The organism is Aeromonas sp. R1-2, assembly GCF_040908505.1.
GTDB classification, from domain to species: domain Bacteria; phylum Pseudomonadota; class Gammaproteobacteria; order Enterobacterales; family Aeromonadaceae; genus Aeromonas; species Aeromonas veronii.
This window is the reverse complement of sequence record NZ_JBFODU010000013.1, coordinates 1-45,288: the sequence shown is the minus strand read 5'-3', so window position 1 is coordinate 45,288 and position 45,288 is coordinate 1. Positions and strand designations below refer to the sequence as shown.

Annotated in this window: 40 protein-coding genes; 18 read left to right on the top strand and 22 right to left on the bottom strand. The window is 61.3% G+C overall.

From position 1 onward, the window contains the following. Positions 1-417 precede the first annotated feature (417 nt). Together tmaR and AB5Y76_RS04900 are read left to right on the top strand one after the other, a co-directional pair. Positions 418-735 carry a PTS system regulator TmaR gene (gene tmaR / locus AB5Y76_RS04905; protein ID WP_005336024.1) on the top strand — a complete coding sequence of 106 codons (318 nt, stop codon included), beginning with the start codon at positions 418-420 and terminating at the stop codon, positions 733-735. A gap of 208 nt (positions 736-943) precedes the next feature. Then, the gene (locus AB5Y76_RS04900; protein ID WP_263719133.1) at positions 944-4,027 is read left to right on the top strand and encodes a transglycosylase domain-containing protein; all 3,084 of its coding nucleotides are present in this window, start codon (positions 944-946) and stop codon (positions 4,025-4,027) included. 109 nt (positions 4,028-4,136) lie between these two features. Here AB5Y76_RS04900 and yidA read toward each other — a convergent pair whose 3' ends face one another. The 4 genes from yidA to AB5Y76_RS04880 all read right to left on the bottom strand — a co-directional run bounded on the left by yidA (position 4,137) and on the right by AB5Y76_RS04880 (position 9,424). Continuing rightward, the gene (yidA, locus tag AB5Y76_RS04895; RefSeq protein ID WP_263719132.1) at positions 4,137-4,946 is read right to left on the bottom strand and encodes a sugar-phosphatase; all 810 of its coding nucleotides are present in this window, start codon (positions 4,944-4,946) and stop codon (positions 4,137-4,139) included. A gap of 114 nt (positions 4,947-5,060) precedes the next feature. Beyond that, the gene (locus tag AB5Y76_RS04890; protein ID WP_263719131.1) at positions 5,061-6,728 is read right to left on the bottom strand and encodes a DUF342 domain-containing protein; all 1,668 of its coding nucleotides are present in this window, start codon (positions 6,726-6,728) and stop codon (positions 5,061-5,063) included. 255 nt (positions 6,729-6,983) lie between these two features. After that, positions 6,984-8,132: a CinA family nicotinamide mononucleotide deamidase-related protein gene (locus AB5Y76_RS04885; protein WP_263719130.1), complete on the bottom strand. Its 1,149-nt coding sequence runs from the start codon at positions 8,130-8,132 to the stop codon at positions 6,984-6,986. A gap of 53 nt (positions 8,133-8,185) precedes the next feature. Then, complete coding sequence (locus AB5Y76_RS04880; protein WP_005336014.1) at positions 8,186-9,424, bottom strand: DUF3391 domain-containing protein; 1,239 nt, start codon at positions 9,422-9,424, stop codon at positions 8,186-8,188. A gap of 144 nt (positions 9,425-9,568) precedes the next feature. On the opposite strand from AB5Y76_RS04880, the gene metA reads away from it, so the two are divergent. Further along, complete coding sequence (metA, locus tag AB5Y76_RS04875; RefSeq protein ID WP_005336005.1) at positions 9,569-10,516, top strand: homoserine O-succinyltransferase; 948 nt, start codon at positions 9,569-9,571, stop codon at positions 10,514-10,516. Here the strand turns inward: metA and AB5Y76_RS04870 are convergent, their stop codons facing one another. Beyond that, entirely contained in the window at positions 10,517-11,035 is a 519-nt protein-coding gene (locus tag AB5Y76_RS04870) for a cyclin-dependent kinase inhibitor 3 family protein (RefSeq protein WP_101531578.1), read from the bottom strand. 143 nt (positions 11,036-11,178) lie between these two features. Here AB5Y76_RS04870 and AB5Y76_RS04865 point away from each other — a divergent pair, with 143 nt between their 5' ends. Beyond that, complete coding sequence (locus AB5Y76_RS04865) at positions 11,179-11,649, top strand: Lrp/AsnC family transcriptional regulator (RefSeq protein ID WP_005336001.1); 471 nt, start codon at positions 11,179-11,181, stop codon at positions 11,647-11,649. A 91-nt stretch (positions 11,650-11,740) separates the two neighbouring features. Here AB5Y76_RS04865 and AB5Y76_RS04860 read toward each other — a convergent pair whose 3' ends face one another. Further along, positions 11,741-13,705 (bottom strand): LTA synthase family protein, encoded by a 1,965-nt coding sequence (locus tag AB5Y76_RS04860; RefSeq protein ID WP_263719129.1) that lies wholly within the window; start codon positions 13,703-13,705, stop codon positions 11,741-11,743. Between the two features lie 259 nt (positions 13,706-13,964). Between AB5Y76_RS04860 and AB5Y76_RS04855 the strand changes: the two genes are divergently transcribed. Beyond that, positions 13,965-14,222, top strand: coding sequence for a DUF2442 domain-containing protein (locus AB5Y76_RS04855; protein ID WP_005335997.1), 258 nt, complete (start codon positions 13,965-13,967; stop codon positions 14,220-14,222). Here the strand turns inward: AB5Y76_RS04855 and AB5Y76_RS04850 are convergent. Beyond that, a complete protein-coding gene (locus AB5Y76_RS04850; RefSeq protein WP_124928440.1) occupies positions 14,219-14,479 on the bottom strand; it encodes a hypothetical protein in 261 nt (86 codons plus the stop codon). The genes AB5Y76_RS04855 and AB5Y76_RS04850 overlap by 4 nt on opposite strands. On the opposite strand from AB5Y76_RS04850, the gene AB5Y76_RS04845 reads away from it, so the two are divergent. After that, positions 14,468-16,435: a TonB-dependent copper receptor gene (locus AB5Y76_RS04845; RefSeq protein ID WP_263719128.1), complete on the top strand. Its 1,968-nt coding sequence runs from the start codon at positions 14,468-14,470 to the stop codon at positions 16,433-16,435. The two genes, AB5Y76_RS04850 and AB5Y76_RS04845, sit on opposite strands and share 12 nt — an antisense overlap. A 109-nt stretch (positions 16,436-16,544) precedes the next feature. Next, positions 16,545-18,173, top strand: a complete 1,629-nt coding sequence (locus AB5Y76_RS04840) for an alpha-amylase family protein (RefSeq protein WP_263719127.1) — start codon at positions 16,545-16,547, stop codon at positions 18,171-18,173. Positions 18,174-18,257: 84 nt separating this feature from the next. Here the strand turns inward: AB5Y76_RS04840 and AB5Y76_RS04835 are convergent, their stop codons facing one another. Continuing rightward, positions 18,258-19,697, bottom strand: a complete 1,440-nt coding sequence (locus tag AB5Y76_RS04835; protein ID WP_263719126.1) for a RimK family protein — start codon at positions 19,695-19,697, stop codon at positions 18,258-18,260. Positions 19,698-19,883: 186 nt separating this feature from the next. Here AB5Y76_RS04835 and AB5Y76_RS04830 point away from each other — a divergent pair, with 186 nt between their 5' ends. From AB5Y76_RS04830 to AB5Y76_RS04820, 3 genes are read left to right on the top strand one after another with little or no spacing between them, the layout of a single operon-like run. Then, the gene (locus tag AB5Y76_RS04830) at positions 19,884-20,405 is read left to right on the top strand and encodes a GNAT family N-acetyltransferase (RefSeq protein WP_193861478.1); all 522 of its coding nucleotides are present in this window, start codon (positions 19,884-19,886) and stop codon (positions 20,403-20,405) included. 31 nt (positions 20,406-20,436) lie between these two features. Then, positions 20,437-20,682, top strand: coding sequence for a DUF3624 family protein (locus AB5Y76_RS04825; protein WP_040067114.1), 246 nt, complete (start codon positions 20,437-20,439; stop codon positions 20,680-20,682). 57 nt (positions 20,683-20,739) lie between these two features. After that, positions 20,740-21,486 carry an SDR family oxidoreductase gene (locus AB5Y76_RS04820; RefSeq protein ID WP_263719125.1) on the top strand — a complete coding sequence of 249 codons (747 nt, stop codon included), beginning with the start codon at positions 20,740-20,742 and terminating at the stop codon, positions 21,484-21,486. A gap of 61 nt (positions 21,487-21,547) precedes the next feature. On the opposite strand, the gene AB5Y76_RS04815 is transcribed toward AB5Y76_RS04820, so the two are convergent. After that, the gene (locus tag AB5Y76_RS04815) at positions 21,548-23,020 is read right to left on the bottom strand and encodes a C69 family dipeptidase (protein ID WP_263719124.1); all 1,473 of its coding nucleotides are present in this window, start codon (positions 23,018-23,020) and stop codon (positions 21,548-21,550) included. Positions 23,021-23,495: 475 nt separating this feature from the next. On the opposite strand from AB5Y76_RS04815, the gene AB5Y76_RS04810 reads away from it, so the two are divergent. Continuing rightward, positions 23,496-23,951 (top strand): hypothetical protein, encoded by a 456-nt coding sequence (locus AB5Y76_RS04810; RefSeq protein ID WP_263719123.1) that lies wholly within the window; start codon positions 23,496-23,498, stop codon positions 23,949-23,951. 143 nt (positions 23,952-24,094) lie between these two features. Beyond that, positions 24,095-25,246, top strand: coding sequence for an iron-containing alcohol dehydrogenase (locus AB5Y76_RS04805; protein ID WP_263719122.1), 1,152 nt, complete (start codon positions 24,095-24,097; stop codon positions 25,244-25,246). An 89-nt stretch (positions 25,247-25,335) separates the two neighbouring features. On the opposite strand, the gene AB5Y76_RS04800 is transcribed toward AB5Y76_RS04805, so the two are convergent. From AB5Y76_RS04800 to AB5Y76_RS04790, 3 genes are all read right to left on the bottom strand, one after another. Next, a complete protein-coding gene (locus AB5Y76_RS04800; protein ID WP_005363178.1) occupies positions 25,336-25,794 on the bottom strand; it encodes a methylglyoxal synthase in 459 nt (152 codons plus the stop codon). A gap of 163 nt (positions 25,795-25,957) precedes the next feature. Then, the gene (gene bfr, locus AB5Y76_RS04795; protein WP_005354959.1) at positions 25,958-26,434 is read right to left on the bottom strand and encodes a bacterioferritin; all 477 of its coding nucleotides are present in this window, start codon (positions 26,432-26,434) and stop codon (positions 25,958-25,960) included. 144 nt (positions 26,435-26,578) lie between these two features. Then, complete coding sequence (locus tag AB5Y76_RS04790; protein WP_005335965.1) at positions 26,579-26,785, bottom strand: bacterioferritin-associated ferredoxin; 207 nt, start codon at positions 26,783-26,785, stop codon at positions 26,579-26,581. A gap of 136 nt (positions 26,786-26,921) precedes the next feature. Between AB5Y76_RS04790 and AB5Y76_RS04785 the strand changes: the two genes are divergently transcribed. After that, complete coding sequence (locus AB5Y76_RS04785; protein WP_005354958.1) at positions 26,922-27,233, top strand: HlyU family transcriptional regulator; 312 nt, start codon at positions 26,922-26,924, stop codon at positions 27,231-27,233. After that, positions 27,230-29,296: a tRNA(Met) cytidine acetyltransferase TmcA gene (locus tag AB5Y76_RS04780; protein WP_263719121.1), complete on the top strand. Its 2,067-nt coding sequence runs from the start codon at positions 27,230-27,232 to the stop codon at positions 29,294-29,296. Before AB5Y76_RS04785 ends, AB5Y76_RS04780 begins: the two co-directional genes overlap by 4 nt. Here AB5Y76_RS04780 and AB5Y76_RS04775 read toward each other — a convergent pair. Continuing rightward, a complete protein-coding gene (locus AB5Y76_RS04775; protein WP_263719120.1) occupies positions 29,283-30,002 on the bottom strand; it encodes an SDR family NAD(P)-dependent oxidoreductase in 720 nt (239 codons plus the stop codon). The genes AB5Y76_RS04780 and AB5Y76_RS04775 overlap by 14 nt on opposite strands. A gap of 201 nt (positions 30,003-30,203) precedes the next feature. Between AB5Y76_RS04775 and AB5Y76_RS04770 the strand changes: the two genes are divergently transcribed. The 3 genes from AB5Y76_RS04770 to AB5Y76_RS04760 all read left to right on the top strand — a co-directional run bounded on the left by AB5Y76_RS04770 (position 30,204) and on the right by AB5Y76_RS04760 (position 32,507). Continuing rightward, positions 30,204-31,220, top strand: coding sequence for a chemotaxis protein (locus AB5Y76_RS04770; RefSeq protein ID WP_005335957.1), 1,017 nt, complete (start codon positions 30,204-30,206; stop codon positions 31,218-31,220). Positions 31,221-31,395: 175 nt separating this feature from the next. Next, positions 31,396-31,875, top strand: a complete 480-nt coding sequence (locus AB5Y76_RS04765; RefSeq protein WP_005354955.1) for a hypothetical protein — start codon at positions 31,396-31,398, stop codon at positions 31,873-31,875. A 17-nt stretch (positions 31,876-31,892) separates the two neighbouring features. Beyond that, positions 31,893-32,507: a superoxide dismutase gene (locus AB5Y76_RS04760; RefSeq protein ID WP_128815988.1), complete on the top strand. Its 615-nt coding sequence runs from the start codon at positions 31,893-31,895 to the stop codon at positions 32,505-32,507. An 84-nt stretch (positions 32,508-32,591) separates the two neighbouring features. On the opposite strand, the gene AB5Y76_RS04755 is transcribed toward AB5Y76_RS04760, so the two are convergent. The 8 genes from AB5Y76_RS04755 to AB5Y76_RS04720 form a co-directional block, all read right to left on the bottom strand. Next, a complete protein-coding gene (locus AB5Y76_RS04755; protein WP_263719119.1) occupies positions 32,592-33,539 on the bottom strand; it encodes a vancomycin high temperature exclusion protein in 948 nt (315 codons plus the stop codon). A 187-nt stretch (positions 33,540-33,726) separates the two neighbouring features. After that, complete coding sequence (locus AB5Y76_RS04750) at positions 33,727-36,486, bottom strand: collagenase (protein ID WP_263719118.1); 2,760 nt, start codon at positions 36,484-36,486, stop codon at positions 33,727-33,729. A 219-nt stretch (positions 36,487-36,705) separates the two neighbouring features. After that, on the bottom strand, positions 36,706-38,133 hold the full coding sequence (gene menE / locus AB5Y76_RS04745; RefSeq protein ID WP_263719117.1) for an o-succinylbenzoate--CoA ligase: 1,428 nt from the start codon (positions 38,131-38,133) through the stop codon (positions 36,706-36,708). Beyond that, positions 38,126-39,055 (bottom strand): o-succinylbenzoate synthase, encoded by a 930-nt coding sequence (gene menC, locus AB5Y76_RS04740; RefSeq protein ID WP_075116016.1) that lies wholly within the window; start codon positions 39,053-39,055, stop codon positions 38,126-38,128. The genes menE and menC overlap by 8 nt, the downstream gene beginning before the upstream one ends. Beyond that, positions 39,055-39,903, bottom strand: a complete 849-nt coding sequence (gene menB, locus AB5Y76_RS04735) for a 1,4-dihydroxy-2-naphthoyl-CoA synthase (protein WP_197724797.1) — start codon at positions 39,901-39,903, stop codon at positions 39,055-39,057. The genes menC and menB overlap by 1 nt, the downstream gene beginning before the upstream one ends. A 122-nt stretch (positions 39,904-40,025) precedes the next feature. Beyond that, positions 40,026-40,823, bottom strand: a complete 798-nt coding sequence (gene menH / locus AB5Y76_RS04730) for a 2-succinyl-6-hydroxy-2,4-cyclohexadiene-1-carboxylate synthase (RefSeq protein ID WP_368177691.1) — start codon at positions 40,821-40,823, stop codon at positions 40,026-40,028. Beyond that, positions 40,783-42,540: a 2-succinyl-5-enolpyruvyl-6-hydroxy-3-cyclohexene-1-carboxylic-acid synthase gene (gene menD / locus AB5Y76_RS04725; protein WP_263719115.1), complete on the bottom strand. Its 1,758-nt coding sequence runs from the start codon at positions 42,538-42,540 to the stop codon at positions 40,783-40,785. Before menD ends, menH begins: the two co-directional genes overlap by 41 nt. 32 nt (positions 42,541-42,572) lie before the next feature. After that, a complete protein-coding gene (locus AB5Y76_RS04720) occupies positions 42,573-43,895 on the bottom strand; it encodes an isochorismate synthase MenF (protein ID WP_263719114.1) in 1,323 nt (440 codons plus the stop codon). Positions 43,896-44,103: 208 nt separating this feature from the next. On the opposite strand from AB5Y76_RS04720, the gene AB5Y76_RS04715 reads away from it, so the two are divergent. After that, positions 44,104-45,009, top strand: a complete 906-nt coding sequence (locus AB5Y76_RS04715; RefSeq protein ID WP_042053617.1) for a 1,4-dihydroxy-2-naphthoate polyprenyltransferase — start codon at positions 44,104-44,106, stop codon at positions 45,007-45,009. A gap of 75 nt (positions 45,010-45,084) precedes the next feature. On the opposite strand, the gene AB5Y76_RS04710 is transcribed toward AB5Y76_RS04715, so the two are convergent. Then, the coding region (locus tag AB5Y76_RS04710; protein WP_069566697.1) for an integrase core domain-containing protein at positions 45,085-45,288 on the bottom strand (204 nt) is incomplete at its 5' end.

Below are 45,288 nucleotides of genomic sequence, written 5' to 3'. Positions count from 1 at the left end.
TCCCGTCCGCTCCGCCACTAATTTGAAGGCCTTCCCGATTGGGAAGGCCTTTTTGTTATGGGCGCTTTTGTCCATAAGTCCCACAGATTTGCACAGCAGAGCCCAGTCGTGAGACTGGGCTCTGCTGTTTTTAGCGTGTTAAACAGCCAGTGTTAGCATTTATCTAGAGGAAGAGAACTAAAACCCTGTCATCTCCTCCTTTTTCTATCTATATCAAGCTCTTATCTGATGGATTACTGGCCATTTTAACTGGTTTACTTTTGGCCAAACTCTGTTCATGGCGCGCGATTAGGGTTGTATCTCGCTTATAACTCGGTAGAGTAAGGGCATCTTGAGTTTGCCTGTCCCGCGCCGAGTTTGCCGGGTTCCAGGTGTAACTTGGCCAGTTTTTATCAACCTTAAGTCAGTGGTATCGATATGGAACAAGTAAACAAGTCCACCTTCAGCGATGTACTGGAATATGTGCGTATGTCCCGTCGCCAGAACAAACTCAAGCGTGAAATTGCGGATAACGAGAAAAAGATCCGTGACAACCAGAAGCGCGTGCTGCTGCTCGACAACCTGAGCGACTACATCAAGCCGGGCATGAGTATTGATGATGTGCAGGCGATCATCGCCAACATGCGTGCCGACTATGAAGAGCGCGTGGATGACCACATCATCAAGAACGCCGAGCTTTCCAAAGAGCGTAAAGAGCTGAGCACCAAACTGAAGGGCATGAGCTCTCACAAGTAAGCGTTCAGCTTTTGCTTAAAAGACACCGGCCACTGGCCGGTGTTTTGTTATCAGCTCTGATCTCTGCCACTCCTGCAACAATCGGCTCCCCTTTTTAGAATTGCCCTGTTACCATCACTACAAAGCGGTCAATAGTTTCAAGCCATTGACTTGAAAAGACTAAGCTTGAGTGAAACACAATAAATTGCGCAACCATGGTGGGGCTGATATGGGCGCATCAGAACAGACGGATTTGACACAAGTGGCATCTCAAGATTCATCTGTCCAGACCTCGGACGGGAACCCAAAGCGCAAGCGTCGTCCCTGGTGGCGTTGGCTGTTCTGTTTTCTCTTTTTATTGTGCCTGGGGGCGGTGATCGCTCTGGTTGGCTATGAGATGAAAACCTCGAAGCTGCAATCTCAGGAGATCTCCCGCTATGCCGCCAAGCTCACCTATCAGGTCGAGCCAGGCCAGAGCAAGCAGATCGCTTTCCCTGAGGATGGCCCGTTCGACAAGCGGCTCGGCTATGTGCAACTGCCGATGATGCAGGAGCGCCTGCTGCAGCGGGGCTATGAAGTCAGCAAGCAGGTGCATTTCTCCGACGCGCTCTATGACTACGCCAGTCGTGGCTTCTTCGTGCCCTATACCGAGAAGGTGCAGGCTGGACTGACGCTGCACGATTGCCGCGCCGAGCCCTTCTATCAATTCAAGTATCCGACCCATCACTATCCGGATTTTGACTCTATTCCGCCTCTTATCATCCAGTCGCTGCTCTTTATCGAGAACCGCGACTTGCTGAGCAACGAAGAGCCGTTGGCCAACCCGGCGGTCGACTGGCCCCGTTTTGCCAAGGCGGCGCTCTCCCAGGTGGGCAAGGCGCTCGATATGCAGGATCAATCTGCCGGTGGCAGTACCCTGGCGACCCAGGTGGAGAAGTATCGCCACTCGCCGGATGGCCTGACCCTGTCGCCGACCGAGAAGATCCGTCAGATGGCCTCTGCCAGCGTGCGGGCCTATCGTCTCGGGCCGGAAACCCTCGAAGCGCGTAAGCTGGTTGCCTGGGCCTACCTCAACTCGGTGCCGCTCTCGGCTGCGCCGGGATATGGTGAAGTGCATGGTCTGGGAGATGGTCTCTGGGTCTGGTTTGGTGCCAATGTCGATGACGTGAACCGTCTGCTGGATCCCGCCCGCAACCAGAATGCGCCGCTGGCCGAACAGGGACTTGCCCTGCGTCAGGTTGTCTCTTTGATGATTGCGCACCGCCGTCCCTCTTACTATCTGGCTCAAGGGCGAGAGGCATTGGCTACCCTGACCGACAGCTACCTGCGCCTGTTTGTGCAGGAGGGAATGATCACGCCACCTCTGATGGAGGCGGCGCTCAAGGCCAAGATTACGTTTCGTGATTTCCTGCAGTCCCCGGCTATCACCCGGGTGAACAACAACAAGGGGTTGCAGGTTGCCCGTACTCGCCTGAGCCGTCAGCTCGGAGTACAGCTCTATGACCTCGACCGGATGGATCTGACCGCCGATACCAGCCTCAACATGCCGCTGCAAAATGAAGTATCCCGTTATCTGCAGCAGTTGGCCGATCCGGCGTTTGCCGCCCAGGTAGGGCTGTTTGGCGAGCGCCTGCTCTCGCCGGAGAAGACCGGCGATGTGCGCTACAGCTTCACCCTGTTCGAGAAGTCGCCGGAAGGGTTCAAGGTGCGGGTACAGACCGACAACACCGATCAGCCGTTCGATATCAACGAAGGTTCCAAGCTGGAGTTGGGCTCAACCGCCAAGTTGCGGGTGCTGACTACCTATCTGGAGATCGTAGCCGAGCTGCACGATAACTATGCCGGGATGCCGGTCGAGAATCTGCGCAAGCTGGCTGCCGTCTCTCAGGATAACCTCAGCCGCTGGGCCATCTCCTATCTGATGACGGCTCAGGACAAGAGCCTGCCTGTGATGCTGGAAGCGGCGCTGGATCGCAAATACTCCGCCAGCCCCAACGAAGGGTTCTTTACCGGTGGCGGCATGCACACCTTCAACAACTTCCGCCGCGAGGATAACAATCGTATTCCGACGTTGCGTGACTCTCTGCGTGAGTCGATTAACTTGCCCTTTGTGCGGCTGATGCGCGATATCGTGCGCTACAGCCTCTACAAGGAGGGCAACCGTGCCCAGTTGCTGAAGGATGACAAGGATCCCCGCCGTCAGGAGTATCTGGCCAAATTTGCCGACAAAGAGGGCCAGACCTATCTGCTGCGCTTCTGGCGCAAATATCGCGGCAAGACCCCCGAGGAGCAGCTCGATACCTTTCTTGACGGTCTCAAGCCGAGTGCGGTACGTCTGGCGGCGGTTCACCGCTACCTGATGCCGGAAGCCAGCGAAGCCGCATTTGCTGCCTTCCTGGCGGAGCGGTTGCCGAGAGAGAAGCTGAGTGCCAAGCGGGTTAATCAGCTCTACGTCAGCTATGGTCCGGGCAAGTATTCACTGCCGGATCAGGGCTACATCGCCCGGGTTCACCCGCTGGAGCTGTGGTTGCTGGCCTATCTCAAGGAGTTCGACAAGGCGACCTTTGCCGACGCGGTGGCGGCCAGTCGTGACGAGCGGCAGGAGGTCTACAGCTGGCTGTTCAAGACCCGTCATCGCAGTGCCCGTGACAGCCGGATCCGCACCATGCTGGAGGTGGAAGCCTTCCTCGATATCCATCAGCGCTGGGCCAAGCTCGGTTATCCGTTCGACCATCTGGTGCCTTCGCTGGCGACCGCGTTGGGTAGCTCCGGTGACCGCCCGGCAGCACTGGCCGAGCTGATGGGGATTATCCAGAATGGCGGTATCCGCTCGCCGACTTTGCGTATCGAGCATCTCTCGTTTGCCAAGGGGACGCCCTTCGAGACCGAGTTTGAGCCGCAGCACACCGAGGGAACACGGGTGATGCCGGCAGAGGTGGCGGCAGCCCTGCGCAGTGCGCTCTCCAAGGTCGTTGAAGGGGGCACGGCAAGACGTATCGCCGGTGCCTTTACCCTGCCGGATGGCACTGTGCTGCAGATGGGGGGCAAGACCGGGACCGGGGATAACCGGATTGAAACCGTGGGCCGTTATGGCAACGTGACCAGCTCGCTGGCGCGCAACCGCACCGCGACCTTCGTCTTCTATCTGGGTGAGGATCACTTCGGTACCCTGACCGCCTATGTACCGGGTAGCCAGTCTGACAAGTTCCGTTTCACCTCGGCGTTGCCGGTGCAGGTGCTCAAGGGGATGGCTCCCCTGCTGACGCCTTACCTGCAACCGGGCTCCCATACCCAGTGTCTGGCGAACCAGTGATGCGAGCGAATTAACGCTCATCACGCAGATAACTAACCAGAAAAAACGGGGAGGCTGACAGCCTCCCCGTTTTTATTTCCTCATCGGGTGCAGCGGCGCTCGATTGCGATCAGGCGTTCAGTACGAACTGTTCGATCACCTGAGCTACACCATCTTCATCGTTGCGGGCGGTGGTGTGCTGGGCGAGAGCCTTGATCTCGTCGGTGGCATTGCCCATCGCCACACCGAGGCCTGCGTATTCGATCATGTGGCGATCGTTGCCCGCATCCCCGACGCAGATCACCTGATCGGCGGTCAGGCCCAGGTGCTCGGCCAGCGCGGCGACGCCGGTTCCCTTGTTGCTCTGCTTGTTCATGAACTCGAGGAAGAAGGGGGCGCTCTGTACCACGGTATAGTGCTCATAGAGTTCTGCAGGCAGTCGCTCGATGGCGCGGGAGAGCTGGGGCGGCTCATCGATCATCATCACCTTCATGATCTGCTCGTCGGCAGGCAGGGTGGCGAAGTCGATCAGATTGATCGGCATGCCGATCAGGCGAGATTCGTGCTCGGTGTAGGTACTGACACGGGGACTGATGAGGCCCTGGGTGACCGAGAAACCGTGGACGTTCACCTCCAACTCGTCAGCCAGTTTGGCGACGGCGCTGGCGTCACTGCCGGTCAGCAGCTGGCTGCGGATGATGCGCTGATCGGCCACCTTCTGCACCAGGGCGCCGTTGTAGCAGATGACGTAGTCATGCTCTGTGGTGAGGCCGAGCTCTTCCAGATAGCGGCTCATCCCTTCCAGCGGTCGGCCGGAGGCCAGCACAACGGTTACCCCTTTGACGCGCGCGGCGCTGATGGCGGCGTGGGTGCGGGGAGTAATCTGGCCCTGCGGGTTGAGCAGGGTGCCATCCATATCCAATGCGATCAGCTTGTACATCTCTCACTACCTGAGTCTGGGTGGCCCGCCCGGTGGGGCCAAGGAAGTGGCGAGTGTAGCGAAAATCGGCGGCGGGATCACGGCCGGTTCAGCGATGGGGCCGTGCCGGTTGAGCTATTTGTGTCCCTCGTAAGGGGTCATCTCAAGGGTTTCATCATGGATGGTCAGGCGGGTAGGGCCTCGGGTAATGGTAACCTTGCGTTTGAAGCTGGCCATCTCGACCTCGATGCCGGAGTAGAGGTGTTGGGTGGCAATGACCTCCATCTGAGCCATCAAGTTTCGCAGCTCCTCCTGGTTGGCGGTGAGCTGCTCATCGAGCTGGGCCAGTTCGGCCAGCTGATGGTCCCGGATCGGTTTGAGCTTGCGCAGGGTATCCGGATTGCGCTTGTCGCCGGGCAGTTGCAGCAACTTCATGACCAGCTCCTTGATTTTCTCCAGCTGGGCCTGACACGCCTGCTGGCGCAGCTTGAGCTGGTGTTCCTGCTCCTTGTGGGTGAAGTAGCCGCCAAGGATCTGCAGCCGGGTATGGTTGGCGGCCTCGGCCCCCAGGCTGGGAGCCATGATCAGGCGATTGGCAATGCTGGTGCCCCCCAGCAGAGTGCCTTTGCGCATGTTGCTATCGCCCACCTTGATATCTTGTCCGCTGCGGGAGTAGCAGTGGCTGAGCTGGCTCTGGATCTGGATATCCCCCCCCGCTTCCAGCTGGGCATACTGGGCGTAACTGGCGTGGATCTCCCCCTGGGCATTGAGTTGGCAAAGGTATTCCCCCTGCTCGTTGCGGCGGCCAATGATGCCGTGGCGTACCGTGATGCTGCCCCCAGCCTCGATCCAGCCCCCTTCGATAAAGCCGCCGATGACGATATCACCGCTGACCCTGATCTTCATGCCCGGGTTGACGTCGCCGCTGACGATTAAGCCCCCTTCAAAATCAATGTGGCCGTGGCGGGCATCCACCTGTTTGACGCTGAGCACCTCGTCCACCTTCATGCCTGCTTTCTCCTGACAGGGCAGGCCAGCCCGACCGGCAATCAGCAGGTCGGGATCGTCGGGGGAGATGAAGGTGCCCTCGCCAGGGCTCATCGGACTGTCTTTGCCATCTTTGGCGGGCAGATCCTGACCGGTCACTGTAAAACCGGGCACCCCGACGGTGGCCGGATGACGGCGCATCAGCGGAGCGCCTGCCTTGACGGTGACGATGGAGCCGAGATCCCGCAGGTCGACCTTGCCATGCCCCAGCTCCTGCGGTTTGAGGATCCGTTCGGCCGGGGTCTCCACCAGCCGCTCATAGCGAGTGTCCTGACCATTGACGGCTGGCTGGCCGTTGGCAATCACCAGCTTGAGCTGACTGCCGGGGGCGGCCTCCTTGGCTGACTGGATGGCAGCGGTGAGCAGTTGCTCACTCACCCCCTGTTTGATTTCGCTGATGGAGATCGCCTCTTTCAGCTGTTCCAGCGTCACATACTTGCCCCCCCAGTCGGCAGTGATCTGGGCGATGGCGCTCATGCGATCCTTCTCCACTATTACGGCGAGTCGGGCATCCTGACGCTTGCCGACAGGGATGGGGTTGGCGGGGACGGGGGCGGCAGGGTTGGTGAGCAGGGTATTAAGCAGGCTGATGGCCTGTTTGATCCCCTCGGGCAGAGGCTGATAGCGGCGACAGTTGGAAGCGAGCAGCAGAGCCTGCACATCCTGTTCCGTGACAGGTTTGGTGAGACCGGCGGCAATCCGCAGGCAGACCAGTTCCATATCGCTTGATAGCAGCAACCACTCTTTGCTTAACACCGCATCTCCTTGCTGGATGAAAACGGAGCGATCGGCTCGCTCCTTTACTGTCATTTAATCTCTCAATGATTAATAAAGCGAGTCGCCAACCCTGAGAGTGGGCAGTATTCAGATATTTCCTCTGAATGGTCAATGAATTGAAGTCAAATCGGTGATGGCGGCCAGATAAATGTGGGCGCTGTTTGGAAACGGAGTGAAAAGACGGATCGCAGCGCCAGCGACATAGGGTCGCTGGCAGGGGAATGGCGGTTCTTATCAGCTGCGCTGGGCTGTTCTGGCCAGGGTGAGGTAATCGCCGAGCACCGGCTCACCCAGCATATGGCGGCGCAGCATGTCGAGGGCGGCAAAGGCGAGGATCTTGCGGCGGCTCTCCGGGTCGGGGTGGCGGACCTTGACCGTCTGACCGATGTGCATGCCATCGGCGCTGAGCAGCAGTGGCACCCCCTCTGGCCCTTTTCGCCCTATGGTCAGTTGCAGGCCCGCATCGGTTGTCGGCAGTTGCGCCAGCTCATCGGCCAGTTGCGTGCTGAAGTTGGCCTCCAGCCGGGGATGGCCGTGACAAAGCGCCAGCAGCGCACCGCCACTCTCTCCCTCCAGCAGAGCCAGAGGCTTGCCTTGCAGCAGCGCCAGGATCTGCTGCGCCGGTTCCGTATCTCCGCTGCCAACCAGCCAGGGGCGGATCGTATCCAGCAGTCGGCGTTCGGCACTCTCCATGTCAGCGGCACTGGCGCTGTGGCCGATCAGTTTCAGCTCGATAAGGGGCATGGAGGAGCGGTAACCCAGCTCAATACCAGTTGGCCAGGGTTCGGCATCCAGCATATCGCTGAGCGCCGACTCCGAGACACCGAAGGTGTAAAAGCGACGCAGCTCGGTATCGATCTGTGCCCCGGCCAGTTGTTTGAGGCGCGGCAGAATTTGCTCGCGTACCATCTGCTTGAACTCGAACGGTACGCCCGGGGTGAAGAAGAGCTGGCTCTGGCCACTTCGCACCACAAAACCGCAGGCGGTGCCGACCGGGTTGTCGAGGATCTCGCACCCCTGTGGCAGCCAGGCCTGTTTGGCATTGCTTTGTGCCATGGGGCGGCCACGGCTGGCGTAGCGCGCTTCGATGGTAGCGAGCCAGTCGGGGAAGAGGGTGAGCGGCTGGTCAAAGGCTTCAGCGGCCGCCTGAGCGGTCAGGTCGTCGGCAGTGGGCCCGAGCCCGCCACACACCAGCACCACCTCGGCGCGGCTGGCACTCTCTTGCAGCACCGTTTTCAGGTCAGCGAGGTTGTCCCCCACCGTCAGGCGACGGCGCACCTGCCACCCCTGTTCCAGCAGCAGAGCGCTGAGCCAGGCCGCGTTGGTATCCACCACCAGACCCGTCACAATTTCGTCTCCGGTACTGATGATCTCGATACGCATGGCAGGCTCCTTGGATTAAACGGGTGGCAACGGTTGGCCTCGGGCCAACACAATCAGGCTTTGTTGTGCTCGAAGTAGTAGCTGATCCGGGTACGCGGATTGAGGTACTCGAACACGGCGGGCGGCAGCCGTTTGGGGTGGATCACCTTGGCGATCGACAGTTCGGCTTGCTGCAGGTCGATGATGGCGGCTTCCTGGCGGGGAATGCGCGGATCGTAGACCAGCACCGAGGGGTAGAGCAGGCGGGAAGCGTTGACCGACATTACCAGCCCCACCTGACCATTGGAGAGTTGCACCACGCTGCCGGGGGGGTAGATCCCCATCAACCGGATCAGCATGCTGAGGTACTCCGGATTGAACTGCGCCTTGCGCTGCTTGTAGAGGCCGCTCAGGGCCGAGTAGGGCACCTTGGCCTGCATGTGGCAGAGGTTATCGTACTCGTTGATCAGCGACACCATCTGGGTCAGCGGATCGAGCTGGCCACCCTTGAGCCCTTCCGGCCCGCTGCCATCGAGATATTCATGGTGATGGAGCACGATCCCCTTCGCCTCGGCCGGGAAATCCTTGGCCAGATTGAGCAGATCCAGCCCGTAGCGCGGGTGCTGGGCCATCAGGTTCTGCTCCGGCTTGGTCAGCGGCTCGGTCTTGCGCAGGATTTGGCTCGGGATCTTCAGCTTGCCGATATCGTGGAACAGCGCCCCCATGCCGACCTGACGGATCTCGTCAGCCGTCATGCAGCACTCCTTGGCCAGCAGCATGCTGAGCACGCTCACATTGAGGGAGTGGAAGTAGAGGTTGTTGCCATCCTCGCTGTCGGAGACCAGATGGAGCACCATCTCGTCCACCGAGAGCAGCTGTTCTGTCATTGCGTTGACCAGCTCCTGCGCCTCGCCGATGGCATTGAGGGGGCGGGACTGGATCTTGCTCATCACGCTGCGCACCTGTGCCAGCGACTGCTGGAACTGTTTCTCGCACTGCTGCAGGTTGCGGCGATAGAGTTGCAACTGCTCGATGCGGCGATCTTTCTCCTGCTGCATCTGGGCCTGGCGCTGGGCGGCGTCTGCGCTCTCTTGTTGCTGAGGCTGTACCTGATTGAGAGGCTTGGGCGGAACGTCGCTCTTGTCGGGAATGATGGTGACCAGTTTCAGGCCGAGACGGCGGATCAGCTCGATCTCTTCTTCACTTTTGATCTTGAAACTGGAAAACAGGAACGGGTGTTCGCGCCACCCCAGTGGCAGGGATACATAGTTGCCGACTTGCAGTCGATCTACGGAAATCTTGATACCGGTCATTATCTTGGAAGCAGGAGACACACTGAGCCGTATGCTAGTCAAAGGCGGGGGTGAATACAAAAGGTATCTGATGACAGGGCAGGAGCTTTATTATAGGCTTCTGGATGTCCAGACATATTTACTGATGCAGTACAGGGAGTAAGCATGCCGATCAAGATCCCGGATCAGTTACCCGCCGCCGAAGTGCTGGGGCAGGAGAACATCTTCGTGATGACGGAATCCCGGGCCGTCACCCAGAACATCCGTCCGCTGCGGGTGCTCATCCTCAACCTGATGCCAAAGAAGATTGAGACCGAGATCCAGCTGATGCGGATGCTCTCCAACTCGCCGCTGCAGGTGGATGTGGATCTGCTGCGCATCGATGACAGGGAGTCAAAGAACACGCCGCAGGCGCATCTGGAGAACTTCTATCACGACTTCGAGCAGGTGCGTGGCAACAACTACGACGGCATGATCATCACAGGGGCGCCGCTCGGGCTGGTGGAGTTCGAGGAGGTGGTCTACTGGCCGCGCATCGTCGAGATCATCGAGTGGTCCCATCAGCATGTCACCTCCACCCTGTTCCTCTGCTGGGCGGTGCAGGCGGCGCTGAAAGCCTTGTATGGCATGGAGAAACAGACCCACGGCGAGAAGCTCTCCGGGGTTTACCGCCACCATCGTCTTGATGAGCATGAGCCGCTGCTGCGCGGTTTCGATGACGAGTTCGTCGCCCCGCACTCCCGTTACGCGGCGTTTGATGGCGATCTGATCCGTGCCCAGACCGACTTGCAGATTTTTGCCGAGTCAGAAGAGGCGGGAGTCTATCTGGCGGCGACCAAGGATTGTCGTCAGGTGTTTGTCACCGGGCACCCGGAGTACGATGCCCTGACCCTCGATGGTGAGTATCAGCGGGATCTGGCGGCCGGGCTCGACCCGACCATTCCGGTCAACTACTACCCGAATAATGATCCGGGCAAGACCCCGCGCGCCAGCTGGCGCAGCCACGGTCACCTGCTGTTTGCCAACTGGCTCAACTACTACGTCTATCAGCTCACCAGCTATCGGGTGGAAGATATCGGCAAGGTCTTTACCTACGACCAGGGAGGCAAGTAGTCAGTCGCCCTGCGCCAGCCGCTCGGCCAGCTGGTCGAGCCACTGGCGGTGGCAGGCCAGGGTAAACGCCTTGGGTCTGTGGGCCTTGATGGCGGCCATCGCCTCTTGCTGTGGCTGGCCGAGGGTCATCAGCAGCGCGGCGGCGACCAGACCGGTACGACCGCTGCCCCCTTTGCAGTGGATGACCAGATGTTTGCCATCCCCCAGCAGCTCGCGCAGCTGTGGCAGCGCCTGTTGCCAGGCCGCCTCGAAGTCGTTGTCGGGGGCCAGATCATCCTCGATGGGCAGATGGAACCAGCGCATCCCTTCGTGCTCGACCTGTTGGCCGAGCTGCGCCAGTTCGAGTCGGATCAACTCGGCGCTTGTCATCAGGGTCACCACCCCGTGGGCACCGGCCAGCCGCAGTTGATCGAGAGCCAGGGTCAGCGGCACCTGCTGGGTGCCGGGGCAGGGGGTCAGCAGCAGCTGACCATCGACACGGGGAACCTCAAGGCTCCAGAAGGGGTGATACGGGTGCATGGCGGATCCTCGCGTGGTGGCCGCAGGGCTGCGGCCGGTGAATGGCGCCAAGGATAGGCGGGGCAGGGGGGATGTCAATGGCCGTTGTGTTTGCCCCGGTTTACGGGCAGAGTCTAAAAAATTGAGCGGTTCAAGGAGTTAAGATGAGAAACCTGGATCAACTGGATTTGGATATCCTGGCCCATCTGTTTCGGGATGCGGGCATGACCAACAAGGATCTGGCCGCGCTGGTGGGCGTTGCCCCCTCCACCTGTCTGGAGCGGGTGCGCAAGTTGCAGCAGGATGGCGTGCTCAAGGGGGCGCACTGCGAAGTGGATTATCAGGCCCTCGGTGGTCACATTCAGGCCATGGTCTCCCTGCAGCTGGCCCGCCATAGCCGCCAGATCATCGATGCCTTCCGCGATGCCATTCTGGCGCTGCCCGAAGTGATCAGCCTGTTCCACATGGGCGGCAAGGATGATTTTCTGGTGCACCTGTGTGTCTCCGACACCGAGCACCTGCGCAACTTCGTCTTCGATCACTTCACCTCCCGCGAAGAGGTGGTGCACCTCGAAACCTCGCTGGTATTCGAGCACAAGTTCAGCCGCTCCCTGCCCTGCTTTCCCCAGCCATAACGGCCTGTGGGCCGACGGTATGGATAGATGGAAAAAACCGCCTGCTGGCGGTTTTTTCCATTCTGCTATCGGCTGAATCAGCACAGTTGGCTCAATTGGCGGCGGTGCGTTCATCCTTGGCCGTCTGATAGAGACTCTTTTGATAGGCCATGCTGCCCCACAGGGCAAGACCAAGCGCATCTTCCTTCAAGGCGTCCGGCTGCGCCGCCAGGGTCAGCTTCTCGCTGGCACCATCGTAGACATAGCCCTCTGCCGCCCGTTCCGGTTGCAGGATCACCACATCCTTGCCGCGCATCAGGGCGAAGTTCTTGTCGTACTGCATGATGGCGCGCCCCGGCCAGTCGGCGGGCATGCGGGTCAGATCCTTGCCGAGCATGGGGTAGTCGGCACTGATCCCCATCAGAGAGAGCAGGGTCGGCGCCATGTCGATCTGGCTGACGATGCGCGGATCCTTTCTCGGTGCAATACCGTCGCCCACGATAACCCCCGGAATATGGAAGCGGGGGATGGGCACCAGACTGGCGCCACCGACCCGGCTGTCGTGATCGGCGATGACCAGGAACAGGGTGTCCTTCCAGTATTCGGACTGTTTCGCCCTCTTGAAGAACTCGCCGATGGCGTAATCCGCATACTTGGCCGCGTTGTTACGGGTCTGTTTGGGTTGCTCGAAGAGTTCGATGCGGTTGTCCGGGAATTCAAACGGATCGTGGTTGCTGGAGCTGAACACCAGACTGAAGAAGGGTTTGCCCTCTTTGTGCAGCGCCTTGAAGGTCTCGTCGGCCTTGGCCATCAGATCCTCATCGGAGGCGCCCCAGGAGCCCTTGAACACCGGATTGTCGAAATCCTTCTGCTCGACGATGGTGGTGAAGCCGTTGCCGAGGAAAAAGCTGCGCATGTTGTCGAAGTGACTCTCGCCGCCATAAATAAAGCTGGTGTCATAACCCCGCTGTTTGAGCAGATCCGCGATGGTGAAGAAGTTGGTCTGGCTCTTGCCGAGTTTGACCACCGCCTGTGCCGGGGTCGGCGTGAAGCCGGTCAGTACCGCCTCGATACCACGCACCGAGCGGGTACCGGTGGCGTAGAGCTGCTCGAAGGCCCAGCCCTGCTGCGACAGGGCATCGATGTTGGGGGTGAGCGGCAGGCCGCCGAGGGAGCCGACAAACTGGGCGCCCAGGCTCTCCTGCAGCAGGATCACAAGATTCTTCGGTTTACCCTGGAAGCTCGCTTGGTTGAAGGTCTGGCTGGGCAGCAGATCGGAGTTGAAATCACTGGCCGGACGGCCACTCTCCTTGCGCATGACTTCGAGCACCTTCTGAGGGGTCATCTCACCGTAAAACTGGCTGGCATCCTCCTCGGCGCCCATCTGTTTGATGGCAAAGAAGAGGGAGTAGGCGGAATTGACGGTGAGTGAGTTGACCAACGGATCCTCGGCAAAGGCGACCATGGCTGGGTTCAGGGCGCGGTGGCCGAGGCTGGAGCGGGCACCGAGAAAACCTATGGCCAGAATGAACAGGGCGAAGGCCGGACGCAGATACCAGCGGGGGAAGCTGAGGCCACGTACCAGACGGCCGCTCAGCCACCAACCGCCGGTCAGCACGGCGCCACTGAAGAGTAACGCTAGCAGCAGCTCGGCTTTGCGGCCCGCCCACAGCATGGCGAACACCTCTTTCGGATAGATGAGGTACTCCACATAGAGACGGTTGGGACGCACGCCATACTCGGTGACAAACGAGGGGGTCGAGATCTCGAGGAACAGCATCAGCCAGAGTCCGACGGTCAGCCAGACGCGCATCAGTTGCAGCCAGCCCCGGCCGATGGCATGGGGGCCTGCCAGCAGCAGAGTGAGCATGGCGGGGACACCCCAGACCCAGCAGAGGGTCGCAAAGTCGACCCGGATCCCTTGCAGCAGCATCTCCTGCCAGCCGGCCACGGCATCCACTCGTTCCAGTTGCCATATACCGAGGGCGATTCGGCTGAAAGAGAGAGAGAAAAGCGCGAGCGCGCAGAAGACGGCGAAGGGCCAGAACGGGCCGAGTCGCTGTTTTAGATCTGTCATGTTTGTTCCTGAATGAGACTCTAAACGTCTGTCCACAGACGTTTTTTTAGTTGTTGTGAGGTTATGACAGATCGAATTGGTTAAGGTTGCATTCAAGTTTGTTAAAAGTCGGCATTAACACATTTATCATCTAAAAATGTGATGTCGCGCCACTAATGAGCACAGCATAATCTGCTGGGTAAAATGTGAGCCACAGCGTGTATGGATGGATCGCTGGTGTTTATAATTGCCGCGAATTATCTCAATCGGAGCCGAAGGGATGCCGGTCTTTATCGATGTCGAGTATGTGCGGGGATGGCGCCTGTTTCTGGTGTTATCGGATGGCACCACGGGGGTGCTGGATCTGACCCCCTGGCGAACCCAGCCGCTGTTTGCAAAGCTGGAGAGCGAGCGTCACTGCGCCCGGGTCTTCATCAACCGTCACCACCAGCTGGAGTGGCCTGTTGGCTGCACGCTATCCGCCCATGAGGTCTATCACCTCATCTCTCCCATCGATGAGCGGGAAGCCTTCAGCTAATCCCCATTTTTTGTGAGCCAACGCCAGATTCCTGTTACTGGAATGTTTGCCCGTTTGCCTTTCTGAGCCAACTTGGGTAAAACCTGCGCAACATTTTGCCAACTTGCCTTCGCTTCACCTGACAGAGGCTTGCCGCTTTCGCGCCGCAGGCCTTTTTTGCGGCCTGACGGCAAACCTTTCCCTTGCTGAAAGGTTTGGTTGGTTGAATGAAAATAACAAAACAAACAAATACATAAGGAAAATGTATGGCTTGTCATATGCGCCCCCCCCTTGCCCTGCTGGTTGGTGGACTCGCCTGTCACGGCGCTGCCGGTCAGGAGCCGGTGCAACAGCTGGATCCCATGGTGGTGGTGGCAACCCGCCCGGCCAGCACCCTGGAGGTGACACTGGATCCCAAGAAGCCCGGTTCCCCCATGCCCGCTGCCGACGGCGCCGGTTATCTGAAGAATGTCACCGGCATGAGCATGGTGCGCAAAGGGGGGCTCGGTGGCGACCCCGTGCTGCGGGGGATGGGGATGTCCCGCCTCAACGTGCAGATGGATGGCGGCATGCTGGCCGGTGGGTGTGGCGGCCGCATGGATCCGCCCACGGCCTATGTGTTCCCCCAATCCTTTGACCGGATCCGGGTGCTCAAGGGGCCGCAATCCCTCGAGCAGGGGGCGACCCTGGCGGGAACCGTGCTGTTCGAGCGGGACAGACCCGAGTTTATGGCGCCGGGCTTCAAGAGCGACGCCTCGGCCCTCTTTGGCAGCTTCGGCCGCGATGACCAGATGGTCGACATGACGGCAGGCTCGACCGATGGTTATCTGCGCGGTCAGTTCACCCACTCCGACAGCGACGATTACCGCGATGGCCATGGCAACAAGGTGCGTTCTTTCTATCGCCGCGAGAACGGCACCGCCCAGCTGGGCTGGACGCCGGGGGAGCACTCCTGGCTGGAACTCACCGCCGAGCGCAGCAATGCCCGCGCCGCCTATGCGGACCGCACCATGGATGGCCCCATGTTTGATCGCGAATCCTTCGGGCTGAAGCTCAAGCAGGAGGAGATCACCACTCACTGGCAGCGCAGTGAGCTGACCCTGTGGGACAACTACGTCGACCACATCATGGACAACTTCAGCCTGCGGCAAAACAGCACTCCCAAATCCCTGAACAACCCGGATCGCCGCAACACCGGCGGGCGCTGGGCCAACGATATCGCCCTGCCTGCCGACTGGTTGCTGACCGCCGGGTTCGACAGCAATCGGGATCAGCACAGATTTCGCAAGGATCTGGATTATGCAGACAAGCCACGCCAGCGCACCCTGCGCTTCGAGCAGCAGGGCGGCTTTGCCGAGCTGGGCCGTCAGCAGGGAGCCCACAGCTACAAGGGGGGGTATCGTCAGGATCGGGTCGAGACAACTCGCTATGGTGCGGGGGATCAGACTCTCTACAGTGAGACCGAACACCTCGACAGCGGTTTTGGTCGCTATGAGTACCAGTGGTCGCCCCGCTGGTCCAGTTATCTGGCGTGGGGACAGGCAGAGCGGGCGCCGGACTATTGGGAGCGCAGCAAGGACAGCACCCCGTTCACCCTCAACCCGGAGCGCAGCCGCCAGTGGGACGCAGGGCTTGCTCTGCGCAGCCGCGAGCTGGATCTGACCCTCTCCCTCTTTAGCGCCAATATCAAGGACTACCTGCTCTACAACAGCAGCACACGTAAGGTGCGCAATATCGACGCCCAGACCCGCGGTGGCGAGCTGGAGGGGCGCTGGCAGTTTGCCGAGCAGTGGCGTCTCGATGGTGGTCTGGCGGTGGTCTACGGCGAAAACCAGAGCGACAACAAACCGCTGGCCCAGATGCCGCCCCTCGATGGCAAGCTGGCGCTGGGCTGGCAGCCGGACGAGGCGCTGAGCTTTACCCTGCTGGGGCGCGCGGTGGCGGCGCAGGATCGGGTGGATGTGGGCTCCGGCACGGTCGCCGGTCAGGATCAGGGGGAGACTCCGGGCTTCTTTACCATGAACCTGAGCGGCGCCTGGCAGTTTGCCAAAGGGTGGCAACTCTCGGCCGGGGTAGACAACCTGTTCGACACCTTCTACTACGAGCACCTCTCCAAGTCGGTGCACAGCAGTCAGGCCGGGCTGGGCTACGAGCAGAGCGGCCGCATCCCCGAGCCGGGTCGCTCCTACTGGCTCTCGCTCAACTACCGTTTTGCCTCGGCAGGGGTGCTCTAACCAGTTGAGTCAGATAACGTTTTCAGTCACAGACACTGCTGTGTGAGCATCGCTATCATGGTGAAAAACAGGCGTATCAGACGCCTGCTCTCACAGCGGGAACATAACAATGAAACAGGGAACGTTACGCTATGGCGGCCTGCTCGGGGCCGCCCTGTTACTTGCGGCTTGCGGCGGCAGCGGGAGTTCAGGCGGGGAGAGTACTCCCCCCGTCGTCAATCCGCCGGTCACCCACCCTCCGGTCGCCACGGCCAGTCGTGCCTGCTACGGCGACGATCAACCTGCCTGCAACCTGCGCATCTATCAGGTGATGGTGGAGTCCTTTGCCGATGGTGACGGCAGTGCCAACTACGGCGTCGGCTATGGCCCCTCCCAGCACAACGGCGATCTGCAGGGGATCATCGACAGTCTCGACCACATCAAGAGTCTCAACGTCAACGCCATCTGGCTCACCTCGGTGTTCGACTCCTGCGCGGGGCAAGGCGGTGATAACAGGCTCGATGCCACCGGCTACTTCGCCTGCGACTTTTTTACCGTGGATCCCAACTTTGGCAGCAATGCCAAGCTCAAACAGCTGGTGGATGGGGCGCACCAGCGCGGCCTCTATGTCTTCCTCGACGGGGTTTTTGGCCACGTCAACAAGGTGGGGATGAGCAAGCCCTCGCCAGAGGGGCGTCTGCCAGCCCTCACCAGCGGCGGTGCGGGTTATCCCGGCCAGCTGGTGGATTACAGCAAGCCGGAGAGCCTCGCCTACTTCAAGGAGGTCGCCCGCTATTGGGTCGAGCAGTACGGCATCGATGGTTGGCGCCTCGATCAGGCCTATCAGCTTGGGCTGGATGATTGGCGTGCCATTCGCAGCGAGGTGGAGCAGGCCAGCGCGGCGCGCAAGGCCGCCGGTCAGCAGTGGGGCACCCTAGGCTACATGGTGGGCGAGGTGTGGAAGGGGGCTGATGACATTCGCGCTCAGGCTTACGGCAGCAGCGACAATCCGGCGCTCTCCTCAGCCTTTGACTTCCCGTTGCGCTACGGCATCGTGCAGGCGCTGGCGGTGGAGGAGTCCGGCAAGGGGGGCCAGGGGGCCAGCGTGCTCGATGCCAGCTGGAACAAAGTGGAGAACTACCCGAATCACGCCATGCCGAATCTGATGCTGGGCAACCACGATTTGGTGCGTTTTGGTGATCTGCTGGAGCGTGGCAGCTTCAAGTCGACCGAGTACTGGCAGCGCCACAAGGCGGCCTTCAGCTTTATGGCGGCTCGCTCCGGCCCGATTACCTTCTACTATGGCGAGGAGTTTGGCGACGAGGTGCCGGGCTTTGCTGCCAAGGTCAGCGGTGACTGTGCGGCGCAGGGCTTGTGCGACGATCATGTGGCCCGCAGCGACGGCAAGGTGCCCGCTGTCACCGGTTTTGTGCCGGGTAGCGAACAGGCTGAGTTGAAAGAGTGGCTCGCCCAGCTGCTGGCGATGCGTGCCGCGCACCCCGCTCTCTATCAGGGAGAGCGAGTCAAACTGGTGGCCGAGGGCAGCCTCTATGGTGACATCAAGCAGACGGCGGGGGAGCAGATAGTTTACCTGCTTAACCTCTCCACCACGGCGCTCAGCTACAACCTGCCTACAGGCAAGCTGCGCAGCGGCAGCGCGCTGGTGGATCTGCAAAGCGGCGAGAGTCTGGCCATCGGCGGCAGCAGCGTGACGGTGGAGATACCGCCCTTGAGCGGGCGTTTCCTGCATCTGCAATAAGTCAGCCGCAGCACGCTTTGATATGAGAGAGGGCCCCATCGCGGTGCCCTCTCTGTCATTGTGGGCGACAAGGTCATGGCGGGGTTATATGGTGGTCTGGCCCCGGTTTTCCAGCCGCTGGCGGAAGGCACGGGCCAGTCGCTCGTAGAGATCCTCCGCCTCCTTGTCTTCGATATCGCCGCGGATCCAGGGGTTGTCGACGATCTCCAGCAGCACACAGTCACGCCCTTGCTGGCGCAAATCGAGCCCGTAGAGGCCATTGCCGAGCTGATGGACGGCGCGGCGAGCGGTCTGCAGTACCCGCTCCGGCACCTCGTTAAGCGGCAGCGCCTCGATGCGGCTCATGTCGAGGGGGTGCTTGCGGCGGCGAATGCGGTTGCCCGGTTCGGGCCGGTAGCGGCGGCAGGCGAACAGCGGCGAGCCGTCGAGAAAGCCGATGCGCCAGTCGAACTCGGCGGGGATCCGGCTCTGCACCAGCAGCAGGGCGGAGCGGCCCAGCCCCTCGTCCAGCAGGCGGGCCAGCTGTTGCTCGTCGCTGGCCATGGCGAGATCGCGCCCCTGTGCCCCGTCGGGCACCTTCACCATCAGCGGCAGGCCGAGCCGTTGCACCAGTTCGTCCACGTGGTGGCGGCCGCGACGGGTCACCACCATGGTGGGCGGCATGGGAACGCCGCTGCGTACCATCAGCTCGTAGAGATAGAGCTTGTTGCTGCAGGCTAGGATGGCGCGGGAGCTGTCGATCACCGGCATCTTGAGCTGCTCGGAGCGGCGGGCAAATTCGAAGGTGTAGTGGCCGACTGCGGTTTCGGCACGCAGCCAGAGGGTGTCGAATTCCGGCAGCCGCTCGATGGCCGACGGTGGCAGGATCTCGGCCCTGATCCCCTGGGCAGCCGCTGCTCGGATAAAGCGCTCCAGCGCCAGCCCATCACTGCTAGCGCGGCCATCATCGGGATCCACCAGAATGGCGAGCTGGTAGAGCGGCGCCGCCTGCTCCTCATCACCGGTGCCCACCAGCGCCTGAGCGTGGTGCAGCATCAGTGCCTTTTCGCTTGGGCTCAGTTCCAGCGGCGACAGGCTCTGCTGCTGGCGCACCGACCAGCCGTGGCGACCGCGCTTGAGGGTCAGCTCCTGCAGCGGCAGCTGGCTCAGGCCGTAGTAGTAGCGGGCCAGCCCCGCCAGCTCGCTCTGTTCGCACTGGCCGAAGATGGCGCGCACTCTAATCCGATCCTCGCTCTGCTGGGCCAGCCACCCCTGCGCCTTGCGCCACAGCTTGGCCGGTGGCTGCTGCGGTTGCAGTCGGCTGATGGCTTGCAGACCCGGCAGGCAGTGGTGGCCGCGGGCCTGGGCCAGCAGCGAGCAGTAGTAGCCAGCGCTCAGGTGTTCCAGATTGCGGCAGAGGTTGATGATGCGGGGTCGGCCGCCGGTGGTCGGCACTCCATGTTGCAGATAGGTGCGGGCGGTCAGCAGATAATCGGCATGGCAAGGCCAGTCGCCCAGCTCTTCGACGATGACATAGGTACTCATATTTTCGGCTCCACAGATCAGACTGCCTGAACAGGCAGGATCCCCAGTGGGCTTCGATGCACCGACAAGCACGACAATGGCGCGAGGGGAAACAAGAGGTTACAGTGCCTAATATGACGCCTTGGTAACTTGTGATACAAGTCGCATTTTTGGTGCTGAGGATAAATAACCGAACAAGGACTCCCCGTGTTGACCGTACGTGCGGCCCGAACCGATGATCTGGGCGCCATCGTTAATCTGGAACGCTACTGTTTTCCTCCCGAAGTCGCCTTTGGCCGCAGCCGCTGGCACTATCTGCTGGCCCACGCCAAGGGGCGCACCCTGTTGCTGCTGGACGAGAAACATCAGCTGATGGGCTATCTCTGCCTGCTGGAGCACAGAGGCTGGGATCGGCTGGTCATTCAGGCGCTTGCCATCCGCTGGACGGTGCGTCGTCTGGGCTGGGCCCGCCGTCTGCTGGAGCAGGTGATCCGCGAGGGCAAGGCCGCTGGCTGGGGGGCGATTCGCCTCGAAGTGGGGGACGTCAACGAAGAGGCGCTGGCGCTCTATCAGGGATTGGGATTTCGTCCCCAGCAGCGGCTGGCGGACTACTATGGCCGCGACCAGCACGCCCACCGGCTGGTGCTGCCGCTGGTGAGCGACGAGGAGCGTGAGCGGCGCAGAGTGGCTCGCACTCAGGCGCGCAAGCCATCTTCACAGGCCAACTGACCGTATTGAACAAGCAACATCGAGGAGCAGGATGAGCTGCGACAACTGTCTTGCCACCGCCATCAGGGCCAAGCTGGGGCGCTGCCCGGTCTGTGCCATCCAGACCTTTGTCATCGGTCTGAGTGGCTGGCTGGTCTGGTGGTGGTGCGGCGCCGATACCTCGGTCAACGCCCTCACCGGCCTGTTGTTTGCGCTGGGTGGCTCGGGCCTGTTGCTTCTCCATCTGGTGGTATTTGTCTGGCGCAAGGCGACCGGACGTGAATTGAGCGATGAATAAATCAGATTGGTTTCAACAACATAAATAACAATATCGGTTGAGTTAATGGAGGTTCAGATGATTGCAATGGTAACGGGCGCCTCGTCCGGTTTTGGTGAAGCCATCAGCCGCCAGCTGGTGCAGGCGGGGTACAAGGTGATCGGTACCGGTCGCCGTGCCGAGCGGCTGGCTGCGCTGGCTGACGAGCTGGGCGAGCAGTTCCTGCCGCTGGCGTTCGATGTGCAGGACAAGGCGGCTACCCGCGCCGCCATCGCCGCTCTGCCAGCCGCCTGGAGCGAGGTGGATCTGCTTGTCAACAACGCCGGTCTGGCGCTGGGGCTGGAGCCGGCCCACAAGGCGGATCTGGAAGATTGGGAGCAGATGATCGCCACCAACATCAGCGGTCTGACCCTGCTCACCCGCCTGCTGCTGCCGGGCATGGTGGCGCGCAATCGCGGTCACGTCATCAACATCGGCTCCATCGCGGGCACCTACCCCTATCCGGGCGGCAACGTCTACGGCGCCACCAAGGCGTTCGTGAAGCAGTTCAGCCTCAACTTGCGCGCCGATCTGGCGGGCACCGCCATCCGCGTCACCAACGTGGAGCCGGGCCTGTGCGGCGGCACCGAGTTCTCCAACGTGCGCTTCCACGGTGACGACGCCAAGGCGGCCTCCGTCTATCAGGGGGTGGAGGCGATCCAGCCGGAAGATATCGCCAATACCGTGCTCTGGGTGAGTCAGCAACTGGCCCACGTCAACATCAACAGCATCGAGATCATGCCGGTGGCCCAGACCTTCGGCCCGCTCAATATCAGCCGTCGCTGATCGCCGCATTGGCTGAAACGAAAGAGGCTCCCTTGGGAGCCTCTTTGCGTTGGCGAGCCGGTCACAGGCTCATGATCTTCTTGAACTCCTCCGGCGAATACTTCTTCTCGCTGCGCTTGGTCAGATCCGTCATCAGCTTGTAGCGCAGCGTTTTGGCCATCTGATAGGTCTGCTCCAACTGGCCATAGGAGTAGTCGGCGGCCAGCCCGATGGCGGTAGCCTTGTCGCTGGCATACGCCTGCTTCAGGCTCTTGTCGAGCACGGCGACCTCCTTGTAGAGCTTGGCGCTCTCCTTGCTCCAGACGTTTCGCAGCAGCGGCAGGTATTTGTCCGGAGCGGCGCTGGCCAGCGCGGTCAGGCTGCGGAACTGCCAGTAGGCGGAATCGTCGGAGTAGCTGTCGCTGCCGCTGCGATAGGGCAGGGGATAGTTTTCCAGGGTGTTGTAGAGCGGCACCATCACTGATTCGGCCAGCACGCCGTAGCTCTGCCAGATCAGTCCCTGCAGCTCTTTGGGCATCTCCTTGCGCAGCTGGATGACGTGGGATTCCAGCTGGCGATCGACGCGGATCGGCCGCTCCGCCTTGCCGGCCAGCGGTGTGCCGTCATAGGTGGCGCTCAGCACCCTGGCCACGTCCGGCACGGCGATGGGGGCATCCGGCTTCATAAACAGTGGATATTGCGCCTGCCGGGTCGCCTGTTTGTGGGAGGCAGTCAGCATGTTCTGGCCGAGCCACTCCCGATCCACGTTGTAGGGGTCGGCGATGACCCCGAACGCCTTGGCGAAGTTGAAATCGTTCGGGTCGGCGTTATCCAGCAATTTGTGCTCGCGCACGAACTCCAGCAGCTTGGCCGAGTGCAGCACATCGGCGCTGTCGAGATTGACGCCGTGAATGCGCAGGCCGTTGGCCACCATGGCGTAGCTGTCGTCCGGTACCCGCACCGCGATCCAGTGGTGGCCGGAGCCGATCTCCATCAGCCAGGCTTCGTTCACATCTGCCAGATAGAGGCTGTTGCCCTCACCGGCGCCATATTGCTCCACATAGCGGCCGAGCAGCTCGACCCCCTCTTTGGCCGTCTTGGCCTGCGGCAGGATCAGGGTCGGGATGATGGCTTCAATCACTCCCTTCTCGATCAGCGGATCGGCTTTCTGGGCCTTGTCGTTGACCTCGGCACTGGTGGTGGCCGAGATGGCGACATTGAACTCGTTGATGCCGCGCTCTTCATAATATTTGCCTGCCGGATCGCTGGTGGTGGCATCCCAGTCGTGGATGGCGGAGTAGGCGAAAAATGCCTTGGGCATCGGCACTTCCAGCCCGTTGCCCAGTTTCCAGAGTTTGCCCTCATTCTGCTGTGCGGGCCGGAAGGCGAGGTACTTGTTCCAGTTGTTGATGCCAAAATCCTCATTTCTGGCGATCATTACGCTGCCATCGGCACTGGCCCCCTTGCCGACGATGAGGCCGGTACAGGCGTCGGCACTGGTGCCAAGCAGGGTGAGCAGGGTGGCGGAGAGAAGACTCAAGGTGTGTTTTTTCATAGGTGTACCTGAAGGGTTGCGGTGAGTGAGAGTCAGACGAGGGGATGAGGTGTGGGGAGGCTGCAACTCCGAACTGGCAGCGGAGTGAGCACGACAGATTGGTCTGCCTGTTATTGGTTTTTCGAACAGATCATCCATGACACGGCTGGCTGGTTGTGATGTGCGCCAAAATTGTATTCCCGAGTGGTTGTTTATTTTGTGATCGAGCTGCTGTTCCTGACTTTTCTCTGGCGTCGTGGTGCGCGGACGGCGAAATGTGCCAAAACAGCGAGAACCGGCAGCAGATGAGTCATGATTCTGACGCCAGCCTTGCGTGGGGGGCGTGGTGAGATCCGCCATAGCGCGGGATCTTGCACCATCTGACAAGTTGGCCTGTAACTTGCTGGTTTAATTGATAATGGTGGGGCCTGACGCCCCATGTGACCGGATCAGCCTGTGCCCATTGCCGCAGATGCGCACTGAATTGGAGCCCCCCATGGATATCAAATCCTACAGCCAGCAGCTTGCCCAAAGCGCATCCAACAACCGCGCCCTCGCCACCCTCAACAGCGCCAGTAGCGGCGGTCAGGGTGGTGGCTGGGAGGAGATGGTCAGCCTCTCCACCCAACGCATGACCGGTCAGGCCCAGCAGGTGCTGACCTACGAACATCTGGCCAAGAACAACAAGTTGCCACCGGCGCTGGATATGAGCTCCGACAAGGGGGGCGTGGTGCAGCAGCTGGTGGACAAGGCGCTTGGTTTCGATCGCAAGAAGTTCAACGAGATCGAAGAGAAGCTCAAGACCATCGCCGATAACAAGAAGCTGACGCCGGAAGAGCGGGCGGAGCAGAGCAAGCCGCTCAACGAACAGCGAGAGGCGATGCTCAAGGAGGCGATGGATCGCCTGACCGGCAAGAAGAGCTCATCCAAAGATGAGGCCAAAACTGCCTGATCCTGCCGCTGTTCTGAGATCTACCCGGTCGGCACCGATGGGCCAGTGTCGACCGCCGATGGGCAAGCTTCTGCCACCTCTTTTGACCTCATCTCCCCACAGGCGCACAATGTCCGCGCATTGAGCCAGTCGAGGAGTCCGCCGTGTACAACTTCCAATATGCCAATCCGACCCGTATCTGTTTCGGCGAGGGGCAGATCGCCAGCCTGCCCGAACTGATCCCGCCCGGCAGCCGGCTGCTGGTGCTCTACGGCGGCGGCAGCATCAAGCAAAACGGCGTCTATGAGCAGCTGACCCGGGCGCTGGAAGGGGTGACGTGGCAGGAGTTCTCCGGCATCGGTGCCAACCCCAGATTCGAGTTGTTAATGGAGGCAGTGGCGCAGGTGAAACGCGAGCGCATCGACTTCCTGCTGGCGGTCGGTGGCGGCTCGGTAGTCGATGGCACCAAGTTTGTCGCGGCCGCAGCCTGCTACGAGGGGGATGATCCCTGGGATATCTGCGGCAAGCAGGCGAGCGTGCACAAGGCGCTGCCGATGGGCTGTGTGCTGACTCTGCCAGCCACCGGCTCCGAGAGCAATCCCACCTCGGTGGTGAGCCGGGGGGATGTGAAGGTCTCCTTCAGAAGCCCGCTGGTGCAGCCGCAATTTGCGGTGCTCGACCCGACCACCACCTACAGCCTGCCGCCGCGCCAGACCGGCAATGGCGTGGTGGACGCCTTCGTCCATATTGCCGAGCAGTACCTCACCTTTCCGGTGGGAGGCGAGGTACAGGATCGGCTGGCGGAAGGCCTGCTGCAGGTGCTGGTGGAGAATGGCCCCAGGGCGCTGGCGGAGCCTACCAACTATCAGGTGCGGGCTAATCTGATGTGGGCGGCCAGTCTGGCGCTCAACGGCCTTATCGGTTGCGGGGTGCCGCAGGATTGGGCCTCTCACGCCATCGGCCATCAACTGACGGCGCTCTACGGGCTGGATCATGGCCAGAGTCTGGCGGTGGTGCTCCCCTCACTGCTGCGTGAGCGGGCGAGCCAGAAGCAGGACAAGCTGGCCCAGTTTGCCGAGCGGGTGTGGCATTCGACCCGCGAGGACAAGGCCCTGCGTATCGAGGAGGCAATCATCCGCACCGAGCAGTTCTTCCAGAAAATGGGGCTGGGTACCCGGCTGGCCGACTATGGCCTCAGCGAAAGCTGCATTCCGGCGATCTGCTCCAACCTCAAGCGGGTGGGGCGCACCGCGCTCGGTGAGCAGCAGGATATCGACCCGGATCGGGTGGCACGCATTCTCGCACGCGCGCTATAAGCCGGCGCCGGTTTGTGTCCCTGGCTGATTCATTTTCCCAATTAAAGAGGGCCGCTTGTTGCGGCCCTTTTGCATGACGGGTTAGCCGATCACTCGGTACGCGCCTTCAGATAACCGGCGTAATCCGGGATCTGCACGCTGAACGCCTGGCGCATATGGGGGCTGTCCATGATGAAGTCGGCGGTCGCCTCGTTGGTGGCGACCGGGATGTTCCAGACTGCCGCGAGGCGCAGCAGCGCCTTCACGTCCGGATCGTGGGGTACTGCATTGAGGGGATCCCAGAAGAAGATCAGCACGTCGATCTTCCCTTCGGCGATCAGGGCGCCGAGCTGCTGGTCGCCCCCCATGGGGCCGGAGAAGAGGCAGGTGATGGGCAGCTGCGCCTTCTTGCCGAGCATGGTGCCGGTGGTGCCGGTCGCATAGAGATGGTGGAGCTTGAGCTCCTCCTTGCGGCGCATTACCCAGTTCAGCAGAGGGGTCTTCATGTTGTCGTGAGCCACCAGTGCCACCCGTTTGTGGGGCGCCATCTCGCGTGCAATCTGTTCCATGGAAATCGTCCGTAGCATTGTTATTGGAAGAGAGTCGTATCCTAATCGAAAGCCATGACAGATGCTGTGTCGGGCGTATTAACTGTGATCCTGTCGAAAAGTTTTCGGGTCATGGCTGCTCAAATGAAGAGACCCGCGCTAGCGGGTCTCTTTGCTTGCTGGCTCAGGAGCCGTGGTGCAGTTGCGACTGCTGGTAGTTCTCCAGCCCGATGCGATCGATAAGATCGAGCTGGGTCTCCAGCCAGTCCACATGCTCCTCCTCATCCTCCAGGATCTCCTGGAACAGGTCGCGGCTGATGTAGTCCTGCACCGACTCGGCGTAGGCGATGGCTACCTTGAGGTCTGGGATGGCATCCATCTCCAGCGAGAGGTCGCAGCGCAACATCTCTTCGACGGTCTCGCCGATGCGCAGCTTGCCCAGATCCTGCAAATTGGGCAGCCCTTCGAGAAACAGCACGCGTTTGACCAGCTCGTCGGCGTGTTTCATCTCATCGATGGACTCGTGATACTCCTTGTGCCCGAGCGCCTTGAGGCCCCAGTCATCGTAGATGCGGGCGTGCAGGAAGTATTGGTTGATGGCAATCAGCTCATTGGCCAGCACCTTGTTGAGGTGGGCAATGATCTTGGGATCTCCTTTCATCGACAGTGCTCCTTGGTTCGTGCCTGAGGCTTCGATCGTTAGAGCTTAGTCCAGAAAAGTGACAACAAGAGGTCTGGCGAGCCAGCTCGCCTGAGAAAAGGGGTGACCCTGTTGGCGGGTCGCATCAGAAAGGAGGTGTCCGGATCAGGCCACTTCGTAGTAGAGCACGGGTTGCTCCTGCTCCATCTTGTCGAGCTCGGCTGCAATGATCTCCATGGTCATGCGCACGCATTTGCCACATTGGGCGCCCACCTCGAGCGACTGCTTGAGCTGGCGGAATTCGCTTTTACCTGACTGCACCGCTTTGCGGATCTGGGTATCTGTGATGCCGCGGCACAAACAGACGTACATGATGGTCACCTCTTGTGGAATGAGATGAAATCTAAATGAGAATGGTTCGTAGTGCAAATAACCATTGGTAATAAGATCCCCTGCTTGCCACTGTGCAACCCCTTGGGGACAATGCTGGCAACCAGAGGAGATCACCATGCTCAAGAAACTGTTCAGCGCCCTGTTCGGGGGCGAGCCGACCAAGGCGCCGGAAGTCACTCCTACCGAATATGCCGGCTATCTCATCTATCCGGAGCCCATGGCAGAAGGTGGCCAGTATCGGCTGGCGGGCCGCATCACCAAGGAGCTGGATGGGGTGCTGCAAACCCATCGTTTCATCCGCTCCGATCTGTTTGCCAATCCGGCCGATGCCGAGCGTTTCATGGTGCAGAAGGCCCACACCTTTATCGATCAGATGGGAGATCGCATGTTCGAGCCCCGCAAACCGGCTGACAGCCAAGCTTCATGACACAACAAGAGGCCACCCTGCTGCGCGAGGCGCTGGCCCGCGCCGGTGAGCGGCGCCTGATCTGGCTGGAGGGGGAGGAGGCCGAGTGCATTGCCCGCGCCCAATCCCTGCTCGGCGAGACCGTCTTCTGGCTGGGTGCCGGGCCCGAGTGTTATGCCCCGCAGCCCGCCGCCAAGGCGCTGCAGCGGCTCGGTCAGGAGTGCGACACGCTGGTGTTCAACGCCTTCAGCGGCTTTCATCCCGACGCCTTCGGGGCGCTGGCGGGCACTCTATGCGCCGGTGGCTTGCTGTTGCTGCTGACGCCGCCCAGAGTAGAGTGGCCTTCATGGCCGGATCCTGACCGGATCCGGCTGGTGGCCCAGCCGGAGGAGGCGGGCCGGGCCGGCCACGGCTTTATCGCCCGACTGGTTCGGTTGCTGGAAGGTGATCCAGCCCTCTCTCTGGAGCCGCCGGTTTGCTCGCAGCCGTGGCAACCGATTGGGCCAGAGCAGCCATTGAGCTGCGATCAGGCGCGGGCACTGCCCGCCATCCACAAGGTGTTGCACGGTCATCGCCGCCGGCCGCTGGTGCTGAGCGCCGACCGCGGTCGCGGCAAGAGTGCGCTGCTGGGGCTGGCTGCCGCCGAGCTGCTGCACCAGCAACCCTCGCTGAACATAGTGGTGACTGCCCCCTCACAGGCGACGGTCGCCACTCTGTTTGCCCACGCCGCTCGCGGGTTAGATACTACGCCGGAACAGCTGGCCGGGCTAAGCTACTGCTCGCCGGATCGGCTGGTGCACGAGGCGATGAATCCCGATCTGCTGCTGGTGGATGAAGCGGCCGCCATTCCGACCCCGCTGCTCGAAGCCATGTTGGCCCGCCACAGCCGCATCGTGTTTGCCACCACCGAGCACGGTTACGAGGGGACGGGGCGCGGTTTTCACCTGCGCTTCAAACGGGTGCTTGATAGTCAGACGCCGGATTGGCAGGAGATCCACCTAGGTGAACCCATTCGCTGGAGTGAGCGCGATCCGCTGGAGCCGCTGATTTTCCGCCTGCTCGGCCTCAATGCCGAAGTGGCGGCGCCTATGTTGCCGACCAACCCGAGCTGGCGTCTGGTCAGTCAGGAGGCGCTGGAGAGCGACGAGACGTTACTCAACCAGCTGTTCGGCCTGCTGGTGCTGGCTCACTACCAGACTACGCCGAGCGATCTCAGATCCCTGCTGGAGAGCCCGGGTCTCGATATCCATCTGCTGGAGCAGGACGAGAGCCTGCTGGGTGTGGCCTTGGTGGCGCGGGAAGGGGAGATAGAGCCCGAGCTGGCCGAGGCGATCTGGGCCGGGCGCCGCCGTCCGCGCGGCCATCTGCTGCCCCAGTCGCTGCTGGCCCACGCCGGTTTCAAAACGGCGGGGGGGCGCAGCTACGCCCGGGTGATGCGTATCGCCATCCATCCCGAGCTACACCGCCACGGGTTGGGGTCGCTACTGCTTGGCAGGCTTGAAGAACATTATCGTCAGGCGGGGATCGATTACCTCGGTTCTGCCTTTTCGGCTAGCGCCGACCTGCTCCCCTTCTGGCGCAAGGCCGGGCTGGCGGTGCAGCGCATCGGCCTGCAGCGGGATGCCGCCAGCGGCTGCCACGCTGCCCTGCTGCTCAAAGCGCTGAAACCCGAACATGAGACCGAGTTGAACCAATGGCAGCAGCGTTTTGTACGCCAGCTGCCGACCCTGCTGGCGGGCGAGTTGAGCGCGTTGGATCCCGAGTTGGTATGGCAATGCCTGCAAGGCAGTACCGTCACCGTGCCGGAGCTTGGTGAGTTCGAGCGCGATGAGGTTGAGTGCTTTGCCCACCATCACAAGCCGTTTGAACTGAGCCAATCCAGCCTGCAGTTGTGGCTGGCGCGCAATCTGGATGTGTTGGCTTCACTGACTCCTGACGAACGTTCTCTGCTGATTGCCCCCATCTGGCAATACGCAGAGTGGGGGGCGCTGGCTGCGAGGTTGCAGCTGGCGGGCAAGCCAGCCGTTATCAAGGGGTTGCGGGCACTGCTGGCGCGTCTCCTGACCTCCCCTACCACTCGATAGGTTTGCCCTGCCAGTCGAGAAAGCTCAGTTCGCCATCCGGTTGCAGCCGGTTCATCAGGTTAATCAGATGGTCGGCTACCAGCTCGGGACTTTGCACATTGCCCGCCGGTACGTTGGCGTGAAACGGGCGAGAGAGTGGGGTATCCACGGTGCCGGGATGGAAGGCCAGCAATTTGACGCCGGGCGCCCGCCGGGCCAGCTCGATGGCAGCACACTTGAGCAGCATGTTGAGGGCTGCCTTGGATGCACGATAGCCATACCAGCCGCCAGCCCGGTTGTCGCCAATGCTGCCGACCCGGGCGCTGAGAACGGCCAGAGTGCAAGGCTCGCGGCCAAACAGCGGTAACAGCTGGCTGATCCAGCGCAGTGGCAGCAAGGCGTTGGTCTGGAAGAGACGGGTCATGGCATCAAGATTGAGTGCTTCGAGCCGCTTCTCCGGCTGAATTTCCCCCTGATGCAGGATGCCGTTGCAGATCACCACCCGATGCGGTCTCGGGGCCAACTCCGCGATGCGGGCTACCGCAGCTACCATCTGCTCATCGCTGTAATCGCAACATTGCCAGTGCAGGGCCGGCGAAGAGGCTCCTGCTGGTGCGGGCTGACGGCTGATGGCAATCACTGGCCCGACACCAGCCGCCAACCAATGTGCGACCAGCGCCGCCCCGATCCCGCCAGAAGCGCCAATCACGACGATACCTTCACTCATCTCAGGCTCCTTGTGAGTGCATGATGGATTTCACCATCCGCCAATGTTGTCCTGATTGGCAGATACGCTCCCGCCAGCCTGCGGGATCAAGCGGTTAACGCTGCAATCTTGCCGAGATCCGAGCCGTTGGGTGAATTCCATTCCTATACTGAGGGAAAACCGCAGCGGTCTGCTGCCCGCGCAACCAGAATGAGAGTCACCATGATGTCCAAAGATGGGGAAGAGCGTAAATCTATCCTGACCGAAAGTGGCACCAACGAGCTTGAGATCATCGAGTTTCACCTCAAGAAGCAGCTACCGGACGGTCGTGAAAAAACCGCTTATTACGGGATAAACGTCGCCAAGGTGCGCGAGGTGATCCGGGTGCCGGAAACCACAGATTACCCCAATGCCCAGCGCCACATGGTGGGTGTATTCTCACTGCGGGATCGCCTCATCCCGCTGGTGGATCTGGCGGGTTGGCTCGGCATCAAGACCAACCCGGACCCCAGCCACAAGGTGGTGATCGTCACCGATTTCAACAAGATGGCCAACGGCTTCCTGATCGACAGTGTCAGCAGGATCCACCGGGTATCCTGGGAGGATGTGGAGTCCCCCAGCCAGTTTCTGGAAGCGGGGGAGAACGACTGCGTGGTGGCCGTGGTCAGGCGCGATGGCAACCTCATCATGATCCTCGATTTCGAGAAGATCATCGCCGATATCAACCCCGAGCTCAGCATGGAGAAGTACGACGTCACTCAGGACCGCAAGGTGCTCATCGACGATCGCATGATGGCACTGCGCCAGGGCAAGACCATTCTGGTGGTGGATGACTCGGCCTTTATCCGCAAGATGATCGAGACCACCCTGCGCACCGCTGGCTACAACGTGATCACGGCCAAGGACGGCGGCGAGGGGTTGGAGATGATGACGGATTTCGATCGTCTGGCCCAGGAGGAGAGGATGCCGGTGACCGGCTTCGTCAATGCGGTGATCACCGATGTGGAGATGCCGCGCATGGATGGCATGCACCTGCTCAAGCGTCTGCGGGATACCCCCTCCTACAAGGAGATGCCCATCGTGATGTTCTCCTCCCTGATGAGCGATGATAACCGCCAGAAAGCACTGCAACTGGGGGCCAACGATACCATCACCAAGCCCGAGATAGGGCGCATGGTGGGGATGATGGATCACATGCTGCTGGGGATCGCCCCGCCTTCGCCCGCCAACAACATCTGACCTGCCGTTAACTTCCAATTGTCCGGTCGAATCCACTGACCGGTTGCCTCAAGCGGCCACTCCTTGCCAAGGAGTGGCCGCGCTGTTTTGGCTGTTTGCTGCGATCCCGACGCCCCTTGTCTCCCGGACATGATCCATGTAATGATAATTATTATCATTTGTCGGTGTGAAGCATATGACAGCAACCTGGGTGAAGGGGTGGGTCGAGTCGACCGAAGGTGGCAGCAGCATGAGTCACTGGAAACAGCAGACCAGAGAGGGCAACCGGCTGTTTGACTGCGGCGAGTATCATCAGGCGTTGGCCCATTATCAGCAGGCGCTGTGGTTGGCTCGTCAGCAATTGGTGCAGTGGCATGACGCCGATGAGGCGGTGGCGGCGCTGGTTGTGGCTCACCACAATCTGGCGGATCTGCTGGTGGCCATGACTCTGCCCGATCGCGCCGCCGACCTGCTCTGCTATGTGCACGACTGCCTGCTGGCGACCTGTCACTCCCCCGCTTGCTCCTCTCGCCTGCGAGAGGCTGCATTGCGCCATACCCGCACAACTCGTGCCGAGTTGCTGACGTTCGTACAGCGCCACGGCAGCCACGCCGGGATCATGCGTTCGCTCGGTCACTGCCTGTGTCAGAGCGAGCCCTCATCCCGGCTCCATTAATCCGAACAGAGGTCATCATGAGCCATACTCTGCCAGCCCTGAACTATGCCTACGACGCACTGGAGCCCCATATCGATGCACTGACCATGGAGATCCACCATAGCCGTCATCACCAGACCTATATCAACAACCTCAACGCCGCACTGGAAACGGCGCCCGAGCTGGCCGCACTGCCGGTAGAGGAGCTGCTGCGCCGCTTCGATACTCTGCCTGCCACCTTGCAGGGGGCGGTCCGCAACCATGGCGGCGGTCATGCCAACCACTCCCTGTTCTGGCTGGTGATGAGCCCGCAGGGGGGCGGTGAGCCGGGTGGTGAACTGGCTCTGGCCATCGAGCGGGAATTGGGGGGATTCGATGCCTTCAAGCAGGCTTTCACTCAGGCGGCTCTGAGCCGCTTTGGTAGCGGCTGGGCCTGGCTGGTGGTGGACAAGGCGGGCAGATTGCAGGTGGAGAGCAGTGCCAACCAGGATAGTCCCCTGATGCATGGCCATACCCCGATCCTGGGGCTGGATGTGTGGGAGCACGCCTACTATCTCAAGTACCAGAACAAGCGTCCTGACTATATCGCAGCCTTCTATCAGGTGGTGGATTGGGCCGAAGTGACCCGCCGTTATCAGGCGGCGAGAGGCTGACTTGGTCGCTGGGAATGGGTGTACAGGCTCACCGCCACAACCCGTGCTGTAATAACAAGACCCGCCAGTTGGCGGGTCGTCTGTTTATGGTGTGGCAGTGCTGATGCTGGCGGCTGAAGGGGCCACCAGCAATGTGGGCAAGGTCGCGCTGGGCATCTCGGCGGCGGTTTCTGCTGCGGATTTGGCGGGAGTGACCGGCTCAGTCGTTGCCGCAGCGGATAAAGCTAGCGTGACTTGTTCAGTCACGGCCGAGGCAGATGGAGTAGCCGACTCGGTGGCAACCGCGGCAGAGACTGCCGCTGGCTTGGCCTCATCCACCGCCGGTTTGGGTTGCTTTAGGCAGGGTTGCAGACTGCCGATGGTACTTAGTGACTGGCAAGGCACAGGCAGGCCGATGGGGACCGGTGCCCCGAGGAACTTGGGCCCCTTGTCCAGCACATAGAGGTCGAGCAGCCCCATCAGGCGGGCAAAGACTTCCCGTACCCGGGTGCGGATCCCTTGATAAGCGCTGGGGTCCTCGGCATTGAAGCCGACCGCATCGATACCGAAATGGCGGGCGATGAAAATGGCCCGCTCGTTATGAAAGCCCTGGGAGACCACGGTAAAGCGCTCCTGGCCGAACACCTCCTTGGCGCGAACCACTGAGTCGAGGGTGCGGAATCCGGCGAAATCCATATAGATGGCGGAGGCGGGGATGCCCGCCTTGATCAGGGCGCGGCGCATCTGGCGTGGCTCGTTGTACTGCACTGTGGCGTTGTCACCGGAGACGATGATGAAGTCCACCTTGGCATTGTTATAGAGCTCGGCCGCCGCCTTGATGCGGTATTTGAAGTAGTGGTTGGGGCCGCCACCGGAGAGATATTTGGAGGTACCCAGCACCACCGCAACCCGGTTGTAGGGCACCTTGTCCACCTGATCGTAGGTGTAGTGACGGGCATCCGAGACGATCCACTCGCTGTAGCCCAGCAGCATGGCAATCAGGGCCAGCAGCAAAACGAGGCAGGCGAGGAGGATCTTGGCAAACTTCTTCATGCGCGGTGCGGTCAGGGTCTGAAGTTGGGAGTGGCTATCGGCATTCTATTACAACTCGGCCGCTGGCGTCAGGCTTGATAACGGGCGGGCACCTCATTCGGGCAGAGGTTGTCGCAGCAGAGGTCGGGAAAGCGGGAGGATAAAGCGAGGGGCTGCGGTGGCAGCCCCTCTGGTCGGTGAAGGTCTATCAGTGGGCGGAGTCGTTACCCTTGCAGGCATCTGACTCCTTGTTGGCTTGCCACCAGGGCAGCAGATCCCGGGCGAGCCACGCCTGATAGGCGTCGCTGTCGTTGGCGATCAGCCGGTCCAGCTCCCCTTCGAAGTCGCTCATCGCCTGCTGCCGATCCGGATTGCGCAGCGCCTGTGCCAGCGCCAGCCAGCTGGCGCCGCGACCGGTATCGTTGAGGAAGCGGTGCACGGTATAGGACCAGGAGTAGACCATCTCGCCACCCTGCTCGTAGTCAAGGTGAAGGATAGCCGCCAGTGTCGGACGCTGGTTGGCGGGGCGATTTGCCACGTTATCCAGACCCCGGGCAAAGCACTGGCCGTGGGCGATGTACTCTGCAATCCCCTCTGCCCACCAAGTAGTGCGGTTGAGCGGATAGTGGCCGAAGCTGCCGTACTGGTTAAAGCGGCCGTCGAGATAGTGAACGTACTCGTGGCGCAGGTTCCACACCTGGAAGGCGGGGCGTTTCCACTCTGCCTCATAGGCGAAGAAGCGGGCCTGATTGCCGGGGCGAGCCGGATCCCCCTCGATATAGATGCCGCCATTGTCGGTAGAGACACCAAACAGCGCGCTGCCGTAGCGGCCCCAGTCGGCGGAGGAGTTGAAGATCACCAGCTCCAGCGCCTCGTTGTGATCATCGGCCACCGGTTGCCAGCCTGTCTCCATCTGCTGGTGGAAGCGCTGCTCTTCATCACCCAGCTCGCGGCAGATCCCTTCGGCCTGAGCCTGAGTCAGATCCTGGGCGCGCAGACGCAGGGTGGGTGAGCAGGTGTGCTCGAACGGCAGAATATCTTCCATGCGGATCGGGGTACAAAGCCCGGCGAACTCGCCGCTGACACAGGCTTCGCTGGTGCGATCCGTGTAGGTGAGGTAGTAGCTGGAGAGGGTCAGGGAGACCTCTTCCAGCATGGTAGCCGGATGCTGGCCACCCGGGATCAGCCCCTGCTGGCGCATGATGGCGATGACATCGCGATCCAGCTGTTGGCGATAGGCAATCGCCTTATCCGGGCTGGTGTGATGGAGGTAGCGCATCATCTGATAGAGACGACTGTGGGCATCGAGGATGTTGTTGAAGATAAACAGATCCCGTGAGCCATCGCGCTGTTTCCAGAGGGCAAGTTCGCTCAGGCCCAGTTGCAGCAGGCTCTGGCGCAATGCCGCCTCCTGTTGCAGCACAGCTGCGCTGAAGTCAGCCTGCTGACCGTAAGAGGCGCTCTGATCGACCAGATTGAGCAGCTCGAACAGGCCATCGGCCCAGGGTTTGTGGCCGTTGATCTGCGCCGCATGTTGCACTGCATAGCCGAACGCCTGGTTGAGCTGGGCCAGCATGGGGGCGGCACTCTGGCGGAAGGCGGCTTGGCCAAGTTGTCCCTGCGCCGCCACGCTCCAGGCTTCCAGCACTGTGCCAGCCTGATCCTGTGGTTCAGCTCCCAGCAGCAGGGGATGGTTAAGCAGATCAATCATTACCCCGGCCAGTGCCCGGGCGGCCTGATCACTCTCTTTGCCAACGCCGCCGTGGTAGTTGTGGGCGCGCACATAGTAGAGCAGCTTGTCCATTGCCGGATGGGTCGGCTGGTTGGCCGCCAGCAGGGCACGCATGCCGCGAACCACCGCCATCAGCTTGGCGTCATCGTGGCCGTAATCCGCCTGCCAGGCAGGGCTGTTCTGGCCGCTCACGTCGGCCACCAGTTTGGCGGCATCGCTGTCGAGCAGATCCACATCGGGCTGCTCGGGCTCGGAGCAGAGACGACCGTTGGCGCGACGGCACTCCAGTTGCTCCTCCTTGCTGGCCAGCACGATGGGGCGATTGAGCACCCGGCTCTCCTGCCACTCTTTGCTCTCTGGCAGGGGTTGCCACTCGCCGCCAGCGACCGGGTATTGGTAGCCGCTATCTTGCAGCGTTACCTGAACCTCGCTACCAGCGGGGATCACCTGACGACAGATGCGATAGCGGATGGTGTTGCTCCCCTCCTTGCGCTCCTGCGGCTCATCACACTCCTGCTGAGGCGTGAGCTGATCCAGCTGCCACTGATAGCGGCGCCAGACGTGGATCTCGCTGACCTGAGCGGCAGCCTGAGTGCCTGCCACCGGTTGCAGACGGAAGAAGAGCTGCTCCAACCGGCCATCCCGTTCACTCGGGGTCTCTTCAAGTACCTGCAACTGCTGCCAATCCTGCGGCTGATAGTGCCACTCCGACTCGGCGCAGCGGCCCTGCGCGTTGAGCTCGCAACGATCCAGCTCCCTTTCGCTCTGACCCAAGATGATGGCTTGCGGCAGCGGCAGACGATCCTGCTGCTGGGCGGTCGGCGTGCCCGCCAGCTGTTCCCAGCGACCCTGCTTGAGGCCATAACCAAAGTCATAACTGCTGGCGGGAATGAGCTTGCCCGCCGGAATCCGATCTTCACAGCGCACGAAGCGGATTTGCCAGCCCGCATCTACCTTGAGCTGCGGCTCGCCACACTGTTTATCGGCCAGTGCGGCGAGATCGCTGCTCTGCCAGTCGAAGCGACGGTAGACCCTAAGCTGCTGGTAAGGAGCATTGCTGCTGCGCGCCTTGAGCTCGTAGGTGATCTCGGTGATGCGAGTGGCCAGTTGCCGGCTCGATTCGCCAGTCAGCTGATACTGCCGCCAGTCATTGGGGGAATAGTTGGCTTGCGCCGAGGATGTCGCCAAAAGCAGGGGGCCTGCCAGCAGCAGCCACCCGGTACCTGAACGGTTCATTTTTATCCCTTTGTTCTTGTTTGTGTATTGTCTTGCGAGTAATCGCAAGGCAATTTAAACAGTTCCAAAAGGATATCAATTGCCAATTAAAAATCAGATAAATCAATAAGATGGTGGCTTTTTGAGTCTGATCGAATTATCGTGGGTTGGCGCCGCAGTGAGGACTCACATGTTTCTTTTTTTGTTTTCAAAGAAGATCGGTAAATTGTGAGTCCGATCTCATTCAGCTTGTCGTACCCGAGTGGTCTGTTGTCGGGCTACCTTGCCCAGCAGTTGGCGAGAGGGCTTGAGATTGCCGCCAAGATCGGGCCAGGGGAGCCAGTGGTCGGGCACCATAAAGCCGGGCAGGGCGCTGCGGATCCAGGCTGCCAGCACGGGGTAGGGGACCGGCTCGCCGTGCCAGTCGATAAAGGCGGCGGGGCGCTGGCCCCACTCGTCGCTTGGTACCGGCACCACCAGCGCCTGGGCGACAGCGGGATGATCTACCAGTCGCTGCTCGATGGTTTCGGGCTGGATGTTTTCGCCACCTGAGATAAAGAGGTTGTCGAGTCGCCCCTCTACCAGCAGTTCCCCTGCCGCAGTGAACCTCCCCTTGTCGCGGGTATGAAACCAGCCTTCGTCATCGAGGGGCTGTTCCAGTTCGCCATCTCGGTAGTAACCGGCAAACAGGGTGGCGCCGCGCACGCAGATCTCCTGCTCCCTGATGCACACTTCCCGCCCCGGTAGTGGTTTGCCAACTACGCCTGTATCGCCGGGGATAGCGGTGCAGACCTGACTGCCCATCTCGGAGAGACCATAACTCACCTTGGGTTCGAGCCCCATGGCGCAGAGGCGGCTCACCAGCGGCTGCGGGATGGCGGCGCCACCGAGCAGCAATTCGCGCAGGCGGGTGCGAGCGGGATCAAAACCCTCTGCCAGCAGGCGCCAGAGCTGGGTCGGCACCAGCGAGAGATGGGTAATGGGCTGCTGTTCAAGCCGCGCCTTGAGGGAGCGTTCACGTTGATCCAGTACCAGAGTTGCGCCCGCCAGAAAGACCCGAAACAGGATGGCGTAGCCGCCCACATGGAACAGCGGCAGGGAGAGCAGCCAGCCGCAGGCCTCATCGAGGGGAATGAGGGTGGCAGAGCCGCGCGCCGAGGCAAGGTGGTTGCAGAGCCGGTGCACCACCGCTTTCGGCGTACCGCTGGAGCCGGAGGTGAGGATCATATTGTTGAGTTGGGTCGATTCCAGCGGCCACACTTCCTCTCTTGCTGGCAGTTCGCGCGTGAAGTCGAGGCACAAGGGCTGCCAGTTGCCAGCCGGGATCTCCCCTGCCGACCAGAAGGCATCGGCATCGAGTTGTACCGCCAGCTCGCGCTGCTTTTCGAGGGGGAAGGCGGGGTTGAGCGGGCAGAACACCACGCCGCTGCGCACGCAGGCCCATGCCAGCAGCACATCTTCCAGCGCCCCGCGCACCACTGCAGCCAGATGATCGCCATGGCGCACTCCGGCTTGTTCCAGCTGTTGGCACAGGCTGTTGAGGCGGGCATCGAGTTGGCGGTAACTGAGGGGGGAGACTGCGTGGATGGCAATGCGGTTCGGGGCTGTGATTGCCCGGTGGCGTACCGGGCAAGGTGTCTGTTCGGGTGAACGTGTGGGTTCAATCACGGTAATACAGTTGCTCCAGTCGGCTCAGGTCCGGTTTGCCATCTTCCCCCAGCAGGTTGCCCGCCATCCAGCGGCGGGTATCCAGACCCGGCGCCTGTTCGGGAGCCCATTCGCTCGCCAGATGAAAGAGCTGGTTCAGGCCCAGATCCGATTCGAAGCAGGAGGAGATGATCACCTTGAGCCGCAGTTCGCGGGCGCGGGCGATCAGCGCTTCGCAGTTGGCGAGTGAACCGAGCAGGGTAGGCTTGAGCACCAGCGCGCGCAGTTGCGGGATCGGCTCCCACGGCTTGCCTTGTGCCAGCAGTTCGTCCAGCGCCACCGGCATGCCGGTGCGGTTGGCGACAAAGGCGATGTCGGCAAAGTCGGCGCAAGGGTCTTCCAGATACTCGATGCGATTCGGGTCGAGGTGGCCGCAGAAGGTCCACGCCTCCTCGCGAGTCCAGCCCTGGTTTGCATCCAGCACAAGCTTGAGGGAGGGGAGGCGATCGCACAGCAGGCGGATCAGCGCCAGCTCGTCACGCATCGGGTAGCGCGCCACTTTCAGCTTGGCCTTGCCAGGCGTGCGGTGCAGCCACTCTTTCCAGTTGCGCAGCAGCTCCTGGGGGGAGCCTTGAATGAGGGGATAGGGCTCCGGCAGCGGGTTGCGCTGCTCCGGCCATGTCCGGCGCGCGCAGTCGAGGCCAAATTGCACCGACGGCAGCACGGGGTTCGGGGTATCGCCGGCGGCCAGAGCCGCCAGCGTGGCAAGGGCTTCTGCCTCTGCCTGTTGCAGACTCTCTTTCGAGAAGCCGGGCAGGGGGGCAATTTCCCCCCAGCCGTCGTTGATGCGCACCAACAGCCCCTCTCGCGCTACCTCCACCTTGCCGTGAAAGGTCAGTGGCTGGGTAAAAGGCAGTTGATAGCGATACAGGGCTAGTGTCATCAGGGGTTCCGCTTGTATTTGGAGAAGTCGGGGCGACGCTTTTCGTTGAAGGCGTTGCGGCCTTCCTGACCCTCTTCGGTCATGTAGAACAGCATGGTGGCATTGCCCGCCAGCTCCTGCAAGCCCGCCTGACCATCACAGTCAGCGTTGAGGGCGGCTTTCAGGCAACGCAGCGCCATCGGGCTGTTTTGCAGCATTTCACGGCACCAGCGCACGGTTTCGCGCTCCAGATCCGCTAGCGGCACGACGGTGTTGACCAGACCCATGTCGAGGGCTTGCTGGGCATCGTACATGCGGCAGAGGAACCAGATTTCGCGGGCTTTCTTCTGGCCGACGATACGAGCCATGTAAGAGGCGCCCCAACCACCGTCGAAGGAGCCCACTTTCGGGCCGGTCTGGCCAAACTGGGCGTTGTCGGCGGCGATGGTCAGGTCACACATCATGTGCAGCACGTGGCCGCCACCGACTGCGTAACCGGCCACCATGGCAACCACAGGTTTCGGGCAGGTGCGGATGTCGCGCTGGAAGTCGAGCACGTTGAGGTGGTGAGTCCCCTCGTCATCGCGATAGCCACCGTAGTCGCCACGGATCTTCTGGTCGCCGCCGGCGCAGAAGGCTTTCTCGCCAAAACCGGTCAGGATGATGGTGCCGATCTGATCGTCATAACGGGCATCGGCCAGCGCCTGCAGCATCTCTTTGACGGTGCGGGGGCGGAAGGCGTTGCGCACCTGAGGGCGGTTGATGGTGATCTTGGCAATGCCATCGTTGGACTTGTGATAGAGGATGTCCTCGTAACCGGCGGAGCAATCCTGCCACTCAACCGGAGCGTACAGTTCCGCTTCCGTCATTGCATCAATCATGGTTTTTTCCTTCTGATCTGGGAGAGTGCAGTTGAGCACCGAGTTGAACTCTGAGTTGAGCAATCCTGGCATGTTGAACAGGTGCATACAGTTCAGCTTCCGTCATTGCTTCAATCATGACTCGTCTCTTCTTGTTGGTTGACCCACTCCGCGAGGAGTCGGGCAAAGTTATCAGGCTGATGGGCGTGCAGATTATGGCCGCCATCCAGCACCAAGTGGTTGATTCTGCGATTTTGGTTCGCCAGCTGGCAAGCCAGCTGATGGAATTTGTGATCCCGCTTGCCACTCACATAAGTAACCGGCAGCTGGCTCGCCATGAGCCAGGGGGCGAGATCCGGCTGCTTGCCTAGCGAGGTGGCGCGCAGCATGGTGGCGATGCCCTGACCGTCGTTGCCAAGGCGGCGGGCGATCTGGCTGGCCCGGGCCGCATCGTCAAGATCGGCAAACACCCCTTGCCGGTACCAATCTGCCAGCACGTCAGCCAGGGGCTCACGCTCGAAGCGCTGCGCCCACTGTTCATCGTGCTGGATGCGGGCGGCCCGCTCACTGGCCGGTAGACCCGGGTGGCAGTTCTCCAGCAGCAGCCCCCGCAGCCCGGCGGGCTTGCGGCTGGCGTGATAGAGGGCCAGTCGCCCACCCAGCGAGTAACCTGCCAGCAGATAGCGTTCAATGTTGCGGCTGGCCAGCTCGGTGACCAGCCACTGGTGGCTCTGCTCAAAGTCGTTGACGTTGAGATCGCTATGCTGGCCGTGACCCGGCAGATCGAGGGCGATGCAGTGGATGGCGGGCAGGCGGTCGATCACCGGTTGCCAGTCGCCGCCATCCCCCAGCAGGCCGTGCAGCAGCACCAGCGGCACATGGGCATTTTTATTTGCCACGGATGGCGGCCCCCAGCGCCTTGAGATCATCGGCCACCTGCTCGCTCGGTACCCGGATCTCGATCAAGGTAACGCCATGTTTGAGGGCCGTGCGGTAATCGTGTTCGAACTCGGCCAGGGTAGTCGGCGCCCGATAGGCGAGGCCAAACATGGCGGCGGCATGTTCAAAGCTGAGACCGTGGGGCAGCCGGTAGTAGCTCTCCAGCAGCTCCCCCTCGGTGGGCACCGGCAACATACGAAAGATGCTGCCGCCATCGTTGTTAAGCAGGATCACTACCAGCGGTCGGCTCGCCTTGCTGAGCAGGGCGAGACTATTGAGATCGTGCAGGGCGCTGAGATCCCCAAGCAGCAGGGTAGTGGGCTCGTCGCTGCCCGGCTCGAGCGATTGGGCAAAACCGTAGGCGGTGGCGATGAGGCCGTCGATGCCGGAGGCGCCGCGGTTGGTCATCACCCGGCTCGGCCCCTTGCCCGTTTCGCCGAGCATATCCATCAGTCGGGCTGGCATGCTGTTGCCGACAAACAGTTGCCCTTCGATAAGGGAATTGAGGCGATGGCAGACTCCGAGCTCGGAGAAGTGCTCGCAGGCAGCGGCGATCTGCTGGCTGGCGTTGTGTTGCAGCTTGGCCAATGTGTGCCAAGGGGCTTGTGTGGTGACCGGATGGGCCGCGGCAAAGGCGCTGGCACTGCAGAGCAGCCGGTTGCGCAGCCGGTAGTCGGGATCGAGCCGCGCCGGTTGCGGATCCACCAGCCAGTAATCCTGCCATGAATGGTGCTTGATGAACTGGCCAAGCCGCTTGGAGAGAAGCCGCGCACCAAATTGCAGCAGTACCTCGGCGCGGCCCAGCTCGGCGACGAATTCAGGGTCGTTGAGCGCCATATCCATGTGGATGAGGTTGCGGCTGTCGAAGCGGATCTGGCTCTGCAGATCCGCCAGCAGCGGCCAGCCGAGTTGCTCTGCCAGTTCGGCGACCACCTGTGCCTGTTCGGGGGCAGTGATCCTGCCGGCGACAATAATGCCGCGCTGTTGGCGAAAGGTTTCCCACTCCGCCTGAGGTGGGCAGGTCGGCTCGTTTTGCTGCCACGGGCTCCATGGTTTGTGCGAGCCGAGCCAGTCGCCGAGGGGGGCCAGATAGTCGGAGAAATCCTGATAGTGCTCGCCGGGGTAGAGGGGCTCGGGGTACATGCAGTTGAAGTGCACCACTCCGGGAGTGGGCGCCTGTTTGGCCAGCGCCTGATCCACCGAGCTCAGCACAAACGCCGCCGGAATGGTCGGGGTGGGGCTCGGCAGGTTCTGTTGATAGACGGGGTAGCGGCCGAAGATCCCCTGCTGGTCGATCGCCTGATTGGCGCCGTTGTCGATAAGCTCGTGAGGGCGATCGGCGGAGAGAATAATCAGCGGCACGCCGGTGAGCTGGGCCTCTGCCACGGCGGGCCAGAGGTTGGCCACCGCGGTGCCCGACGTCATGATCACCGCCACCGGCCGGTTGCTCCCCTTGGCCAGCCCGAGTGCCATAAAGCCGAGGCCGCGCTCGTCAAAGTGCAGGTGACGACGAAAGCCCTGATGTGCCGCGGCGGCCATGGTCAGCGGCGCAGAGCGGGAGCCGGGGGCCAGCGCGATGTCGCGTACCCCGAGGCGAAAGAGCTCCTCCAGCAAGAGGGAGGACCAGACGTGGTTGAAGGTGGCGTGCTGGCTCGAAAACGGTGTGCAGGCAAACTCTTCGCTGGCAGGCTCTTTACGGGTGGGCATAGGGGCTCTCGTAGCGTGAAAAGGGTGAATGACTATCCCAGCAGGGAGAGCACATTGGCGATCTTGTTGTCGAGTTCGGCCCACTCGGCGACAGGCTCAGAGCCGGCGACAATGCCGGCACCGGCAAACAGGGTGACGCTGCCCGGCTGAATGCGGGCGCTGCGAATAGCGACCGAGAACTCGGAGGTCTCCCGACTCAGCATGCCGCAGGCTCCGGCGTACCAGCCCCGATCATAGGGCTCGAACTCGCGGATAAAGGCGAGCGCTGCCTCGCGCGGGGCGCCGCCCACCGCCGGCGTCGGGTGGAGGGCGTCGAGCAACTGCCAGTCGCAGACCCCGGGCTTGAGCTCGGCTTCGATATCGCACTTGAGGTGTTGCAGCAGCCGCAGTTTGAGAATGCGCGGCTCGGTCAGGGTGGCATCGTGGGTCAGTGGTGCCAGACGGCTGAGGATGTCGGCGTGTACCAGTCGGTTTTCCAGCCGGTTCTTGCTGTCGGCCAGCAGCTCGGCGGCCAGTTGGGCATCCACCTCTTCATCGCCGGAGCGGCGAATGGTGCCCGCCAGCGCCTCGGTAAAGAGGTGGCGATCTTCCCGGCGGTAGAGCCGCTCGGGAGAGCAGGCGATAAAGGCCTGCTCGGGGGAGAATTGAAAACCGAAGTGGAAGCAGTCCTGGGCGTGGCGGGCCCACTGGTCGAGCATGGCCCAGGGATTGATATCCGCATCATGGTTCGGACTGGTCAGCACGCTCTCCCGCGACAGTACCACCTTGGGAGTGTGGGCCTGAAAATCGGAGGCGGTGACGCGCTCAACCAGCGTCTGCCACTGGGCGGGGCCGGGGCAATCCTGTCGCTGCCAGGGCTGCTTTTGCAGGGCGGGCAGCGGGGCTTCCGGGCGCAGGGCATCGAGGGCGGCTTCGGCCGCCTGCAGTTCGGCCTCGAGATTGTTTTCATCCAGCCATAGGTTGAGGCAGAGACTGACGCACTCGCCACGGCGCACCAGCTCGATGCGGGGCAGCACGAAACGACAGGGGCCAAACCCTTGCCAGCCGGATTGGGCCGGATCAAACGCCAGTCCGCCATAGTAGCGGGGGCTGTCGTCATGATGTTGGTTGGCTGTGTTAGTGCACACCTGCTTGATGGCGTGCGGCTCGGTCAGTTCATGGATGGCGCCCAGCGCGACATACTCGGGACGAGCCTCTCCACGGGCCTGCCAGTAGATGCGGGGATAGAGGGTTTGCGCCGCGAGCCAGCCCAGAAAGGAGCGGATTTCGATCGCCACTCGCAACCGTACGAAGCCGCTGACGTTGCTGTGACGCAGGGCGTCCAGTTGTTGCTTGATATGGGTCTGAGCCAACATGGATTCTTTTCTGAGCCGGGTAGTAACGAGCGATCCGGTAGCTGGATGCCGTAGGTTTATGCCAAAGGGCGATGATTTCCTATATATTATCTGCCCATTCGTCCATGTAAATCGCCCGCGGGAGCTTCACTCTCCGGGGCCAAGTATACCCAAATCCGGTTCGATAACCCTTAACACGATCAATATCCGATTGTTTGGCCATCACAAAATGACAAATACCTTCTCTGTTTGGTTGCTGGCGGCGCGTTTGCGAACATTGCCGCTCGCCTGCTCTTCCATCCTGCTGGGCTCGGGGCTGGCTGCCAGTCGTGGTGCCTTCGACGGCACCATCATGGCGCTCTCCCTGCTGACCGCCATCCTGCTGCAGATCCTCTCCAATCTGGCCAACGATTACGGCGATGCGGTCTCCGGCGCCGACAACGGCGAGCGGATCGGCCCACAGCGGGCGGTGGTCTCCGGTCTTATCACCAAAAAGCAGATGTGCGTGGCGATGGGGCTGACTGCGCTGGCGGCGGTGGCCAGTGGCCTGCTGTTGCTGGGCTGTGCCTTTGGCGGCCAGTGGCTGCAGATTTTGGCATTTGTGGTGCTGGGTGGCGCGGCCATTGTCGCTGCGGTGACCTACACCGTCGGCAAGACTCCTTACGGCTATCGCGGGTTTGGCGATATCTCGGTGTTCCTCTTCTTCGGCCTGCTGGGGGTGCTCGGCTCCTACTACCTCTTCACCAAGACGCTGGAGTGGGATCTGCTATTGCCCGCCACCGCCTGTGGTCTGCTGGCAACCGCCGTGCTCAATATCAACAATGTGCGCGATATCGAGACCGATGCCGCCAGCGGCAAGATCACCCTGGCGGTGCGCCTTGGCCGCAACCGCGCCATCGCTTATCACTGGGTACTGCTGGGGGCGGCGCTGCTGGCCACTATTGCCTTTATCCTGATCCAGCCCGCCAGTTTCTGGCCGTGGATCTTCCTGCCCGCCATGAAGCCTCTCAGCGATGCGGCCAAGACCCTTCGCGAAAGCTACGATGGCGAGGTGCTGACCGGTGCCCTCAAGAAGACCGCCATCAGCGCCTTTCTGTTCAGTCTGCTGCTCTCCATCGGGTTGGCGCTCTCCTGACTGCTGGTCGCAGCTCGCCAAGGCGATGTCTAGTCCTGAAATAGGTTTACACATTTTCAACTAGCATTTCTCTATTCAGAACCCCCTATGTACCGCATCGGGGGTTCTGTATTTCAACGCATGATGCGGCCGCTCCGCGTTGTAAATATCCACCGCTTCACGCACCATTTCCCGCGCTTGCGTTAAATCCTGCGGGCTTTGCAACAATAACTCTCCTTTCAAAATCCCGTTCACCCGCTCCGCCAACGCATTCTGGTAACAGTCATACCCATCCGTCAT

Coding starts and splice junctions, on each gene's coding strand:
- AB5Y76_RS04885 (WP_263719130.1), bottom strand. CDS start 8,132: ATGCGTATCGAGATCATCAGTACCGGAGACGAAATTGTGACGGGTCTG.
- AB5Y76_RS04865 (WP_005336001.1), top strand. CDS start 11,179: ATGAGAAACCTGGATCAACTGGATTTGGATATCCTGGCCCATCTGTTT.
- AB5Y76_RS04775 (WP_263719120.1), bottom strand. CDS start 30,002: ATGAGTGAAGGTATCGTCGTGATTGGCGCTTCTGGCGGGATCGGGGCG.
- AB5Y76_RS04840 (WP_263719127.1), top strand. CDS start 16,545: ATGAAACAGGGAACGTTACGCTATGGCGGCCTGCTCGGGGCCGCCCTG.
- menB (WP_197724797.1), bottom strand. CDS start 39,903: ATGACGGAAGCGGAACTGTACGCTCCGGTTGAGTGGCAGGATTGCTCC.
- menD (WP_263719115.1), bottom strand. CDS start 42,540: ATGCCCACCCGTAAAGAGCCTGCCAGCGAAGAGTTTGCCTGCACACCG.
- tmaR (WP_005336024.1), top strand. CDS start 418: ATGGAACAAGTAAACAAGTCCACCTTCAGCGATGTACTGGAATATGTG.
- AB5Y76_RS04765 (WP_005354955.1), top strand. CDS start 31,396: ATGACAGCAACCTGGGTGAAGGGGTGGGTCGAGTCGACCGAAGGTGGC.
- AB5Y76_RS04880 (WP_005336014.1), bottom strand. CDS start 9,424: ATGACCGGTATCAAGATTTCCGTAGATCGACTGCAAGTCGGCAACTAT.
- metA (WP_005336005.1), top strand. CDS start 9,569: ATGCCGATCAAGATCCCGGATCAGTTACCCGCCGCCGAAGTGCTGGGG.
- yidA (WP_263719132.1), bottom strand. CDS start 4,946: ATGTACAAGCTGATCGCATTGGATATGGATGGCACCCTGCTCAACCCG.
- menH (WP_368177691.1), bottom strand. CDS start 40,823: ATGATCTCAAGGCGCTGGGGGCCGCCATCCGTGGCAAATAAAAATGCC.
- AB5Y76_RS04855 (WP_005335997.1), top strand. CDS start 13,965: ATGCCGGTCTTTATCGATGTCGAGTATGTGCGGGGATGGCGCCTGTTT.
- AB5Y76_RS04835 (WP_263719126.1), bottom strand. CDS start 19,697: ATGAGTACCTATGTCATCGTCGAAGAGCTGGGCGACTGGCCTTGCCAT.
- AB5Y76_RS04870 (WP_101531578.1), bottom strand. CDS start 11,035: ATGCACCCGTATCACCCCTTCTGGAGCCTTGAGGTTCCCCGTGTCGAT.
- AB5Y76_RS04790 (WP_005335965.1), bottom strand. CDS start 26,785: ATGTACGTCTGTTTGTGCCGCGGCATCACAGATACCCAGATCCGCAAA.
- AB5Y76_RS04750 (WP_263719118.1), bottom strand. CDS start 36,486: ATGAACCGTTCAGGTACCGGGTGGCTGCTGCTGGCAGGCCCCCTGCTT.
- bfr (WP_005354959.1), bottom strand. CDS start 26,434: ATGAAAGGAGATCCCAAGATCATTGCCCACCTCAACAAGGTGCTGGCC.
- AB5Y76_RS04850 (WP_124928440.1), bottom strand. CDS start 14,479: ATGACAAGCCATACATTTTCCTTATGTATTTGTTTGTTTTGTTATTTT.
- AB5Y76_RS04825 (WP_040067114.1), top strand. CDS start 20,437: ATGAGCTGCGACAACTGTCTTGCCACCGCCATCAGGGCCAAGCTGGGG.
- AB5Y76_RS04785 (WP_005354958.1), top strand. CDS start 26,922: ATGCTCAAGAAACTGTTCAGCGCCCTGTTCGGGGGCGAGCCGACCAAG.
- AB5Y76_RS04715 (WP_042053617.1), top strand. CDS start 44,104: ATGACAAATACCTTCTCTGTTTGGTTGCTGGCGGCGCGTTTGCGAACA.
- AB5Y76_RS04720 (WP_263719114.1), bottom strand. CDS start 43,895: ATGTTGGCTCAGACCCATATCAAGCAACAACTGGACGCCCTGCGTCAC.
- AB5Y76_RS04815 (WP_263719124.1), bottom strand. CDS start 23,020: ATGAAAAAACACACCTTGAGTCTTCTCTCCGCCACCCTGCTCACCCTG.
- AB5Y76_RS04770 (WP_005335957.1), top strand. CDS start 30,204: ATGATGTCCAAAGATGGGGAAGAGCGTAAATCTATCCTGACCGAAAGT.
- AB5Y76_RS04800 (WP_005363178.1), bottom strand. CDS start 25,794: ATGGAACAGATTGCACGCGAGATGGCGCCCCACAAACGGGTGGCACTG.
- AB5Y76_RS04780 (WP_263719121.1), top strand. CDS start 27,230: ATGACACAACAAGAGGCCACCCTGCTGCGCGAGGCGCTGGCCCGCGCC.
- menC (WP_075116016.1), bottom strand. CDS start 39,055: ATGACACTAGCCCTGTATCGCTATCAACTGCCTTTTACCCAGCCACTG.
- AB5Y76_RS04900 (WP_263719133.1), top strand. CDS start 944: ATGGGCGCATCAGAACAGACGGATTTGACACAAGTGGCATCTCAAGAT.
- AB5Y76_RS04810 (WP_263719123.1), top strand. CDS start 23,496: ATGGATATCAAATCCTACAGCCAGCAGCTTGCCCAAAGCGCATCCAAC.
- AB5Y76_RS04845 (WP_263719128.1), top strand. CDS start 14,468: ATGGCTTGTCATATGCGCCCCCCCCTTGCCCTGCTGGTTGGTGGACTC.
- AB5Y76_RS04820 (WP_263719125.1), top strand. CDS start 20,740: ATGATTGCAATGGTAACGGGCGCCTCGTCCGGTTTTGGTGAAGCCATC.
- AB5Y76_RS04860 (WP_263719129.1), bottom strand. CDS start 13,705: ATGACAGATCTAAAACAGCGACTCGGCCCGTTCTGGCCCTTCGCCGTC.
- AB5Y76_RS04760 (WP_128815988.1), top strand. CDS start 31,893: ATGAGCCATACTCTGCCAGCCCTGAACTATGCCTACGACGCACTGGAG.
- AB5Y76_RS04755 (WP_263719119.1), bottom strand. CDS start 33,539: ATGAAGAAGTTTGCCAAGATCCTCCTCGCCTGCCTCGTTTTGCTGCTG.